This window comes from Bacillus sp. ISL-7, from assembly GCF_018613065.1.
Genome location: NZ_JAGGQW010000025.1, coordinates 1 through 57,671, shown reverse-complemented (window position 1 = coordinate 57,671; position 57,671 = coordinate 1). Strand labels below are relative to the sequence as shown.

Genomic DNA, 57,671 nt, shown 5'->3' with positions numbered 1-57,671 from the left:
GTTTATTCTTTCAAACGAAAAAGGCAGTGATTTTACGTATGAAACAAAAATTAAAGTACTTGATACTGATTCCCATCCAAATGATCCATCCAAAGATACAGTTGGGAATCCAATCGGGGCCGGTGCGTTAGTATTCCGCTCTGATGCAGATGCGAAAAATGCCTATGTTGCAAATGTTGATGTTCTCAACAATACGGTGAAACTAGTTAAGTTTGCCGATGGAAGAGGCACGGATCTCGCTGTTTACAATGACAATGGAAAACTACAATTAAAAGCAAACACAGATTATCACCTGAAAGTTGTTACAAAAGGTGAAAGTATTAAAGTTTATCTGGATGACAAGCTTGTTATTGATACAGTAGACAGTGCATTTAAAGAAGGCTATGCCGGATTAAATGTATGGCACTCTACAAGTGTATTCAATCAGATTAAATACACTCCTAAAAAACAATAATAGCAATGAGGCACCTGTACAGGCTATCGATTCATTTGATAGCCTGTAAGATGAAAAGGATATTGAGGTCCTATGTTTCTAACAAATCCTATTTGCACCAGAACCAAAATATGGAGCAACTAATGGCATAAAAATATGTTTTGAAAATTTATAAGCCCCAACGGGAAAATTATTGATTTTTAGCCAATTAATGGGAGGGCAATATGGAAACAAATAAATCTATTAAAAAGTCATATTCAAAAGAACGAAGGAACTTTGTAGTAGGATCATCTGTTTGGTTATTAGTATTTTTAAGCGGTTTTCCTTTTAAGGCAAAAGAAGTAAGCGCTCTCACTCCTCGAACTATGACACTTAACCCAGTAGATTATGGAGCAAAGTTAAATGACCCCACTTTTCGTCGCAACGCAGACATTATTAATGATCTTATTAATACTATGCCTCCATCTGGAGGAGTCATTGAATTACCAGCAGGAGAAATGTGGATTTATGCACCAATTAAAATTAATCGCTCTTATGTGACAATCAGAGGCGTTAATGCAGGTACACGTTCGAATGTCGATGCCGAAGAACCACCAGGTCCAGATCAACCAGCTCTAAATCATCCAGGTGGAGGAAGTAAACTTGTATTAGGTGATGCTACTGTTGATTTTAAAATAGGTATCCTTTCTGAAAAACGCGCTGGAGCACCACGAGTATCTTCGATTCAACTGGAAAACTTTTTGATTCAAGGTCGTGGAACAAACCAAGGTCAAACTGCTATTAGTATCGACCAAGATAATGATGCAGTTCATATTATTGGTGTTTCAACTATCAACGTAGATACAGGTTTAAAATTAAGTGGAGCTGACGCAGGCATGGTAAGAGGCTGTTGGATTTCAGAAGTTCGTAATGGACTTCTTGCGGTCGGTTCTTCTCAGCAATTATTAGTAGCTAATAACCACTTTGGAGCACAACCGTCAGGAAAAAGTGTATTTTTAGAAAATCCTAAATGGGCAAATATTGTAGGTAACAACATCTATCCTGATGGATATGTATGTTTAGAAGCTATAGGAGCCAATGACTGTACGTTTGCAGGAAATAATATCCAAAGCTACTACACTGGTGCTGTTATTATTAAAGGAAATGGAAATTTGTTTTCTGGGAAAGTGCAAGCGCTCAGAGATGGTGCAGGTAACTGGAATATTGATGGTGACCCTATTGGGCGTGATGGTCTTTATGGACTGATTCATGTTAATGGAAATGATAATCATATCACTGCGTCAACTATCAATTCTGCTCAACCAGAAAATGACACTCGTATCTTAATTATGGGTGGTAATGGAAACTGGGTGACTAATACCAAGATTTATGGTATTTCTTCGAATCGAAAAGTTGTAGTCAATGGTTCCTGCGTGGATACACGTATTGTTCATTCTGCGTCATCGCTTGATGTAGATAAATCTAGTTCAAATACAATAATCGTTTGGTAATTTATTACTCTGCTATTACTCTATTTCACAATAGCAGAGCATACCTAAAAAATACGTCTTTCGTGGAATCACAACCTGGCTCGTGTTTGGATGAGGTTTTTTTAATTCGAATGCATTCATCTTACCAATATCATAAACTATCCAAACAGTACAAAAGATCTATAAATCTTCTCTCCAATTTTGGGCGCTTTATTCTTAGGAATTGGAGCAGAATTAAACCATTCTGAAAATAACAATAAATGTCTAAAAAAGAATTACAAGATTTAACTACTAGGAGGAAAATATGATGCAAAATATCGGAATTCCAGGGTTAATACTTATCTTAACACTCGCGCTTATCATTTTCGGTCCTTCTAAATTACCGGAAATCGGAAGAGCATTTGGCTCAACTTTAAGGGAATTTAAAAAGTCTACTAGAGAGATTGTGACAGATGATCTTAATGAGGAGACATCTAGTAAAAAAGAAAAATGAGATAAATAAATTAAGAGGAGATGTAGATCCGTCTTACATCTCTTTTTTTATGGAGTGATTATGTTGGAAGATCGAGACATGCACATAGTTCAACACTTGGAAGAGCTGCGCAAACGTATTATCATTACTTTCCTCGTCTTTCTGCTGTTTTTTGTTTGAACTACCCGTTGTCATGCTGTTTTTAACAAGCTTAGGAATTATCAATCCGTACCGTCTGCAAAAAATCCGAAAATATGCCTACTTCATATTAATCGTCGTTTCAATTTTGATTACGCCACCAGATTTTCTATCAGATATCCTTGTAAGTATACCTTTATTACTCTTATATGAAGGCAGTGTCAGTTTATCAAAATTCGTATATAAACGACAGCATAGGGCTAAAGAAGGTAATAAAGATGCATACGAATCTATTTAAAAACAAGAAAAAGGGTTCTGGTGCAAATATAACGACAGTTTGAAAAAACTAATGGATGTTTTAGCAATAAAGTCGTTTAAAAATCTAAGTTTTATTCCACAATCGGGCCATTTAATTGAATAAAATTCTCAAAAACACTGGATATATATTATAAAAGGAATTTTATATAAATTCAGAGAATATAACTATATCTTTTGGAAAATGGGAGATGGAACAGTGAATTATTTTATTTTAACGGGTGCTTCAAAAGGTATAGGAGAATCTCAGAAAAGCTGCAGGAAAAGCACGAATTCGTAAGGCTTTACTTCCAGCTATATCAAGGAAAAAGTAGTTTATGAACAAACACACTAAATTGATAGGAGAATTTATTTATGGCTAGTAAAAATTATTACGACGTAACAGAGTGGCCTGTCGGTAATCCGTATGAGGATATTGGTGAGGTAATCAATAGCATTATAGCAGATATTAAAAGTAGGCAAACGGACACTGATGTGAATAAAGGCGGAAAGCCGGGTGCGGTTATCTATATTCCACCGGGAGATTATCATCTTGGCAGTCAAGTAGTTATAGACATCAGTTATCTTAAAATTATGGGTTCTGGACACGGGTTTACATCTTCGAGTATTCGTTTTAATACTTCTGAGAATAAATGGGCGGATTTGCATGAATTGTGGCCGGGAGGAAGTCGCATACTCGTAGATATTCCCCTAGAAGTAAATGACGAGGAATATAAAGGAGCTGCATTTTATGTTGAAAGAAGTGGAAATCCCCGAATAAGTTCGGTAGAGTTTTCTGACTTTTGTATTGATGGCTTGCATTTTATTGAAGATGGTTCAGGAGAAACAAATCCGGAAAACACATACACTAACGGGAAAACGGGTATTTATGTTGCAAGTGCTTGTGACTCATTTCGGATTACAGGCATGGGGTTTGTGTATTTAGAGCATGGAATTACTATTTATCATGCAGATGCACTGACTATACATGATAATTTCATAGCTGAATGTGGTAACTGTATAGAACTACGAGGTTGGGGACAGGCTTCAAAAATAACCGATAACTTGATAGGAGCCGGTTTTAAAGGATATTCAATTTACGCTCAAAATTTTGGTGGACTTTTGATTACAGCGAATAATGTTTTTCCACGAGGTGCGAGCAGTATCTATTTTGATGGTGTGACACGTTCCAGTATCACAAATAATAGACTTCATTCATTTTATCCAGGAATGGTGGTATTCAGGGAAAATTGCTCGGAAAACTTGGTTTCTACAAATCACTTTTTACGTGACCATGAACCTTGGACTCCTTTTGTGGGAATAGACAATGGTTTAGATGATTTGTATGGTCTCCTCTATATAAGTGGCAATAATAATTCTGTAATTGCTAATCACTTTTCTGAAGTAATTAATACTCAGAACATCAAGCCGGTAGGTGCAACACCTGTAATCATACGTATTGTTTCGGGTAATGGAAATTATATTTCTAATAATCATGTTGTTGCCACGGAGGTTCATGCCAAGATAAGTGATTCATGTTTCTCTGCGCAAGTAGACGCTTTGTTGACTACCGAAGCATCAGAGCCGCTTACCGTAACAACAGTATTGGTAGAAAAAGAATCGCTTCAAAATACGATTCTTGATTCGGGAAGTGATGCACAGGTTGTTATGGACAAGACTGTAAATGCATTCAGAGCCACTCCAACGCCAGGAGCATAAATAATATATTCAACTATGTTTTTGTGGTAGTTTTTGTTCCAAAGTTTCAATTGCAAGTCGGACACTTGAATTATTTCGTTTGTCTTTAATTTTTGGGGTGCTTCCTCGCGATGGAAGTGCCTCTTTTTATAGTGTTTCCCATATTTGGATATATGCCAATAAAGTAGACAGAAAAAAGGAATGTTTCTTTAGGAAGACTGCCAGAAAATGTCTTCTTTTAAGTTTGGAGAAAGCATGACAATGGTAGAATGAGGTCTTCTAGGATTATAAAACCGGGCATCGCCGATTTCCAATGAATTATTTACGGAACAGGTCCAGCTCCATTGTCTCGATTACTATACAAAGAAGCTCCACATGGCTTCTTTCACGAAGTTACTCTTGTACGCACAGCTTCACGAAACAGAAAGTCTGCGCGCCGTCAGCGACAGCGTCTTTTCTGAGGAACTGCAGGAAGCCAAAGGGTTGGATTCCATCAGCTTTTCCCAGCTCGGCAGACGGTTGCGCAAAGTGCCGACGGAGTTCTTCCAGGTCATCTTTCTCGAGCTGGTCGCACAGATCCACGAAGCGACGGATTTCCAGATGCGTCGCAAACGGACCGTTCCGCTGAAGATCATCGATTCCAGCACATTGCCTTTGAACTTGAATAACCACCGATGGGCGGCGTTCGGGCAAACCAAGTCCGGCATCAAGCTTCATCTGCGGCTCATGTTCATGGAAAATGGCTGTTCCTACCCCGATCAGGCGGTCTTGACGAACGCCAAGGAACACGATCGCGGCCAACTGGAAGTGCTGGTTGATGACAAGGAATGCATGTATGTGTTCGACCGCGGCTACTTTCATTGAAAAAGGTAGAATCATAGAGGAGGGATCCCATGACGAATTAATTAGGCGTAAGGAGTATTACTGGAAGCTATTCCATTCACAGCGCGGTAATGAGATGTGTCAGTTCATAAAGGTAAAAGGACAAAATTAGTTAACTTAAAGAAGAAAACCAATTTTTATTGACAATATATTCATGATCTTCAAATCGACGATATAATTGATATATTAGCTTACTAAAAATTTAGACACTTGTTATAAATTCCGACTAAAAACATTTTATTAAGGACTAGGGGGATTCATATGGGTAATTTCAAAATGGTATGTTTGGATATTGATGGAACATTGCTGAATTCCAGGCATGAGATTTCTGACAAAACGAAACAAGTCATTCAGAATGTTGCAAATCAAAAATATATTCCAGTCATCTTAGTTTCTGCAAGAATGCCTAAAGGGATAAAGTTCTTGCAGCAAGCGTTAAATATCGTACAGCCAATTATTTGTTACAGCGGTGCGTTAATTTGGAATAATCGTGATACACTATTAAACATTACGATACCAGTTTCAGATGTTAAGCAGGTGTATAACATTGTCAAAAGTATCGGCATACATATCAGTTTATACAAGGATGATGAATGGTATATAGAAAAAATGGATGATTGGGCAAAACAAGAGAGTGAAATTACGAATATTACTCCTGCTATATCCGATTTTAGTAACCTATTTACTATTTGGGAGCAAGAAAGTACTGGACCTAATAAAATTTTATGTATGGCTGAATCTCCAGATATCCAACAATTGGATACAAAAATGAAAGAATATCTTTCTAATCATTTAAATATTTATCCTTCAAAACCTACCTACTTAGAAATAATGCCCAAACATACAACCAAAACTTCTGCCATTGAATTTTTATGCAAAGAGTTTGATATCCTAAAAAACGAGATTATCGCAATAGGCGACAACTATAACGATATGAATATGATCGAATTTGCGGGACTTGGAATTGCCATGGGAAATGCACCGGAACAAGTGAAACAAATTGCTAATGATATCACACTTTCCAATGATGAGGACGGTGTAGCAGAGGCATTAAAAAAATACATTCTATCTTAAAAAATCAGAAAAATTAATTTATTTTAAAAAAAACGTTGAAACGTTTCCAAGATGGTGATATCATAGGTTCATGGAAACGTTGAAACGTTTCCAAAGTAGAGATATCATAAGTTTATGAAATCGCTTTAATATTGGAGGTAGTTGTAGTGCCGAGTTTAAAAGATGTTGCAGACCTGGCAGGAGTTGGAGTTGGCACTGTTTCACGAGTCATTAACAATCATCCGAATGTAAGGAACGAAACACGGGAGAAAGTGAATGCTGCGATCAAACAATTAAATTATATTCCAAACGAAGTAGCAAGAAATTTTAAAATGCAAAAATCAACAATGGTTGCGCTGTTGATTCCGAGTGTATGGCATCCATTTTTCTCAGAACTCGCCTATTATATCGAAGATGAGCTTGACCGAGAAGGGTATAAATTGGTGCTTTGCAATAGTGGGGGCAGACCCGACAAAGAGCTTTATTATTTAGATATGCTCAATCAGAATAAAGTAGCAGGCATTATTGGAATCACTTACAATGACATCGAAGATAGTGTGAGTACTGATATTCCGATTATCAGCATTGACCGTCATTTTGGAAAAAAAATCACATGCGTAACCTCGGATAACTACACTGGCGGCCGCATTGCCGTAAGAGAGCTTGTGAAAGCGGGAACTAAAAAAGCCGCATATCTTGCAACCTATAGTGATGTTTATAGTGAGGTTGAACTTCGGAAAAAAGGATTCATCGATGAAGCAGAGGCTCAAGGTATCGAATATATCATCTATGAGGAGCTTGATGCTGTTTTTAATGATGAAAAATACTTCGAAAATTTCTTTAAAATAAAAGAACATCAGGATGTGGGCGGGATATTTGCCAATACCGATCTGCTTGCCGCCAAATATATCGATAAAGCTAAACAATATGGCTTGCGGACTCCAGAGGATGTAAAAGTAATTGGTTATGATGGAATTCAGGATAATAAGCTGTTTCATCCAATTCTATCAACGATCCGGCAGCCGATTGAAGAAATGGCAAGAATGTCTGTTCAACTTCTATTAAGAAAAATTGAAGGTGAAACATTGGAGCAACAGATTTACAGACTGCCTGTTATGTACAGAGAAGGGGAAACGACTTAGCTGTGTTTTTAGCTCATCATTGGAAACGTTTTATTGAATCTCAATGATGTAAGATTGAGAGAAACGGCTCAGTTAAGTACCGTTTTTTAGTCTTTATTGGAAACGTTTCAATAAAAACATTTGAGTAAAAGATTTTACCAAATCCTTTATCAAGTAAAAACTACTTAGCAAAATAATTTTTTTAACTTCAATTGGAAACGTTTCAATTAATATAACTAAATTGAAAGTGAGGCAAGAATATGGAAGTGGCAAGGACGGCAAATCCGATCATCGATTCACCCATCCAAGTAAGAAAAGCATCAAAACTAAAAAAAATCTTGAGTAATTATCAGCTCTATTTGTTTCTTTTACCCGCTTTAGTTTATTTTATTGTTTTCCATTATGTCCCGATGTATGGAATATTAATTGCTTTTAAAGATTTTGTGGCAACAAAAGGAATTATGGGAAGTCCGTGGGTTGGATTTAAACACTTTGAGCGATTTTTTGAATCTTATCAATTTTGGACCCTTATCAAAAACACGCTTGGTCTTAGCGTTATACAACTAATCGTTGGTTTTCCGCTTCCAATTTTTCTAGCTCTCATGATGAACCAAATTAGAAGTGAAAAGTACAAACGCTTTATTCAAACAGTTGTTTATGCGCCGCATTTTATATCAGTAGTTGTTTTAGCGGGTATGATTTATGTCTTCTTTTCAAACAATGGGCTTATTAATAACTTAATCCTGATTTTTGGCGGCGATCCGATTTCGTTTATGGCAAAACCTGATTGGTTTAAACCATTATATATTGCCTCAGGCGTTTGGCAAGAAACCGGATGGGCTGCGATTATATATCTAGCAGCGCTTGCAGGAGTCAGCCCTGAACTGCATGAGGCTGCGGTAATGGATGGAGCAAATAAGTGGCAGCGGATTTTTCATGTGGATATTCCGGCGATTATGCCAACGGCTGTTATTCTATTAATCCTAAACGTTGGTAACATTATGAATATTGGTTTTGAAAAGGCCTACCTGTTACAAACACCAATGAACCAGCCGGCAGCAGAGATTATTCCAACCTATGTTTATAAGATGGGGTTACAGCAGGCGCAATATAGTTTTGCTGCTGCAGTAGGATTATTTAATTCTGTAATTAACTTAGCTTTACTAATCGCAGTAAATAAGTCCGCTAAAAAATTATCCGGAACAGGACTATGGTAACTAGGAGGTGCATCAATAATGAGTTTATTAGCCTTAAAAAATAAGAAGATTACCAGAAGATCGAAAGAAGATATAGTCTTTGATATTATTAACTTTTTTCTGGTCGCGATCATCTTACTATTGGTAGTCTATCCATTGTACTTTATTGTAATTGCCTCTATCAGTGACCCAAACATGATTTACGAAGGAAAGGTATGGCTATTGCCGAAAGAGCTGACCCTTGAAGGGTATCAGCGAATCTTTGGAGACAGCAAGATTTGGCTGGGCTATAAGAACTCCATCATGTATACGGTGGTTGGTACGATTGTAAACGTTTCTTTTACCTTAATGGCTGCCTATGCATTATCAAGAAAAGATTTATATGGAAGAAATGTGATTATGTTTTTATTCCTCATGACGATGTTTTTCTCAGGCGGACTCATTCCTACATACCTGGTTGTTAAGAATCTGGGTTTGCTAAATACAATGTGGGCGTTGATCCTGCCGAAAGCTGTAGCTGTCTGGAACGTGATAGTAGCTAAAACGTTTTTTGAGTCTTCTATTCCTGGTGAGTTATTAGAAGCGGCCAAAATAGATGGATGTTCCGATGCGAAATTTTTCTGGAAGATTGTTCTTCCGTTATCAAAACCGATTGTCGCTGTCATGGTGTTATTCTATGCCGTTGGACACTGGAACTCCTATTTTGATGCTTTAATCTATTTAAATAATGAAAATTTATATCCGTTGCAATTGATTTTACGAAACATTTTAATTCAAAATCAGGCATCCACAATGATGATCAGTGATTTGGACTCCTTGGCCGCAAAACAAAGAGTGTCTGAGCTAATTAAATACGGTGTGATTATTGTTGCTTCCATCCCGCTTTTAATCGTCTATCCATTTGTTCAAAAATACTTTGTCAAGGGTGTTATGATCGGTGGAATTAAAGGTTAATCGAAATGATTTGTAATAAGGGGTGGTGGTCGACGTCATTTATAGTTTGCCATCCATTTAATCGATCTAATAGGGGGAAAAACAAATGTTGAAATCAATCAAGAAAAATGTTCAGAAAAACAAGAAAAAGAGCATAGCAGTGGCATTGGTTTTAGGATTAAGTGCTTCATTCGTATTAACTGGCTGTTCAAACAGTGATTCTGCCAGTTCCGAGAAAAAAGCAGATGCTGCCTTTCATAAAACAGGTTTACCGATTGTCGACAAACAGGTTACGTTAAACATTGTTTCACCAAAAGCAGCTCTGGCACCTGACTATTCGAAAATGGTGATTTTTGACCGACTTCAAAAAGCAACGAACGTTCAAATTAAATGGAATAATATCCCTGGAGATGGATACCAAGAAAAGAAAAATTTAATGCTGGCAAGCGGTGACCTGCCAGATGCGTTCTATTCATCAGGCTTTTCTGATCATGATCTCGCCCAATATGGTCAGAACGGCACCATTATCCCATTAGAGGATTTAATCGACAAATATGCACCAAATTTAAAGAAACTATTTGAAGAGAGACCAGAGTTGAAAAAGGTTGTAACCGCACCAGATGGGCATATTTATTCCCTTCCGCGTGCTGAGGAAATGGATCTAATCGGTATGCCAAATATTATGTTCATCAACAAAGCATGGTTAGATAAGCTTGGCCTAAAAATGCCGACAACATTAGAGGAATACCATGATGTGTTAAAAGCATTTAAAGAGAAGGATCCGAACGGAAACGGTAAGAAAGATGAAATTGGGTTGACTTTTTGGTATAACGGCTGGTGCGGTAATGAAGGAGATTTAATTGGTTTATTCGGAATGCCGGATGCTCCATTTGAAGCTGACCACCGTATTGTAAGAGATGGAAAAGTCCTTTATGCAGCGGTTCAGCCAGAGTTTAAAGAAGCCATTAAGTATTATAACGGCTGGGTAAAAGAAGGTTTAATTGACCCTGAGGTCGTAACCCAAAAGACGGAGCAGCTGTTTGCCAAAGGGAAAACACAGAATCCAACACTAGGCTCGTTCATTTGGTGGGAAAATACGGAAGTAGTTGGACCGGATCGAGTTAAAGATTATGTCGTATTACCGCCATTAAAAGGGAAAGATGGCAAAATTGTGATTGGACGTTCCAACTATTCCGAATATGGAAGAGATGCCTTTGTGATTACCTCGGCTAACAAAAACCCTGAGATTACGATGCGCTGGGTTGACCAATTATATGAGCCAAAAATGTCAGCACAAATTAACTGGGGCCCAATTGGTGAAATTTACGAGGAAGATGCGAATGGCATGTTAGTGAATAAAGAGCTTCCAGCAGGCGTAGCAATGGGTGAATTACGTCAAAAGGTTGCTCCGGGCGGTCCGTTTGTAGTCTTAAAGGAGCACTTTGGCAAAGTTGTAGACATGGAGCCAAGAGCAAAGGAAAGATTACAAATTCTTGACCAGTATTATAAACCACATATGGAAAAAGAAAGCTATCCATCCATCTTCTTTAGCCCTGAAGAGCTTGAAGTGATTAATACGATTGAGCCGGAAATTAAAGCCTTTGTGAAGCAAAAAGAAGCTCAATGGTTGATCGAGGGAGGAATTGAGAAGGAATGGGATGCGTATGTGAAGCAATTAAATGATATGGGTCTTGATAAATTAATGAAAGTTTACCAAAAAGGATTAGACCGCTATAACAAACAATAATCCCAATATAAAGCCAGATATTCTTTCTCGTCTGGCTTTTCTTTTCAAAAAATAAGAAATAGGATGATGTACATGTTTGATGTCACGGCTTTAGGAGAAGTTTTAATTGATTTCACACCCTCCGGTCATTCGGAAAAGGTGGAATTCCCAGTATTCCAACCATCGATCAGGTTGAAAGTTTTTTAAAAAAAGGCTTTGTTAAAGGCTAGTGTTGATTTGGGTGGAGGGTAAAAGTCTGTGCTGGTTTTATATAGATAGATTAGTTTTTATATATTAACAATATTCGATAAACTGTGGAAAGGAAATAAAATCAATGGTTTTGGGGACTGTATCAGCTATACGGGAGACTATAGATGAATTTCGCCAGAGTATGTACGAATTAGCAAAGAAGAAGGGCATTTCTGATCCACGTGTAATAAAAATTAGTCAGCAATTAGATGGAAAAATCATGATGTTGCAAAAAATCATATACCATTCTCAATCTATATCAACAGCAAAGGCTCTTTATTATGATGAAAACAAGATTGAGCCTGTAATTATTACTCCTGTGAAAGGAAGAGTGTAAGAAATGAATAACAACGTACTGGAAAAACAACAGTATTTTACAGAAAAATACCGTCCGCAGTACCACTTCTCGCCAGAGAGAAACTGGATGAATGACCCGAATGGGATGGTGTTTTATAACGGAGAATATCATTTGTTTTATCAATATCATCCGAATGGAACCACATGGGGCCCGATGCATTGGGGACATGCGGTAAGCAGCGATCTTGTTCACTGGGAACACCTCCCGATTGGTTTGGCTCCCGATGAGCATGGAACGATTTTTTCGGGGAGTGCAGTCGTGGATTGGAATGACACAAGCGGTTTCTTTGGAGGGGAACCAGGGTTAGTGGCGATTTTTACTCATGCTGATACATACCCTGATTCGGATCGTCCACGACAAAGGCAGAGTCTTGCCTATAGCAAGGATAATGGGCGGACATGGGTAAAATATGAGGAGAACCCTGTTCTCCAAGAAGAAAGTATCACAGATTTTCGTGATCCAAAAGTGTTCTGGCATCGTGAAACCAATCAATGGGTCATGGTTTTAGCCGCAGGCCAAACGATTAGAATCTATACTTCCAAAAATTTAATAGTTTGGGAGTTTGCCAGTGAGTTTGGAGAAGGTCATGGCTCCCATCAGGGTGTTTGGGAATGTCCTGACCTGTTTGAATTACCTGTTGATGGTGATTCCAATCAGAAAAAATGGGTGCTATTTGTCAGCATTGGCAACGACCCAAAATATAAAGAAGGATCGAGAACACAATATTTTATTGGAGATTTTGATGGTAAAACATTTTTCAATCATCACGAACCAGAAACGACTCTTTGGATTGACCATGGCCGCGATAATTATGCAGGAGTCAGCTGGTCTGATGTTCCGGCCGCAGACGGAAGAAGGATCTATATTGGCTGGATGAGTAACTGGAGTTATGCCAATATTACGCCTACAAAAGAATGGCGAAGTGCAACGACGATTCCGAGAGTACTTGGATTAAAGAAAACTGAAGAAGGAATTCGTCTCGTACAAAACCCGATTCATGAATTACAAAGTCTTCGTCATGAAAGGATAGTATTAGAAAACGAACGAGTTGTACCTGGAAAAAATCTTTTAGATAATGTAAAGAGTAACACATTCGAAATCATTGCCGAGTTTGAAATTGGATCAGCAACGGAATTTGGATTCAAGGTTTGTAAGGGAGCCAATGAAGAAACGATAATTGGTTATGACGTAAAAAAACAAACATTATTTGTTGATCGAACCAATTCGGGAGAGGCTGCTTTCCATGAGGACTTCGCCGGAAAACATGAGAGCCATCTACTGCCAGAAAATAATAAGATCATCTTGCATGTTTTTGTTGATCAGTCATCGGTAGAGGTGTTTGGAAACGGCGGAAAGTCGGTGATAACGGACTTAATCTTCCCAAATGAAGAAAGTAAGCAAATTGAGCTCTATGTAAAAAACGGAGAAGTTAAGTTGCAGTCGCTTGAGCTCTTTACGTTAAAATCTGTCTGGCGATAATGCAGTGAAAAGGGTAATAGGGGGAATGACAGGATGAACGCTTTAAACAACAGATTATATACGACATTGAATACAATCGTAGATTTATTTCTATTAAATTTACTATGGGTTATGACGATGCTCCCCCTCATTACCTTTTTTCCGGCAACAGTAGCCATGTTTGGTGTTGTCCGTAAACGAATATTGCAAAAGGAAACGGAGGGTATCGTGAAGAGCTTTTTTAAAATTTTCAAGGAGAATTTTAAACAAAGCTTTATCCTATCGATATTTTGGAGTGTGCTTGCCCTCTTTTTATTTTTGGATTATCGGCTTATCCAGCCAGGAGATTCTGTTGTTCAGCTTCTTCTTTATATCGTCTTAATTATTGGCATTTTGTTATTTAGTTCAATCTCCATTTATCTTTTTCCGATTATGGCACATTTCGAACTAAGCTGGAAGCACGTGATTCGAAATGCTTTTCTCTTTTCCCTCATGAATCCGGTCCTAACCATTCTTTTATTGATCATTGTGGGGGCGGGTACTGCCCTGTTCTATTTTTATCCAGCTGTGATTTTCATCATCGGCAGTTATACAGCCTATGCGGTTTACTATTTATGCCAACTATGGTTTAACCAGTTGCTATACATGAAGGGAACGAACTGAGGGGGAATATGTATCACAAATGGGTGCTTTTTACTGCAAACATGCTAGCATCCATTCTTTTAAGTTGTTATGTAAGCGCCTTCTTATTGTTTGAATATAAAAGACAAATAAATGTTGGAGGGGAACAGGGTTGAAGCAAAAATTGGAAAATAGAGGAATATCGATTGTGGTCATTTTTTCTTTAATGATTTCGATGTTTATGCCAACAATCTCCAGTAAAGCTGAAACTGGTGAAACAACGGTTTCAGCTGTTGGCGGAGAAAATGAACCTTTTCGATCCAAATTCCACTTTTCTCCGGAAAAAAACTGGATGAATGACCCAAACGGTATGGTGTATTACGATGGGGAGTATCATCTGTTTTATCAGCATAATCCTACTGAATCAAAGTGGGGACCGATGTATTGGGGACATGCGGTAAGTAAAGACTTGGTCAATTGGGAATACCTGCCGATCGGTCTTTATCCAGATGAAACAGGTTTTATCTGGTCAGGAAGTGCAGTTGTGGATTGGAACAATACGACTGGATTCGGAAAAGACTCTAAACCGCCGATGGTTGCTGTATTTACTCAGGAAAAAGGTGGTCATCAAGTTCAAAGTTTAGCTTACAGCAACGATAAGGGCCGTATGTGGACGAAGTATGATGGCAATCCGATTATCCCGATGCCAGCGGGGATTGACGTATTCCGGGACCCAAAGGTATTCTGGCATGAGGAAACAAACAAGTGGATTATGGCCATTTCAGCCGGTGACCGCGTCTATTTTTATAACTCGCCAGATTTAAAAAGTTGGACGAAAGTAAGTGAATTTGGCAACCATGACGGCTCCCATACGGGAACATGGGAATGCCCGGATTTATTTGCACTTCCGGTTGATGGGGATCCAACGAAGAAAAAGTGGGTATTAGCTGCCAGTATCAGTGAAGGTGCTCCTTCCGGCGGTTCGGGGATGCAATATTTTATCGGTGATTTTGATGGGAAAAATTTTACCAATGCCAATGACCCGAGTAAAGTTCTCTGGGCCGATTATGGTGCTGATTTTTATGCAGATGTTACATGGAGTGATGTTTCTGATGAACGCCGCTTATTGCTCGGGTGGATGAATAATTGGAAATATGGTCAGGACATTCCTACATCATCATTCAGGGGATCGATGTCGATTCCGCGTGAACTTGGCTTATCAACGGTTGATGGGGAAGGAATTCGTCTTACACAGAAACCTGTAAAAGAGTTAGAAAGTCTGAGGGGAACGCCACAAGTATTTGAAAATAAAGTGCTAACTCCGGGAGAAAATCTGCTTTCGAACGTATCAGGAGATACCTTTGAGATTATGGCTGAATTTGATTTGAATTCGGCGACAGCAACGGAGTTTGGTTTTAAAGTTCGAAAGGGAGATAGCGGGGAAACAAAGATTGGTTACGATATTGGCAATAAAAAATTGTTTGTTGACCGTTCCAATGCTGGTGAATCAAGTTTCAATGGCAATTTTGCTGCAAAACATGAAGCACCGTTAAATGCCAGTAATCAAACCGTTAAACTCCATCTGATTGTTGACAAGGCATCTGTTGAAGTATTTGGTCAAGACGGCCGTGTTGTGATGACGGATCAATTCTTCCCTGATCCTAAAAATCAATCTCTTGCACTTTACACAACCGGTGGAGAAGTATCCCTAAAATCATTAAAGATATATGATTTGGACAGCGCAACCTTTGTTTCAAAGATAGATCAAGTGGCCGTTGATGGAGTCAGTCTGCCAAATGAGATTGAAAATCCAGATTTTGAGACTGGCAATCTATCAGGATGGACAGAGGCAGGCTCAGCATTTGATCGTCCAGTATCGAATGTTACTAGTTTTTGGGGCGGTCCTTTTCAGCAGCAAGGAACGTACCATGTTTGGGGATTTGCCGGGGCAGCGAATGATGCAAAATCTGATTTCCGTACAGGTGTAATGAAATCATCGGTCTTCAAACTTGGCGGGAATGGAAAGATTGATTTCCTTGTTGGCGGGGGCCAGGATATTTCGAAACTATATGTTGCCTTGGTTCGTGCTTCGGATGGAAAAGAGCTTTTTAAAGCAACGGGATCCAACACAGAAGCCTACCGAAGAGTCAGTTGGGATGCATCGGAATATATCGGGGAAGCAATGTATATCAAAGTAGTTGACTATCATTCTGACGGATTCGGGCACATCAATGTCGATGATTTTCATGTTTTTAATAATGACCCGGTGAATACCGATGTTATCCAAAATCCAGATTTTGAGACTGGTGATTTAACAGGATGGACAATTGTGGAAGGCGATGCCTTCAGCAATCAGGATGTTACAGCTGATAAGGATTGGGGTTGGGGTGGACCGTTTAATCACCATAACCAATACCATCTATGGGGAGCTAAAGATGGTGGAGACGGACAAACTGGAATTTTAAAATCATCAAACTTTACCCTGGCAGGTACTGGTGAAATTAATTTCCTAATCGGCGGCGGTAATGACATAGACAAATTATATGTGGCCTTAGTTAGAGCCTCCGATGATAAAGAACTTCTCAAAGCGACGAATACCAATTGGAAGGACAGCGAAGCTTATACTCGGGTCAAGTGGGATGCAGCCAATTACCTGGGGGAAAAAGTCTACATCAAAGTGGTGGACCAGTCAAAAGAAGGATGGGGCCATATTAATGTAGATGACTTTCATGTGAAAAATACTGGCATTATAGCCAACTGGCCGTTGGATGAAGGCAGTGGGACCAAAACAAAAGACATCGTCAGAGGAACGAAAGATCCCATTTCCTATGTGTTTACCAAGGCTTTATACAAGCCATCGACAGATCCTTTATGGAGGGATGGAATCCGCAACAAGGCTTTATTGTTCGACGGATATTCCACTTGGATTACGAGGCCTTCTGACCAGGTGATTAAGCCGACGGATGCTCTCACGATAGAAGCTTGGGTTGCTCCAAGATCTTACGAATGGGGCGATCTCGGTCAATTATCAGCGATCGTCAATCAACACAATAAAACGGCAAGCGAAGGTTATATCCTTGGCTTGGGACGGCACGGGAAATGGTCGTTTCAGGCAAGTATTAACGGGGAATGGAAGGAAGTTTGGACTGCCGAAAACAAACCTCTTGAAAAAAATAAATGGTCGTATATTGTTGCCACCTTTGATAAGGCTGAACAAAAAATGAAGCTTTATTTAAATGGTGAATTGGTCGGGGAGACGGTCACACCAAAAGGGACCATCACACCATCTTCAAATGATTTATTAATCGGAAAACATAACAGTGCCGCTTTGGTTAATGGAGCTTTCACTGCTAATATGTTTAATGGAATGATAGACGAATTAAAAATGCATAACCTTTCGCTATCAGGGGAAAAAATTAAAGAAAATTATGATTCGTATTTAAGTAGTTTTGAGAATCATGCACTTCCAATACCTGATTTGGCACCAGATAGGAGTAGATATGATGGCGACCGGTACCGCCCGCAATATCATTTTATCGCACCAGAGCATTGGATGAACGAGCCTCATGCGCCGTTCTTCTATAATGGGAAATATCATTTATTCTATCAAAATAATCCCCAAGGCCCATATTGGCATCAAATTCATTGGGGGCATTCTGTAAGTGAGGATATGGTTCATTGGAAAGATGCACCAATAGCACTTGCACCTGATGGGAATTCCGTTGCGCCGGATGGTGTTTGGTCAGGCGGATCAACTGTGGATGGTAATGGTAATCCGGTATTATTTTTTACAGCAGGTGATGATAAAAAGGTTCCTAATCAAATGACGGGTCTTGCAACGAGTAAGGATCCCGGGGACCCGGATTTGAAAGAATGGTCCATGTACGAGAAACCAGTTACGGTTCAAGCGCCAAACCTGCCGGCAAAAGAAGGGGAGGTATGGTACGGGCAATTCCGTGATCCGTATGTTTGGAAAGATGGGGATACATGGTACCAGCTTGTTGGTTCTGGTATTAAAGGAGCGGGGGGAACTGCACTTCTTTATACCTCTAAGAACCTGAAAGATTGGGAATACAAAAAGCCACTGATTGTCGGCAATTATAAGCAAAACCCGAAAACAGGCCAGGTTTGGGAGTTGCCAGTGTTCTTGCCATTAGGTAAAGATGCAAAAGGTGTTGAAAAATATGTCTTCTTTTTCAACCCTTGGTTTGATGGGTACAGTCCACACAATGTCAAATATGTTTGGTATTGGATTGGAACATGGGATAAAGAAAAATTAGAGTTTGTTCCTGACCACGAGGAACCGAAACAATTTGATTATGGTGAACACTATACAGGACCAAGTGGAATGGTTGATGGAAAAGGACGTTCGATTCTCTTCAGTATTACACAGGACCGCCGGACGGAGCAGCAGCATTATGATGCTGGCTGGGCTCATAATGCAGGATTGCCGCTAGAGCTTTCCTTAAACTCAGAAGGCGGATTGGGAATTAAACCCATTACTGAATTGAGTTCTCTAAGGAAAAAGGAACTTGTTTCAATCAAGAATGAAAACACAGATAAAGCCAATGAATTATTAACAAATGTTAAGGGTGATCAGTTGGAAATTCAACTTGAAATCAATCCAGCCTCTGCAAAACAAGTAGGTCTAAAAGCTAGAAAGTCAGCAAATGGCAAGGAAGAAACACTACTATTCTTTGATGTTGAAAAACAATCACTTAACATCGACCGAAACAAATCAAGCCTCGATCCGGATATCCAAAAAGGGATACAGAGCGGAGAATTTAAGCTTGGAAAAAAAAATCTCAAGCTTCATGTGTATCTAGATCGGTCGATGATTGAAGCGTACGCGAATGGTGAAAAAAGCATCACATCACGTGTATATCCGACTCTTTCCGATGCATTGGGCCTAGAATTATGGAGCAGTGGCGGAAAGGCGAAAGTGGTGTCGATGAAGGTATGGGAAATGGGTTCCGCATACGGGGAAACGGTTCCTGCCTATTGGCCTGAATTGAATGGCGGAGGAGATCCTATTCCAGAAAGTGCAGAATTGCCAAACCATGATTTCCAAACCGGCGATTTAACAGGATGGACTGTTGTAGAAGGGAAAGCTTTTAGTAATGAACACGTTTCCAAGGCAAACGATTGGGGATGGGGCGGACCATTTAACCAAGCCTCAGACCGAATCGACCCGGAACGATACCATTTATGGGGTTTTAATGGAGAAAAAGGCGGGGATTCATTGACAGGAGTGTTAAAATCGGAGAACTTTGTGTTAGGTGGAAACGGAAAAATCGATTTCCTAATTGGCGGCGGAGCTAATATCGACAGACTTTATCTAGCACTGGTAAGAGCTTCAGACGGCAAAGAGTTAATGAAGGAAACGGGTGGTAACTGGGAAGCCTATCGAAGAGTTAACTGGGATGCTTCGGAATATATAGGCAAAGAGTTATACATCAAAGTTGTAGACTATGAAACTGGCGGATGGGGACATATTAATATTGATGATGTAAATGTTCCTGTGGCCATAAAAAGGTAAAATCTTACTTTGATAGATAGAATCAAATAACCTAGAATAATCATGTGAAATTTTATATTGCAGGATTGTGACTGGTTAGCAGGCAAGACCTAAAATGAGTAAAGGACAGAAGGTACCTTTGTGTATATGTCCTTACCTATTTTAGGTCTTTTTTTTGTTATTAAGGTTGAATACACTGTACTAGATAAGGAGTTTTTAAGATGAAAAAGAAGAGGATTATATGGATGAGGCTGCTTGTTTTGGCAGTTTGCTTCCTGACGATTACAGGAGTTTTAATCAAAAAACAGGTGAACACCAGATTAGAAATTTTCGCTTAAAAGTCTATTATCAAATGAGACGAACCATGATTATGACCAAAAAATGGCTTCGATGATCAAGGAAAATTTTAAAGAAGCATTTTCCTGTGCAAAAGAAGTTGGCCAATTTGTTGAAGGGAAATACCGTGTAAAATACCCTGATGCAGAGTTAATGTATATTTCCATGCATATTCAAAGATTCTATAATCGAGCTGTTATGCGGAAACAACAGTTGTGAAAGCTGATGTCAATACCAAGTCGCTTTTCTTAACTTTCGGCAAAAAAGGTCTGCCATGATTCCGGCAGACCTTTTCGTGACCACTTACTTGGTTTCGCATATCGTTTTTGTTAGGACATCGATGACATAGTTCTTTGTATTCTTGCTAATAGAACCGCCGTCCTCTTTAAAGATGGTGGACTTTGTGGAGTCAGTTGGTTCGATATGAACAGGTACTTGTGTCTGTCCTGCTTGAAGGGTAAAGGATTGAGTGAAATTCAGATCATTTCCGAATGTCACTTTTTCCCCATTGATAGTGAGGTCAGCTCCCTTTATTGCATTCCCCTTTATAGTCATAGTTGATCCATTGACATCAATTTGACTGACTGCCAGCGGCATATCAATCCAGCGCAGAATGGTATCCTGTACAACCATTTTGTTGTTTCCTTGATTGGTGACCACAATTTTCATATCGGTTCCTGTGGCACCATAGCCGAAGTTACTGATATCGTCATCCGAATGATCAGATGGCGTATGATCTGCCAAACCTTCATGATCCCAAGTATTGTCCCTCGTATATTTATACGTAAGCTCTGTTCCTTCCTCAAGCTCCACTGTGTATTCCCAATCAGGCGTCACAGCGCCATTACGGCTCATAGTCCAGGCACTAGTATTCCAACCATTCAAGCTGCCTGGTATATTGACCCGCGCTGCTAAAGGTGTATAATCCGGTGCATGAACCTTAAAGGTTACTTGTACCATAACAATTTCAGGGGTTACACTTACTTTGTTGGATTCTACTTGGTTTCCAGCCTGGTCATAGACACGCACTTGATATTGGTAGGCAGTTCCATTTGCCACCTGATTATCACGGAAGGTGGCGGCACTGCCGTCCAATGTTGAAAGAATTTGGCCGTCACGGTAAATGACCGTTTTAAATGGCTGATCCGGCTGCGTGAGTTTCCAGTTCAAGTTGACCTGACCGGATTCCTTTATCGGAGTGTCCAAAGTAACATCATTAGCAGGCGGGGTAGTATCAGACGTGCTGTGTGAAAAGGTCACTTCACCAGTAATTGAGTAAACCCATGTATTTCCTAAATCCGGCGTAAAGGCCATTCGGTATTCATATGTGCCCGCCTCATACGCTGTAAAGCTTCCCTGAAACTCATTTGCCTGGTCTCCCTGAGCCTGGCCGTTATACAAGGCTTGGTAAGATGTCCAAGCGGTTTGGCCTTTCATTCTTACTTGGAGATCGGCCGTGATTCCTTCTGCTGCACCAGTTTCTGTCGCACCTGGCAGGTAAATAGCTGCTTTAACATTGGAGGTCTGTGCCAGATTCAATTCCCCGTTGTCTAAAGTAGTCAGGTCCTTAATACTAGCCTTTGCAGCATCGTAATGAGGCACAAGGCCGGATGAGGCAGCTGGTATAGATTCATTCCCACTTTCATTCACGGCCGTCACAGTAAAATAGTAGGTACGACCATTAGTTAAATCGGAAATGTTCACAGATGTACCTGTAGTTTCTTTCACTTTTGTCCATAATCCACCTGAAACAGTAGATTGATAGACATTGTATTTTGTACCTGTTCCTGTCCAGCTTAAAGTAACTTCTTTAGAACCAGCTGTGCCGGTAACTTCTTTAACAGGCTGTGGTTGTTTAACATCATTAACCGTTATTAACATTCTTCCGGACTCTGCTGGAACTGTTAATGACAGCTTGCCATCCTTCGTTGTAGTCAGATATTTAGGGTCCAATTGGTCCACAAAACGAAGACCATTCGCGAGCAGCACTTTTGTATCGATATCAACCGTTTGTGTGGTTTTCCCTCTGTTAATAATGACAAGGCCAGATTTTGTATCTTTTGTCCGGACATAGGCTAACACATCACCCTTTGCATATAAATGGTGCAGATCGCCATGAGCGAATAGGTCAGCATTTTCCTTGCGGATTTGACCAATCTTTTGATAGTGTGCAATGAGGTCTTTGTTTTCGTTCCCCCACGGATATGTGCGTCGGTCATCTGGGTCTTTGGATCCTGTTTGACCCGCTTCATCTCCGTAATAAATGGTTGGTGCTCCAGGGTAACCCATTTGCAGGATAGAAGCCAGCTTCAATCGCTTCACACCTTCATCGTATTTGTAGTTCGGATCTTGTTCCGCTCTGAAATACGTATCCGTTCCATTGCCTAACAGGAAGATTGCCCGAGCTGTATCATGGGATCCCATCAGGTTCATGAGGGCATAAAAGGCTTCCTTTGGATAGTCCTCCTGTATAGCGAGAAGGGTGTTTTGAGCATTAGCGGCATTACCGTTCTTTAAGTAATCCAAAATGGCTCCTCGGAAACGATAGTTCATGACTGAGTCATATTGATCCCCTAAGAAGTACTTGGATGCATCATCCCAAATTTCACCTAGAATAAGTGGCTCTTCTTCTTTTTGAAGTGTTTTTCCGGCTCCTATCATAGTCTTGGACTTCATTTGCTTGCGGAATTCCTGCCAGAAGGAACTGTCCACTTCATTAGCTACATCCAGGCGCCAGCCAGATGAACCTCGATTAATCCAAGTTTTTCCTACTGAGTCCTTGTCATAAAAAATATAATTTGCCAATGCTGTGTTGTTAAGTTCACTTGGATGGTCAACCTTTGTACCGTTAACGGATTCGAATACAGGAAGACTGTCGTATCCCCACCAGCCTTCATACTTATAATGCTCACCCGTCGAAACACCGTTGTCTTTTTCATTTGGAACTTTAACATTTTCAATATGGAACCAGTTTTCAAAGCCATATGGGCTAAAGGTTTGTCCTTCAGCCATGAGTTTCTGTTTGGCCTTATCCTTAGCTGCAGTTTCAGACAATTTTTCGTTATTCATTAAATCGTAAATACGAGACCAGTATTCATAGGCACCCACTGTTTTATATTTGTGGTAGCGGTCAAAATAGATGGAATCATCAGCCACATGATTAAATACCCCATCCAAAATCAGGTGCATGTTCCGTTTAGACAATTCCTTGGCGAAATCCTCGAATTCTTTTTCCGAGCCAAACATCGGATCCACCTGTTTATAGTCTGTTGCATCATATTTATGGTTGGACGGTGCAAGTGCAATTGGGTTTAAATATAGGGTATTGACGCCAAGTGATTGCAGGTAATCAAGCTTCGCCTTAATACCAGCAATGTCTCCGCCAAAGAAGTCGTTTGTAAATTCTCCGTCCCCTGTGTAGGAGCCAGTTCCTTGTTCATACGGATTATCCGGCAAGGATGACCAGGAGTCGGGATGTTCTATTGGCTGGCTGCCTCGGGCTCCAATCTGATCCTTTACATGGTCATTTGCTTTGTTGCCGTTATAAAAACGGTCCGGATATATTTGATAAACAACAGCTTCCTTCATCCAATCCGGTGTTTGATAGCCCGGGTCGAAAACGGTCAATTGGAAGAGTCCTGCATTTTTATCCTCCGCTTTACCGGTATGCCCTTCCTGTGTGTCTTCTCCGTATTCCACTGTTGTATCCTGATCCCCGGCAATGAATTTATAGCCGTGAACTCCTTTGTCAGACGGTGTAAAGGTGGCTTCCCAGAACTCAATGGCACCTTTGTCTTTTGTGTCTGACCAGCCTGTATTCTTCATTGAAAGAACCTTTGTTGTGCCTGTATTATAGTTTTTCACATAAAGGCTGGCTCTGGTCAGGTCACCCTTTTTAGCCGATAATCGGAAGGTGACAGGTTTCCCTGCTGGAACTGCCCCAAACGGCGTCCGGTATACTTGGTCCCATGAATCATGATAAAGAGCATTCTTATCTATCATGCCATCAGATCCAATAGGTTTATAATCTGAATAAACTTCTTTTGTTTGGTTGTTATAGAAAAATGTGATTGTCGTATCAGATAGTACATTCAGCTTCTCATTTGAACCAGGATAGGATTCCGTCCAGTCCTTGCCCAATACAATCTTGTATTCGTAGCTGCCTCTAGGTACCTTTGCAGTAAAGGAATAGACGTTATCAAAATGGGTGTCCTCCATTAATGCTGTTGAGTCTGTCGGACTCCATGCAGTCCCTGCGTGAATGGCAGGTTGAATGGTTCCTACTAAGCGGGGCTTTTTGTCCTCATTTAAAAGTGTGTAATGGGTACTATCAGCAATGGCATGGGTATTGTCATTGTAGTAGAAGGTGACTTTTTTTTGTTCGGTCAGAGTTAGTTTAATGTTGTTTCCACCAGGTGCGCCGCCGTCTCCGTAATTTTCGGACCAGCCTCCTCCAATGGCGATTTTGTATTCATATGTCCCTGACGGCAGTGTGCCAGTAAGGCTGTACAAACCATTTCCTTGGTAATCCATTTGCGTTTTAACAGAAGATGGATCCCAATCTCCTGAATTTCCTAAAACTGCCTGCAGACTGCCAACAAGTACAACCTGCTTTGGTGTTGTTTCTGCCGCTTTGGCTGTTTGACTTGTCACAAGTCCAGAAAATAGCTGAAGAATTAGTCCAACTACGGTAACAAGCGACAGCAGTGTTCTCTGATTTCTCTTCATGAAAAATCTCCTTTCCCTAACTCTATTAATCTAGAAAAGCGTTTGCATGTAGTTGCACAAAAAAGCCGTATGTAAGATCCTTAGAGGACTGTATTAGTGCAAACGTTTGCACAATCACTTTCAAAATTTATTATAACTTTTTCTCAGCACAATTCAATAGAAAGTTGAAAAAAATCTAAATTTTCTGATACATCATCACCAAATCGGGAAGTCATTATTTTTTAGCTGTATAACTGGTTGTAAACACTTTATAATAAAGGGTAGATTGTGCAACCGATTTCGTAAATGTAAGTGCTGTAAAGACGATGGAATATGCAAAAATGACCGTTTCTATTCTATTAAAATTAGTAGTAGAATCAATTAACTTTGAATGAGAGGGGAGAAGAAATGGCTGTTACCATCAAGGATGTGGCAAAGCTTGCAAATGTCGCACCATCAACTGTTTCAAGAGTAATTGCCAATAATTCACGAATTAGTGAAGCGACGAAACGAAAAGTTAAAAAAGCAATGGAACAGCTAGGGTATCATCCTAACCAAAATGCCAGAAGTCTTGCCAGTCAATCAACCCAAACAATAGGGCTTGTCATGCCGAGTTCTGGAGATGTCGTTTTTCAGAATCCGTTTTTCCCTTCTATTTTACAGGGAATAAGTGAGGGGGCCCGTGAAAAAAAATATGCTTTGCAGATGACAACAGGGAAATTAGAAAACGAAACACTTGAAGCAGTTATTAATATGGTACAAGGGAAAAGAGTAGATGGCATGATTCTTCTTAACTCCAAGGTGGAGGATAAAGTCATTTCGTACTTAAGAGAAAGGGATTTTCCTTTTGTTGTTATTGGAAAACCTTCTAAAGATGCAGAAGAAATCACACATGTTGATAATGATAATGTTCGTGCCATGAGAGAAGCTACTGAATACTTAATAGACCATGGCCATCGGAAAATTGCTTTTATTGGAGGGAACCCAGAACTAATGGTTACGGTTGACCGTTTGAATGGGTATAGGCAGGCTTTAAAAAAGGCAAACATTCCTATAAAAAATGAATATATCCTTCATGAGGAATTCCTAAGGGAAGGCGGTCAAGAGGCGGTGAGTGAGTTAATGGCACTTGAGCAACGCCCAACTTCACTCGTAGTGGTTGATGATTTAATGGCACTAGGTGTACTAAGTACATTAGATGAGCTGGGAATCAGGGTTCCGGAAGAAATCTCAGTCGTTAGTTTTAATAACGTCCTCTTAGCAGAAATGTCCAAACCACCGTTAACTTCAGTGGATATTCATATTTTTGAGCTTGGATATCAAGCATCGAGGAGTTTGATTCAACTAATCGAAGATCGGACAGAACCAACCAAACGGATTATCATTCCTCATCAATTGGTTGAACGTCAATCATGCAGTCACCCCCTGGAGAAACAAAAAGCAGATAGTAATGAGAATCTATAAAAGATTCCCTCTAGACCGTCTGCTTTTTCATTGTTTTAGTTCTTCAATTGGATTATTGAGAATCCATAGGGTGGAAGTTCAACTTTTGACGTCTCTCTAAGAGGTTTGTTGTTCCATAAATCAACAGGGCTTTTGCCTGTAAAATCATATGGAATCGTCACGCCAAGCTTATCAGCAGAGTTATTAATCGCAATGATAATCGTTTCTCCAGCCGACTGCTTGGAATAAATGATATGGTTTGTATCGGCATTCGTTTCTAAAAACGTAAACTTGCCTTCATTTCTAAATGCAGCATACTCTTTTCGAAGCGAAATTAATTTTTGGACAGTGTGAAAGAGTTCCAGATTTTGTTCCTCTTCATCCCAATTCATGCATTTCCGGCACCCGGGGTCGTTTTCTCCGGTTAAGCCGATTTCGTCTCCATAATATATACAAGGTGTGCCGATAAATGAGAGTTGGAATAGGAAAAGAAGCTTCAGCTTGTCGATATTTTCGTCACAAACCGTTAAAACTCTTGGGGTATCATGACTCCCTAATAAATTAAACGCCACTTCATTTACATTCTTAGGATAAGAGATTAACACGTTTGTGAGCTGATGTGCTAACTCTTCCGCATTAATTTTATCTTTTGCAAAAAAGTCCAAGGACGCATTTGTAAACGGATAGTTCATCACTGCATCAAATTGATCGCCTTGAAGCCAAGGCATAGAATCATGCCAAATTTCTCCCAGAATGTAGGCATCAGGTTTGATTGCTTTTACCGTTTTTCTAAACCCTCTCCAAAACTCGTGATCAACTTCATTGGCAACATCGAGGCGCCATCCATCAATATCAAATTCTTCAATCCAGTATTTTGCGACATTTAGTAGATATTCTTTCACTTCAGGATGTTCCGTATTTAACTTTGGCATCATATGTGTAAAGGCAAATGTATCATAATTTGGTTCCGGAAAAGCTTGCACTGGAAATTCCTTTAAATGAAACCAATCTTTATAGTTGGATTTCTCTTGTTTTTCAAGGACATCCTGAAAAGCATCGAAATAAAAACCACTGTGATTGAAAACGGCATCAAGCATGACACGAATCCCATTTTTGTGGCATACTTCCACAAGCTGTTTAAAGGTTTCTTTGTCTCCAAATTGCGGATCAATTTCCATATAATCAATGGTGTCATATTTATGATTGGTAGCCGCTTTAAATATTGGCGTAAAGTAAATGCCTGTAATCCCAAGTTTTACTAAATGATCAATATTTTCAATAATTCCTTCAAAGTCGCCGCCGAAGAATGTATCAGGTTCAGGATCTTGGCTTCCCCACGGAAGTGTGCCTTCAGGGTTTAACTCTGGATTGCCATTCGCAAACCGTTCCGGGAAGATTTGATACCACACCGTATTCTTAACCCATTCCGGCGCTTTGAACACATCAATCGGATTTAAAAATGGAAAACAGAAATAAAAGCTGGAATCACGAGGATCTTTGTCCACAAAACCTCTTTCGCCAAATACAGCGGATTCAGTATTTGAATAGAGTTCAAATCCGTAGCGTAATCGACGGAATTCCGGTTTCACCTCCGCAAACCAGTAATCGAATAATTCATCCGATCCTTCCAATGTCATTGGTTTAGTAAAGTTTGTCCACCCATCTTTTGTCCACTGATAAGGATCCCCATATATTAAAAACACCTTTTTTAAATCACCTTTTTTAGCGCGAAGGCGAATATGCAATGTTTTATTATCATAGGCATAGGCAAAATTGTTTTTCGGTCTGTGATAAACGGCTTCTTTTAACATCATAACTCCTCATTTCAGCTAAATTTGATAAATCATTAGAAAGATTTCAATTATTTCTAAGTCTCGTTTTCAAAAAAAATCAAAAATTATAATGATTAAACAAAAATAAATAATATATTGACTATTCAGAATTAGAGTGATGTAATAGATTACAAGATAAGTTAAACGTTTACGTAATCATTATATATTTTTTTAATAGTAAAGTAAACGTTTACGTAAAACCGATTTTTAGAATTTTTTTGTTACTGGGAACCGCTTATCCAAAATCAAGATTTTGAAAAACTTTCTGCCGAAGCCGAGCTTAAAGATGAAAATTCTCTATTAAATCATTATAAAAAGATGATTCATGTACGCAGACTCCAATAAGGTGCTGTTTGAAGGTGAAATGGAAGCCTCTTTTACAGAAGTAGAAGGAATTCTTTCATATAAACGAGTGACCCCTAGCGAACAAATGCTGGTTATCCACCATTTAACAGGTAAAGCAAAAGAGTTCACTTTATCAGAAAAAGAAAGTGACTTTAGTAAAGTTACACTTTAGCCAATTGTGCAAACGGTTGCAGTGACTTAAATTTTCAACTGTTTATTTTGGTAGAAACTTTACCAAATAAGCATTGAGATAAATATTAATAAATCAAAAGGTGGGAATTAATTTGAAAAAGCTATTAAATCTATCTTTAATCGCACTGTTACTATTTGCATTAGCAGCATGTAGTAAGCCAGGGGCCCAAACAGGAGGAGAAGCTTCTAAAGAAACCGCTAAAAGCAGTTCAGCAAAAGAAACAGCAAAAGAAGAAATCACTCCGGAAGAAGGAGCAAAGCTGGTTTTATGGGATAACAAGGATGAGGAAGGTGAATGGGCAAAATATGTCGCGAAAGAATTCACTAAAAAATATGGAATCCCGGTTAAATATGCAAATGTCAATCATACTGATGCACCTGTAAAGCTTGAAACAGATGGTCCAGCGGGATTAGGAGCGGACGTATTTAATGCGGCCCACGATCATTTAGGAAAGATGAGCAAGGCTGGATTAGTTTATGATAACTATTATGCCGATGAATATAAAGAGCGCTTTATGGACGGTGCCAATACAGCCGTATCTGCAAAAGATGAAGAGGGCAAGCTTAAAACATTTGGTTATCCGTTAAACATTGAAGGAGTTGCCCTTTTCTATAACAAAACTTTATTGGATGAAATGGGCTTTAAACCAGCCGAAACAATGGAAGAATTAATCAAGCAATCGAAAGAGTTTCAGAAAAAACATCCCGGTTCATATGGTTTCATGATCGAACCAGGTAATTTCTACTTAATACATGGATTTGTTGGAGGATATGGCGGTTATATTTTCGGGGACAAAAATACAGATCCAAATGAAATTGGTTTAAACAATGAAGGTTCACTAAAAGCAGCGAAATTAATGCAGCGTATCCGTGATGAAATCTTGCCGCTGAAAAAAGAAGACCTTACTGGAGATGTCATCAATTCATACTTTACTGAAGGTAAACTTTTATATAATATCACTGGTCCTTGGATGGTGAAAAGCTATACAGAGGCTAAAGTGAACTTTGGTATTACAACGCTGCCGAAACTTGACAATGGGAAAGTTCCAACCACTTTTTCAGGATCTAAGGCCTATTATGTAAATGCTTATAGTAAATATCCACAAGCAGCGACATTGTTGGCTAAATTTGCAACAAGTGATGAAATGCTGTTAAAACGTTATGAAATGACAGGTCAGCTGCCGCCTTCTAAAGCATTATTAGAAAATGAAACCATTAAGCAAGACAAAATCAAATATACATTCTTAGAACAAGCACAATATTCTATTTCAATGCCTAATATCCCTGAAATGCAAAATGTATGGGGTGCGGAGGAAGTGGCTTATACAGCGATTTGGAATAAGGCTGCTGAACCTCAAACAGCACTGGATAAAGGGGTTCAACAAATTAAAGATGCCATCAAGTCCCAGACTAAATAATTACATTAAAAATGAGTCTGACTCGTGGGTAAGTCTCCCTGATAACAAAATATATAGAATGCTCTTCCTGAGAGAAAACTATCTATTTTGTTGGTTTAAGGGGGTGACGTCTTACGAGTCCGGCCTCTCATTTCAAAAGGAGGATGAAATATGAGTTCGACAGCTCGAAAATATGTAGAAGATCAACTGCCTAACCCGCAAAAACATGGATCAAAGATTAGAAAATCACCGCAACCAGCTAAAAAACCATTCCTGACAAAACCTAGAATGTCTGCTATACTTTCCGGATTATTTATGGGACTTGGACAGCTGTATAATCGACAAATAGTAAAAGGATTGAGCTTTTTAGCACTGGAATTGTATCTGCTAATTTTTTGGACGGTCCCTTTCCGATGGGCTATGTGGGGGCTTACAACATTAGGGGAAACACCTCAGCATCGGGACGGGTTTAAAATCGTTCCGGGAGACCATTCCATTTTCTTATTAATTGACGGAATCATATTTTTAATTTCATTCCTGCTTTTCCTATGGTTCTATTATTTAAATATTCGGGATGCCTATAAGGTTGCCGTTAAAAATGAAAAAGGAATTAAACCTAATAACGCAAAAGAGATGTTTAAAAATATATGGGAAAATGGATTTCCTTATATTTTGTTAACACCCTCTGTTCTATTTACAGCTTTTCTAACCATTCTTCCATTGTTATTTGGTATTTTAATAGCTTTTACCAATTATTCTGCACCCAATCACTTGCCGCCAAAGCACTTAGTGGATTGGGTAGGATTTGATACCTTTATTCAGCTGTTTCAAATGAAAACATGGAGTGCTACTTTTTATGGTGTGTTTTCATGGACCGTTGTTTGGGCCATTCTTTCAACTGCTACCACTTTTTTCTTAGGACTTTTTTTCGCTGTATTACTTAACCAGCAAGGAATTAAATTGAAAAAGTTTTGGCGAAGCATTTTTATCCTGCCATGGGCGATTCCGCAGTTTGTTTCGATTTTAATCATGAGAAACATTTTTAATGGTGAATTTGGTCCTTTAAATCGTTATTTAATGGACTTGGGTGTGATTCAGCATGCAATCCCTTGGTTATCAGATCCATTATGGGCGAAAATGACACTTGTTGTTGTTAATATGTGGTTTGGCTTTCCATTCTGGATGGTATTAATGAGCGGGGTCCTAACAAGTATTGATAAAGAAATATATGAAGCGGCTGATGTGGATGGTGCATCACCCGTACAAAAATTTTGGAAAATTACCATGCCATTGATGATGTTTGCGACTGCACCACTTGCGATCATGTCTTTTGCGGGAAATTTTAATAACTTTAACATTATTTATTTAATGACAGAAGGCGGACCTGTCAATGTGGATTATAGTTATGCAGGATCGACAGACATTTTGATAAGCTGGATTTATAAACTGACACTGGACAATAATCAATTTGCAATGGCTTCTGTCATCTCCATATTGATTTTCGTTGTGATTGCTACATTCTCCATTTGGAACTTTAAAAGAACAAAAGCCTTTAAAGAGGAGGATATGATGTCATGATGGGTTTAAGCTTTAAAAAGAAAATTAATCATACCATTATTTATACCATTTTAATCATAACAACGGTATTTATTTTATACCCTGTAATTTGGATTCTAACTGGTTCTATGAACCCAGGAAACTCTTTATTCTCTACTCGTTTAATTCCTGAGTCTTTGTCATTTGTACATTATCAATATCTATTTAAAGAAACGGATTATCTATTATGGTATAAAAATACGTTGAAAATTGCATTCGCGAATATGATATTGTCTACGCTTCTAGTCGTAACAGCAGCCTATGCTTTTTCCAGATTTCGTTTTCCCGGAAGAAAACAAGGCTTATTGACCATGCTTGTTTTGCAAATGTTTCCTGGCTTTATGGGCATGATTGCTATCTATATCCTATTACTGCAAATGAATTTACTCGACAACCATTGGGGACTCATTCTCCTTTATTCCGGAGGATCGATTCCATTTGGTGCGTGGCTTGTGAAGGGATACTTTGACGGCTTCCCAAAAAGTCTTGAAGAAGCAGCGAAAATTGACGGTGCCAGCCATATGACGATTTTCTATAAAATTATGATGCCACTCTCAAAGCCTATTCTAGTGTTTGTGGCTGTTACAAACTTTATCGGGCCGTGGATGGACTTTATTTTTGCAAAGCTTGTTTTACGCTCTGATGAAAAGAAAACATTGGCTGTTGGGCTATTCGAGATGGTAACAGGCCGGGGTAATACAGAGTTTACTAACTTTGCTGCCGGTGCGGTGTTAGTCGCTGTACCAATTACGATTTTATTCCTTATATTCCAGGGTCATCTTACAGAAGGACTGAAAGCAGGGGCCAATAAAGGTTAATGATGAAGGGACTTCCGTAAAAGTTTTCGATTTTAGTAAAAGAGAAGAAATGAAAAATGGATTGCTTCATTCACTAGCAGGAATGGCGGTAGAGTTTCATTGCTTCTCTTTTCGAATTTTTAGGCAATGCTTTAGAATTTCATCCTACAAAAACATAGAAATGAAAAGGAGTGAAAGGATGTTGAAGTAGTTTTATACATATGGTAATGTTTATTAGTAAAACGTTTACGTGGAAAGTTGGTGATAGATAATGGTTACTATTAAAGATGTAGCAAAACAAGCAGGGGTATCTGTCGCGACTGTTTCTCGTATTTTAAATAACCTGCCAGGCTACTCTGAAGAAACGAAACAGCGGGTAGAACAAGTGATTGAATCGATTGGCTATCAGCCTAACGCTGTTGCCCGGGGTTTGATTAATCGTGAAACAAAAACAATTGGCGTTCTTGTCCCCGATGTATCACATCTATTTGCAAATGAGGTTCTTGCAGGGATTGAGGAACGTGCTCATGAGCTTGGTTATACTGTGATGATCTGTAAAACAAACTATCGTACAAGGGATTATTTACAAACTTTGTATGAAAAACGTGTAGATGGAATTATTATGGTGAGTGGCACGATTACGCCTGATGAATATAAACAGATAGAAATGATGAAGGTACCGGTAGTATTAGTCGCAACCCAAACAAACTATCCTATACGTTTTTTAAAAGTGGATGATTATCAAGCTTCATATGATGCTGCAGCCTATCTAATTAAAAAGGGTCATTCTCGTATTGGGATGATTGCAGGAACAAAAGAAGATGCCGTAACGACCATTCCACGTGTAAAAGGATTTACAGATGCGTTAAATGACGCTGGTATAAAAGTAACCAATGAAAAGATTACGCACGGCGATTATCATTTTAAAAGTGGAATAGAATGTATGGATCAATTATTAAACAACGATCCGTCCATTACAGGGGTATTTTGTGCAAGTGATGAAATGGCTGCAGGTGCATTATCTTTTTTATATAAACAAGGAATCAGAGTTCCAGAAAAACTATCGCTTATTGGGTTTGATAACACTCCAACGGCTGAAAAGGCGATTCCGCCACTTACGACGGTAGCGCAGCCATTATACGAAATGGGAAGGTCCTCCGTTCAGTTATTATTGGATCCCTCTGTTACCGTGAATCAGATTTTTCCCCATCAAATTGTTGAACGTGACACTGTCCGTTCCTTATAGTAAGATTCAATTTTTTGTAACGTTGAGTGAAAATGATGGATTTATTACTTTCACTCAACGTTGTAAAATCGCTAAAATGTAAACGCTTACATTCAAAAATGAATATAAGATAATGAAATTTAATTGCGCAAAGAATATGAAGTAAATGAAAATGAAGATCTTTCTAGAATGAAAAATAGCAAAATAATAGATATTTCAATTATATTATCTATGTTTATTTGCATATCCAAGATATAAGATGTAATCAAATAAGTAATGTTTTAAAAAAGCAGAAGTGAGAATTAAAGAAAACCTATAGAGAAAATGATGGCAAAAAAAGGAGATATAAAAATGACGAATAGAAACTATCATTTAGTTATAGTTGGTTACGGTGGTATGGGAAGCTATCATGGAAAGCTGCTCAAAGAAAACCAAAACATAAATGTCGTTGGAACCTATGATATTCTGGAGGAAAGAAGAGCCGCTTCCTTGGCTGATGGATACAAGGTATATGAAAGTTTAGCTGCTGTTTTAGCTGACGATTCTGTTGATTTTGTTCTTATCGCCACTCCAAACGATGTGCATAAAGAAATCGCAGTCGCAGCCTTAAACTCCAAAAAGCATGTAATTTGTGAAAAGCCTGTCACTATTTACAGTGAAGAGTTAATCGAAATTATGCAGTCTGCAAAAATGAATGACAGAGCGTTTATTGTGCACCAAAACCGCAGATGGGATGAAGACTTTCTAACGATAAAAAAAGTATACGATGAACTGATTATCGGAGATGTCTTTCATATTGAATCACGGGTACAAGGAGCAAACGGGATTCCGGGAGACTGGCGCCATCAGAAGGCTTATGGCGGGGGGATGCTGCTGGACTGGGGTGTCCATTTACTAGATCAACTGCTATTTATGATCGACAGTAAGATTACGAGTGTCTATGCCAATTTAAGTTATATTTTAGGGAACGAAGTAGACGATGGTTTTCAAGTGTTTATCACGTTTGAAAACGGCATCACCTCTTTAGTGGAAGTGGGAACAACAAACTTCATTCAACTGCCGCGGTGGTACGTAAAAGGAACAACAGGAACGGCAGTCATTCATGATTGGGATATTAACGGTAAAATCGTGACGCAAAATCGGGGAGTGGAGGTAGAAGCCCCGAAACCGATTAAAGCCGGGCAAGGGTTGACGAAAACGATGGCACCTCCGTCTGAAAAAGCTGTCAGCACATCGGATTTACCGAAAGTAGATAAGACGATGGAAAGCTTTTATGACAATGTGATTTCTTTAGTAGAAGGAAAAGCAGAACCAATCATCAAAAATGAGGAAGTTTTGCGTGTCTTACAATTGATGGAAACGATTTTTAAATCAGCAGAGACAAACGAAGTCGTCAAAGACTTTGATAGGGTAATAGACGGGAAAATCCTATTTTAAATATATAAATGTGGATTGTATCAAATAATAGAAAAGCTAGAAACACTGATGTAAGTGGGAAACTCAGTGATTTCTAGCTTTTCTAATTTTATTAAAACATTCATGTATAAGGCAAACATGTAATCTAATATTCTATCCGCCTGTAGGCACCAGGAGCAACGCCGTATTTCTTTTTAAATACCTTATGAAAGTAAGGATAGGTTCCGAATCCGCAGTCTTCAGCAATCTGTTCAAGTGTCAGTGTAGTGTATTTCATCCGCTCAATGGCCGAGGATAAGCGGATTGCCTGCGCGTATTCCATCATCGTTTTCCCAACGCTGCTTTTGAATAAATGAACGGACCTTGAGACGCTGAGCCCAGCATGCTGCGCCACATCCTCCACTTTAAAGGCGATCGTGGCATGCTCCTCAATGTAACGCATCATCCGTGTCACCGTATACGGGTGACTGAAGGATCGGCCGGCTTCGCTGATAGCCCGTTCCAGAGATAAACAGAGCGCTCGCAGCAAATAGCCGGAGAGCTCTTCGTTTTGGCTGGATGATGGACGGCGTTTTTCAATCATGATCTGGCGCCATAAGGTCAACAGCTTTTCATCCAAATCGATTCGGGAAACATCCGGCTTTTCAGAACGGCTCCACCATTCGTCCATCCACGCGCCTTCACAAACTAAGTGATAATCTCCGCTGTTTTGCCCCTCTTTGACAAGCAGTTCATAGTGATCCCCAGGTTTAATGAGCAGTAGGTCTCCTTTCGCGAGTTCCATTTTTCTCCCCTTCACGACTACTTCGCAGAGACCTTCTGTTTGCAGTCTGAAAAGATACGAAGGGTATCCGGATTTATGTTGAGAATGATATCCATTTGTGTGAAAGGAATAGCCGCAAAAAAATATGTTCGTCGTCATAAGCTCCCTCTATTCTAACAAAATAGAAAAATAGCAAAATAGTAGATGTTTTAATTATATCATCTATGTTTATTTGTAGATATACAATATAAGATGTAATCAAATAAGTAATGTTCCAAGAAAGTGGGGGATAAGGATGATCAAAATTCCAGTAGCTGTACAAATGTATACATTGCGGGAAGAAAGCGCGCAAGATTTTGCTGGCACTTTAAAAAAGGTGGCAGAGCTTGGCTTCGATGGTGTTGAATTTGCCGGGTATGGTGGATTGCCTGCAAAAGAAGTAAAAGCGTTATTGGATGAGCTTGGCCTTCAGGCAGCAGCGAGCCATGTGCCACTTGAACAATTAGAAAATAATTTAGCCGGAGTTATAGAAGATCAGAAAATACTAGGAAGTAAGTATGTTGTCTGCCCTTACTTAATGCCAGATCGTCGCAGCGAGGATGATTACAAAGCCCTTATCTCTTTATTAGATAAAGTTGGTGAAACATGCCGTCAGGAGGGCATCACCCTTTGTTATCACAATCACGATTTTGAACTTAATCGTATGTCTGATGGCAGAACGGTGCTCGAAGCTATTTTTGATGATACTAAGGCAGTCAATGTGCATACAGAGCTGGATGTGTATTGGCTGACAAAAGCAGGCGAAAAGCCGGTGGAGTGGATCAATCGTTATCAAAGGAGAACCCCGCTCATTCATTTAAAAGACATGACGACAGATGGAGAACAATTTTTTGCGGAGCTTGGTACAGGCGGCGTTGACCTTGATGCAATATTGCATATGGGAGAAGAAGCCGGTGTTCAGTGGTGGGTCGTCGAGCAGGATTTAAGCCGCCATACACCATTTGAAAGCATTGAAATCAGCATAAATTATTTGAAAGAAAAACACCGAAATCTGTAGAAATAATAGGAATATGGAAAAGTCCTTCTGGAGTTAGTGTATTTTTGGGGGACGCTGCAGGAAACAATTTGGAATTTTTTTTATTTATGATAGAAGAATTAAGTCAAATGCTAATTATGTGAAAAAATCAGAAATTTAAAGATGAAAAAGAGTGAATGGATATGGATGCGAAATGGTTAGTTGGTGTGGATTTAGGTGGAACCACGATTAAAATGGCATTTATCAGTCTGAATGGCGATATCATTTATAGCTGGGAAATAGATACTGACAAAAGGGAAAGCGGCCGATATATTCCTACAACGATTGCAAGCACGATTGACCAAAAGTTAAACGAATTAAATCAAACAAAAAATAGGCTAATCGGTATCGGAATCGGAGCGCCGGGTCCTGTTAATGTGGATGGTTCCATTGAGGTGGCTGTAAACTTGGGATGGAGGAACTTCCCTTTACAAGCTATTCTCGAGCGGGAAACTTCCTTGCCAGTTGCTGTAGAAAATGATGCTAATATTGCGGCAATCGGTGAAATGTGGAAGGGTGCTGGCAAAGGAGCTAAAAACTTAATCTGTGTAACATTAGGAACTGGTGTCGGAGGCGGGATTATCGTCAATGGTGAGATTGTGCATGGTGTAAATGGAGCCGGTGGTGAAATTGGTCATATTACATCTGTTCCTAGAAACGGCTCACCTTGTAATTGTGGGAAATCAGGATGTTTAGAAACTGTAGCATCCGCAACAGGAATTTCCCGATTAGCACTAGAGAAATTAGCTTCTACCAATGATATTAGTAAATTAAGAGACTATTACGAGAAACATCAAACTATATCGGCCAAGCTGGTTTTTGATGCTGCAAACGAAGGGGATGAACTCGCCAAGCGAGTCATTCAACAGGTTGTATACCATTTAGGATTGGCTCTGGCGAATTTAGCTAATGGATTAAATCCCGAAAAAATTGTCATTGGAGGCGGCGTTTCAAAAGCGGGCGACACTTTGTTAGGACCTTTGAAAGAGGAATTTGTTTTATATACTTTTCCAAGAGTGGCGCAAGGTGCAGAGATTGTTATTGCTACATTAGGTAATAATGCAGGCGTAATTGGAGGAGCATGGCTGGCAAAAGAGAGACTAATAAATAAATCCAAAGTTAAATGATATGGTCACCTAAATTGTTTTTAATTTAACGTCAAAGGATTATTAGGTTCAATATTTTCCACCCTTTGTGTCAATGTAAGCCGTTTCATAAATTCTATAAATCTCTAAAATTAACTGTAAAGTATTCAACTAAAAGGAGTCGTTCATCATGTTAAAAGTAACTGTATGGAATGAAAATCGTCATGAACAAAAAAATCCAGTCGTACGAGATATTTATCCAACCGGGATCCATGGTGCGATTGCCCAATTCCTTCAGACCGAAGGAATCGTAACAAGAACGGCTACTCTTGATGAGCCGGAACATGGCTTAACCGATGAAGTACTAGCTGCTACCGATGTATTAGTTTGGTGGGGACATCTAGCACATGGAGAAGTGAAAGATGAAGTAGTACAGAAAGTACAACAGCGTGTCCTTGATGGAATGGGACTGATTGTTCTTCACTCCGGCCATTTTTCAAAAATCTTTAAAACATTAATGGGAACCAGCTGTGATTTAAAATGGCGGGAAGCTGATGAAAAAGAACGACTTTGGGTGGTGAGTCCAAGCCATCCGATAACAGAAGGAATCAATGAATATATTGAATTAGAAAAAGAAGAAATGTATGGGGAGCATTTTGATATCCCACAGCCGGATGAGCTTATTTTTACAAGCTGGTTTGAAGGCGGCGAAGTATTCCGCAGTGGCTGTACATACAATCGTGGAAATGGGAAAGTGTTTTATTTCAGACCGGGTCACGAAACCTATCCAACCTACCATAACGAGCAAATTCAACGCGTGATTATCAATGCAGTAAAATGGGCGGCACCTGTCAAAAGGGAACGTCCAGTCTACGGAAATGCGAAACCATTAGAACCAATCAAAGGGGGACAAAAATAATGAAAAAGCTAAAAGTTGGAGTAATCGGATGCGGAAGTATTGCCCAGCATCGCCATTTACCTGAATATAAAGCGAACCAAAATGTAGAGCTAGTGGCAGTTTGTGATATCAATGAAAGCCGAGTTAAAGAAATAGCAGAGAAATATGAAGTCACTGCTTTTACAAACTATGAAGAGTTATTAAGAAGTGGAACGGTTGATGCAGTCAGCGTTTGTACACCAAACTATCTTCATGCCCCAATTTCGATTGCTGCCTTAAATGCAGGTCTTCATGTTCTTTGTGAAAAACCAATGGCTACTTCTAAACAAGAAGCCGAAGCAATGATCGCCGCGGCCAAAGAAAGTGGCAAAAAGTTAATGATTGGTCATAATCAGCGTTTTGTACCTTCCCATCAAAGAGCACGTCAGCTGATTGCAAGCGGGGAAATTGGCAAAATTTATAGTTTCCGTACAGCCTTCGGGCATGGCGGTCCAGAGAGATGGAGTGTAGATGGGAAAGAAAGCTGGTTTTTTGAAAAAGAAAAAGCATTCGTAGGTGCAATGGGCGATTTGGGTGTCCATAAGACCGATTTACTACGGTATGTACTAGGTGAAGAAATTACTGAGGTTGGTTCTTTTGTTGAAACAAGTGCCAAAGATTTTGCTGATGTCGATGACAATGCGGTTTGTGTATTAAAAACAGAAAGCGGGATTATCGGAACACTTGCAGCAAGCTGGGCTTATGTCAGTAAGGAAGATAATTCAACCATTATATATGGTGAAAAAGCCATTCTGCGGTTAGAGGATGATCCAACTAATTCACTTGTCGTTCAATATGCCAACGGTGAAGTCGTAAATTATCAGCTTGGAAAAATTCAGTCGAATGATTCGGGCGGCCAACGTACAACACATGTGATCAATCATTTTGTGGATGCTGTTATTCATAATCAAGATACACCTGTTCCTGGAGAGGAAGGAAAAAAATCTCTCGAAGTGATTTTAGCAGCACTTCAATCAAGTGAAACAAAACAAATTGTTAAAGTGAGCGAGCTATCATAATTATCCGTTAGATATAAAGGGTGGTGGACCATATTGGGCCGCCATCTCTCTATTGATGTCTACAAGTTACCACGGATCAGTCGTATAAAGAGCGAGCAGTTATAGAGAGGGGAATTCATTATGAGACTTGGAGTTTTTACCGTATTATTCGCTGAAAAATCATTCGAGGAAATGCTTGATACAGTTAAAGAAGCCGGACTACATGCAGTTGAAATAGGAACGGGATGCTATCCTGGAAACAACCACTGTGATTTAGATAGGTTATTGGAAAGTGAAGAGGCTAGACGTGAGTATATCCAAAAGGTTGAGGAACGCGGACTGGTAATCAGTGCATTCAGCTGTCATGGAAACCCGATTTCTCCTGAAAAGGAATTTGCTAACAACTCGCATGAAACACTCTTGAAAACTATTAAACTTGCTTCGCTTCTCGATGTGCCGGTTGTTAACTGTTTTTCAGGAACAGCAGGAGATCATGAAGGGGCGAAATATCCAAATTGGCCTGTAACACCTTGGCCTAATGAATATGGAGACGTATTAAAGTGGCAATGGGAAGAAAAACTGATTCCTTATTGGAAGGAAGTTGGCCAATTTGCTAAGGAGCACAACGTGAAAATAGGACTTGAACTACACGGAGGTTTTTTAGTCCACACACCATATACACTCTTAAAGCTGCGTGAGGAAACCTGTGATGCCATTGGCGCTAACTTAGACCCAAGTCATCTATGGTGGCAGGGAATTGATCCAGTTGCAGCGATTAAAATTTTAGCAAAAGAAAATGCGATTCATCATTTTCATGCGAAAGACACATACATTGATCAGGAAAACGTGAATATGTATGGATTAACGGATATGCAGCCCTATGGAGAAGTGAAAACGAGGGCTTGGTCATTCCGTTCGGTTGGCTGTGGACATAGCCTCAAAGAATGGTCCGACATGATGAGTGCACTAAGAACCTATGGCTATGATTATGTGGTTAGCATTGAACATGAAGACCCAATTATGTCTATTAACGAAGGGTTCAATCGGGCAGTAACCAATTTAAAATCGATCTTAATTGAGGAGCCAGTTTCCCAAATGTGGTGGGTGTAATGATGAAGAATATACCAGTTGCCGTTAATCTCGAAGCAATACTTAATACAGGAGAAGAAGCCGGTGTAGAGTGGTGGGTGGTCGTTGATCGAACTGAGGTGCACAAGTGAACAAAAAGTGGTGGAAAGAAAGTGTCGCCTATCAAGTCTATCCTCGAAGTTTCATGGACAGCAATGGGGACGGGATTGGTGATTTAAAAGGTGTAACAGCCAAATTAGATTACCTAAAAGAGCTAGGAATTGATGTAATTTGGCTGTCGCCGATGTATAAATCACCGAATGACGACAATGGTTATGATATTTCAGATTACCAGGATATTATGGATGAATTTGGAACGATGGCAGACTTTGATGAGTTGCTTGACGGAGTTCATCAGCGTGGAATGAAAATAATCCTGGATTTAGTCATCAATCATACGAGCGATGAACACCCTTGGTTTATTGAGTCACGATCCTCTAAGGACAACCCGAAGCGTGACTGGTACATTTGGAGAGATGGCCAAGATGGAAAACCGCCGAACAATTGGGAGTCGATTTTCAGTGGGCCGGCTTGGAGATATGATAAAGAAACAGAACAGTATTTCATGCACATCTTCTCCGCACGTCAGCCTGATTTGAATTGGGAAAACCCTGAGGTAAGGGATGCATTATACGATATGGTTAACTGGTGGCTTGAAAAAGGAATTGACGGTTTCCGAGTAGATGCAATCTCTCATATAAAAAAAGAACCAGGATTCCCTGATATGCCTAACCCAGATCGTTTAGATTTCGTCCCTTGCTTTCCTAAAATGATGAATGTCCATGGAATTGATGAGTTTCTCACAGAATTCACTCAAAAAACCATTAAAAACTATGACATCATGACCGTTGGGGAGGCAAATGGCGTCGGGCTTAATGAAGCTGATCAATGGGTGGGTGAAGAAAACGGCTATTTCAATATGATTTTCCAATTCGAGTTTTTAGACTTATGGGATAAGGATGCAGAAGGATCCATTGACGTTCGTAAATTAAAAAAGGTTTTAACCAAATGGCAGACAGGTTTGGAAGGTAGAGGATGGAATGCCTTATTTATTGAAAACCATGATCAGCCGCGCCGGGTTTCTAGCTGGGGAAATGACCGGGAGTTTTGGAAAGAGAGTGCTAAAATGCTAGGGGCGCTATATTTCCTAATGAAAGGGACTCCATTTATTTACCAGGGTCAGGAAATTGGGATGACGAACGTCCAATTCCCGTCTATTCATGATTACAACGATGTTGGCATGATTAACTATTATCATGTTGAAACTGCCAAAGGCCGTTCCCATGATGAAATTATGAAGGTCATTTGGGAAAAGGGGCGAGACAATGCTCGGACGCCGATGCAATGGGACTCATCTAACATGGGAGGATTCACTACCGGCGATCAAACATGGCTCGGTGTGAATCCAAACTTCACAGAAATAAATGTAGAATCACAATTAAACGATCCTGACTCGATTTTATCATTTTATAAAAAATTGATTCGCTTAAGAAAAGAGAATCCCGTGTTTGTTTATGGTACTTACAACTTAATAGCTGCGAATCATCCGAAACTGTTTGTGTATTCGCGCAGATTAGGTAAACAAAAAGTACTTGTTATTAACAATTTTAGTGAAAAATCAACAAGGTTTCGCGTCCCAGGTAGTTTATCTTATTCCACTTCTGACCTTGTCCTTAATAATTATGAGGGTGTGGATAAAAAATTACGGAGAAATTTCACATTAAAACCTTATGAAACAAGGGTATATATACTAAAGTAAAACTTGGGGGCATTTGCCCCCTTTTCTCATTTTTGAGAGACCTATAAATATTGGGATTTAATGAATGATGAATAAATAATTAAACAAAGAACAAGTTAATATTATGTATTTTTTAAAGGTAAAATGTAAGGACAAGACAGAAGCAATCGTCTATTATTTCCGGGTTTTGGCAGAACCAGCTGCACCAACTGCAGTTTTAAGGCTAAAGGGAATTGATCATTCAAAACAATATCGAGTTGACGCTACCGATCAAGTATTTGGCGGGGATGAACTCTCATTTGTTGGACTCGCTATTCCGGTGGAAATAAAGGGAGACTTTCAAAGTTTTGTTTGGAATTTGAAAGAACTATAGTTTTTGATAGTTAAAGTCCATAAAAAGGTACTTTAAACGATATATGGAGATAAGGAGACAAAAGAATGCAGGAGCTCGTTCCACTTTTTGGCTATGTTGCAGCTATTTTAACCACCCTTTCATTCCTGCCACAGGCAATTAAAACAATCAGAGAGAAAAATACAGAAGGAATATCATTAGTCATGTACAGCTTGTTCACTAGCGGAGTTTTAATGTGGCTGTTGTATGGACTATTTGTAAACGATATTCCAATAATTGTTGCAAACGCTGTAACGTTAATTTTAGCTGTAACAATATTAACTTTAAAAATTAAATATAGTGCAAATGCTAATTAATACAAAAAAGACGATTCGGAGCCGGACCGTCTTTATTCATGTTTGTTACTCTAGATATAAATTTATGTAATCGTTTTCAATTCAGGAAACCTTTAATTGTTAAGTAAATTGTTTTTTGTTATTAAAGATAACACTATTTTATTAGTCTAAGAGCAGTGAAAAGATGACACAGAAAAGGGAGAAAACAAGATGAGGACCAAAAAGACAAATTGATAAATCTTTTGTCGATGATATCATTTATCATTCAAATCAAGGAATCATGGTAAAAACGATGGATTAGCTTCATAAGCTAGCAACTTAAAGGAAACTGACACTCTATATTTCTAGCGAGTGTTTTTTCACCAGAACCGAAATCAGAGTTATTGTGCTTACAAACCTGAGTCTATAGTGATTTGGCGGATGCTGTGGAAGCTTTGCCGAAATTTTGATTCTCCGAGTGTAAGGTGTAGGGGATAATCAATATTGTTGTCGTGTTTCTTCCTATTATATAGTGGATTTTTAAAGGGGGGTTAATTTAATGATTTCTAAAAAGCAATATATACGTAAAGGTCAGATTATACCTAAGTTATTGTAAATCGACTAATAAAGATATAAATTTTCGTGATCTAAAAAAATTTAAAAAGCAGCTGGAGATTGATTACAATATGAATAAAGTCTTTTACGCTCTACTCATTTTATGAAGATACAATGATTCCCCGTGAATTTAAGGAAATATTTTCTGGAGAGATAAATTGGAATATTGACTTCCTAAAAGAATGAAAAAAACCCACACTATTTTGAAATAGCGGGCTAATATAAAAAGCATCGTTATTTTACCGAGCTCATTAAAAACCTTTAGAAATAAATTTAAAAAATAGATTATATTGTTAGAGAAAATTTCTCATTTTGTATTGAAAACGATGGATCTAACTCATAGTCCTTCACTATGTTTATTTTTTTATACCAAAGCTTCTTAATAATTGTTTTGCAAGTTGAGAAGCATAGTGAGAGTATAGCTGACTTAATAGCGATTCTTTTTTTTCTCTTTTTTTTATATAAACGCACACTCCACCAATTTCCTTTATTTTGGATAGTGCAGCTTTTAGAAAAAAATGACATTCACATACATCCAGTTTATATTCATAAATCACATTCTTTATGAATATAAACTGGTGTTACACCCGCAGCATGCAATTTTTCGGTAAAGAAGATATAGTCATAAAATGAATCCATTTTGTTGGAATAAGCCAATATTTCAAATTCTCCGATACGATTCTCCACTTTTATTTGTTTTTCCGCTTTAACAAAAAGTTGACTATTGAAGAAGTATTGTATTAAATCCTCAATGTTCATTATTTTGATTTGGAATTTTTCGGAGAATCCTTCCAACTCATTATGATTTGCAACTTCTCCCTTTTCGTTTAGGACATCACACATTACGACAGAAGGATAAGAGTTACAAAATTTGGAAATTTCTATCCCTGCCTCAACATGACTTTGCTTTCCAAAAATCCCATTTTGGTGAGCAATGACTGGAAAAATATGACCGTGTTTTTTAAAATCATTTGATTTCCTTTTAGGATGGATGATTGCTTTTATCGTATCATAACGCTCAAATGCTGATATACCAGTTGTTGTCCCGTCAACATCAACAGAAATTGTATATGCTGGGGTTTGATTATCTGCATATGCAGTGTGTTGAAGTTGAAATCCTAATTCAACAGCCCGACTTTTTTCAATTCCAACACTAACCATTCCACGACCATGGGTAACCATAAAATTGATAAGAGAAGGAGTTATATGTTCTACCAGACTAATTAGTTTACCATGACCTAATTGATCAACTAACAAGACTAATTTCCCGCATGATAATTCTTCTATAACGGTTTTAACTTGGGGTGTCATAGTACACTCACCTTTTCTTTTTATAGTGTTTTTTGAATCAAATCATTGTGTAGCCGAAACTGCCTCCATAAATATTTCAGGGTCTGAAACAATTGGAATTTTATTTCCAGCAGGAAGTGAGGTACCTTACATTTTAATAGGTTTTAAACTTAAAAATGAGAGGGGCTCCAAAAAGTCAGCTATCTAACTAATTCGATAGCCCCATGTTTTTTCCATATTTAAAATGGATTTTAAAGAATTCCTTCTTGTGTTTCTATGTTTTTCGCAGGCGTTTCTAATTTTTTCTTCATTGGGAAGTAGTATAAAATTGCTGGTACGATTAATCCCACGACCCATGCTAGGTCTGCTCCATCGAGTGCTTTAGCAATTGGTCCCACATAGAAAGAAGCGTTGATAAACGGAATTTGCACAAGAATGGAAATTAAAAAGGCTGAACAAGTAATCAAATTAACTTTTCCATATTGGCCATTAAGATCAAAAATATCCTTTACATTATACTTGCCATGGCGCAGTAAATAGTAATCCACCAAGTTAATGGAAGTCCAAGGGATTAAAAAGTAACTCATGAAAAAGATAAAGTTTAAGAAAAACGATAGGAAGTTACTTTTCCCCAGCAAGCATAAGATCGTCCCAATGACGGTTACGGCTAAAATCATGCCTACGCGAACTTTTGCCGTTACTTTCAGCTTCATAAACGGTTCAATCGTCGTAATTGTGGACATAAAGGCCCCGTATAAATTGAACACATTGATGGCAAGTTGTCCGAAAATAATGACCAGAAACATGATAATCGCAAATTTACCATACATATGAGCTAAGTTTGCTCCAGTAGCGTTAAGGAATTTAGGAATAGCAGTTGTCAGGATGGCTCCAAGTGTCATCATCCAAATTGTACTAACAGAAGTACCGATGTAGCTATACCAAAATGTATGTGCAGTTGGTGTTGTGATTGGAAGATAGCGTGAATAATCTGCGACATAGGGAGCGTATGATAACTGCCAAGTCGCAATCATGCTAACAGCTAATAAAAACTGTGAAAAATTAACATGACCGACATTCCAGCTGCCTTCAGGAATAGATAATTGAAAAACAAGGATTGTGGCAATAAGATAGGTGACTAAAGTGGTCCAGGACAACACCTTTTGCATCTTATGGATAAATTGATATCCGAAAATCGTTACAACAAAACACAGAGTATTTAGGATTAAAATACTATAGGTTTGATCCATGGAAGTTAAACTACTTAGCGTTTGAGCGGCCAGCATGCCGCTGCTGGCAAAATAACCAAAGTAAACGAACATTACAAGAAATAAGGGGAAAATAGCTCCAATTACACCAAATTGTGCCCTGCTTTGAATCATTTGAGGAATACCTAGTTGAGGACCTTGAGCAGAATGGGACGCCATAAAAATTGCCCCAACCAAGGTACCGATAACAATTGCTACAAGACTCCAGAACAAATTCAGACCCAAGGCAATTGGTAATGCCCCTGTTACAAGTGTTGTAATGTGCATGTTTGCTCCAAACCAAATAGGAAATAAATCGCGAGCTTTTCCTTGTCTTTCCTCAATCGGAATAAACTCAATACTACGAGATTCAACTTTCATTCATACGCCCCCTATCCAAATTTTTCTTGCATCCACCATGTACCATGCAAGAACCTTTTACAAGAAATACTATAATTGTAAGCGTGTACAAATGTCAATGTATTCTGAAAATAAAATTTTTAATAGATTTCGATTTTTTATAAAGTACGATCAGTAGACTATTTCTTAAAAGATAAGGGCTGTTAGCTATAATTTAGAATATAAGAATGATTTCGGGCTATAAAGAATATTACGATAAACTCTTGTTTTTTCGAGACTATTTATTTTTAATATTTTAGAAGCATAAGAGATATACTATTTAAAATTTTCAAAAATCAATATTGACGAGCTAGAAATGAAAGCGTATACTCCCAATTAGAAACACCTTGTATGGTACATGGTAGAAACAAAAAAGAAGGAGGAGTGCGTTACCAATGCCATACAATGAGGCAATTGTGATAGGAGATAACTATTTAAAAATTTAGAAAATTTTATGTTGACGAGCTAGTAATGATAGCATATACTTCCAATTAGAAACACCTTGTATGGTACATGGTAGAAACAAAAAAGAAGGAGGAGTGCTTGAATTATGGCGATTTTGACACTTGGTATTACGACTCAGGTATCCAATGCCATACGTGAGGCTATTGTGACGGGAGAATATGAACCGGGTCAGAAATTATCTGAAATGGCTCTATCTGAACACTTCCAAGTAAGTCGCACACCAATTAGGGAAGCATTAAAACAACTTGAAAGAGAAGGACTAGTTGAAATTATTCCAAGAGTTGGAACCTGTGTTACAAAACCTACTGAACAGGAACTAAGGGAGTTATTTACCTTAAAGGAAGTTTTGGAAGGGCTTGCAGCAAGTTTGTTTACAGAAAAAGGAGATGCCGCTGAAATACAAAAGGTTCACCAGGCCGTAGCTGATATGGAAGAAGCCTTACAAACATCAGATAATAAATTGTATGTTCAAGCAAATAGTATCTTTCATGAGACGATCTTAGAAGGTGCCAATAACTCAAAATTAAGCTATATGTTTAATCTGCTTCTGAATCAAATTCCATATAACCGCTATGTCTTTATTACTATTGGAGATCCTGTTCGTCGTGAACAATCCCTAAGGGAGCATCAAGCCATATTAGCAGCGATCGAAAAGGGTGACCGGATCGAAGCGGAGAAAACCATGCGTGAGCATGTTAAAGCAAGTGGAGAGGAATTAAGAAGGGACATTGAAAAAAAACTTAAAAATTCTTAAGGGGGATTTGGTATGAAATTTGGAATTTTCGCAAACCTTGCTGGACAGGGCAGACATGATGAGTATTATAAAGTTCTTGATGAAGCACGTGAGCAGGCTGTGTATTGTGATAAAAACGGCTATGATTCAATTTGGTATACAGAACATCATTTTGGCCATGAGGGAAATGAGTTAATTTCTAACCCTATTTTAATGGGGGCCGATATTGCAGCAAGAACAAAGAATATTCGAATTGGACAGGCCGCAAATGTTGCTACATTCTGGCATCCACTTCGTTTGGCAGAAGATGTCGCCATGCTTGACCAGCTAAGCAAAGGCCGTGTTGAAGTTGGTTTAGCTCGAGGTTTATACGGAAGAGAAGCTACCAATTTAAACGCGTTAGCCGATCCAACTAATCAACAACAAAACCGTGCTCTTTTTGATGAAACACTAGAGATTTTAAGAAAAGCATGGTCTAATCGATTCTTCTCTCACCAAGGAGATATTTATCAATTCCCTCCACAAGGATTGAAATGGAGTCATCCAATGAGCCCGGCATCCGACGAATTCATGGATATGGAAAAGGGAGAAATTAATAAAATTGCGCTTATGCCAAGACCATATCAAAAGGAACTGCCACTATGGCAAGTAATTGATTCACCAACCTCCATTATTGCTGCAGCCAAAAACAATATTAAAGGTATGTTCTGGATGCCGACTGTAAAGGAATTAAAAGGCCGTTTTGAATTATACCGTGAGCATGCATCAGAAGCAGCTGGACATCAAGTCCCACTTGGTGAAGGAATTGCCCTTGTACGCGATGTTTACGTAGCAGAAACAATGGAGCAAGCTCGTCAGGACGCAGCAGAAGCTGTATTAAACAATTACCGTTGGATTTGCCACTGGAGAGGACTTAGTAATCTAATGGATCCAGGCGAAAAAGTAAAAGAAGGTCAAGAGTTAAATTACGAATTCTTACTTCCTAGAAATCTATTATTTGGTACACCAGAATATGTAAATGAAAAAATACAAGAATTACAAGAAGAGCTTAACCTGCAAGAATTATTACTTTGGGTTAATCACAATGGATTACCTCATGACAAAATGATGAGAAGTCTAAAACTATTCACAGAAGAAGTAATGCCAAAATTTTCAAATAAAAAAACGGGGGTACTTGCATAATGGTAGAAGTTCGTAAAGTTTATACAGCAATTGAAGAAACACATATCGAAGGTGGAAAGAAAGTAGAAGAACCAATCAAAATGATCATGACCATGGCTGTAATTAAAAATCCATGGGCGGGCAGAGGATTTGTAGAAAACTTAAAACCAGAAATTGATGAATTCGCACCTCAAATTGGGGAGCTATTAGTGAGCGAGCTATTTAAGCATATCAATTCCGCAGATGATGTAGAAGCATTCGGAAAGGCAGCTGTTGTCGGGGTTGACGGAGAAATTGAACATGCATCTGCTTTCATTCACACATTAAAATTTGGTAATAAATTTAGAAATGCGGTAGAGGCAAAAAGTATCTTACCTTTTACAAATAAGCGCGGTGGAGCAGGATCAGTAGTGATGATGCCTATGGTTCATAAAAATGATGATTCACAGCGTTCTCATTTTATTACCTTTGAAGCAACGATTCCAGATGCACCGAGAGCAGATGAAATCGTTGTAGCCATCGGTGTATCTACAGGCGGACGTCCACATCCTAGAACAGGAAACCGCCATCAAGATATGGTTGAAATGGGGCTTATCTAATGCCAATTGCCGTATACAAACAAGGGAAAATTTTTTACGAAGAAAAAGGATCTGGTGAACCGTTGATTTTCATTCATGGTGTGGGCTTAGACCACACTATGTGGAATCAGCAGATTGATAGCTTATCAGACTCTTTTCGAGTGATTGTATACGACATGTTAGGTCATGGGGGATCAGAACATCCCCCTGGTCCTTATTCCCTTTCTCAATATGTTGAACAGCTTTCAGGGTTGATGGATTATTTGCAAATTGGAAAAACCCATCTTGTTGGCTTTTCAATGGGAGGCATTGTCGCACAAGCATTTGCACTGACATATAAAAATAAATTAAAAACGCTTACAATCATGAACGCTGTTGCTAATCGAACTGACGAGCAGCGAAAGGGAATTCTAGCAAGGGTAGAGGAAGTCCGGGAAAATGGGCCATTATCTACGATTGAACCAGCCATTAAACGATGGTTTAATCCAACTTTCATACAATCACAAGAAAATGTAGTAAACCAAGTTCGAAAGAGACTTCAAACTAATAATCCTGCTTCCTATTTAGCTGCCTACACTCTATTTGCAACGGCTGATGCTGAGTTATGGCAAAAATTGCAAAACATTGAAGCACCAGCTTTGATTATTACAGCTGAAAATGATATTGGATCAAATTCAGAGATGGCTAGACTGATGCATGAACAAATTAAAGGGTCAGACATAAAAATTATCCCAGATATGAAACACATGCTGCCAGTAGAAGGGGCAGATATCATCAATAAAGAGCTTCGCCTATTTATAGGTAAACAGACGATTTCACTGGGGTAAAGGAGGGGCGAAAATGACAGAGTTAAAGAAATACCAAATGTACATTAATGGGGAATGGACAGAGTCTTCAAGCGGTGAATATTTCGAGAGCTATAATCCCGCTACTGAGGAAGCATGGTGTCTTGTTGCAAAAGGGGATGCTGATGACGTTGACCGAGCTGTTCAAGCTGCTCACAAAGCTTTTTTACATTCAGAATGGACGTTCATGACTTTCACAGAACGAGGCAAATTAGTTCGAAAACTAGGCGATCTAATCGCTGAACACGCCGAAGAACTTGCGATGGTTGAAACACTTGATAACGGAAAGTTAATCCGTGAAATGCGGGGTCAAGTCAACTATTTACCGGAATTCTTCTATTATTATGCGGGACTTGCCGACAAAATTCATGGCCAAACTCTACCTATTGATAAAAAGGATATGTTCGCCTTTACATCAAAGGAACCTTTGGGAGTAGTGGCTGCCATCACACCTTGGAACTCCCCTCTTTATTTAACAACCTTGAAGTTAGCACCTGCTCTTGTAGCAGGAAATACAATCGTTATTAAACCCTCTGAAGTGACTTCTGCCTCTCTTTTGGAATTAGTGAAATTAGTGGAAAAGGCTGGATTCCCCCCAGGTGTCGTGAATGTGGTAACAGGCTTTGGAAATCCTGTCGGTGATGCTCTTACTTCTCATCCACTTGTAAGACGTATTGCCTTTACGGGCGGTGCAGAATCGGCTCGTCATATTGTTCGAAATTCAGCTAAAAACTTTGCACAATTATCACTTGAACTTGGAGGGAAGTCTCCAAATATTGTGTTTGAAGATGCGAATCCAGATAATGCGGCGATGGGCATTATAGCAGGAATTTTCGGCGCCTCTGGTCAAAGTTGTGTGGCTGGTTCAAGATCCTTTTTGCATAAGGACATTTACGATCAAGTAATGGAAAGACTAGTTGATCGCGTGTCCAAAATCAAAATAGGCGATCCGTTTCAAGATAAAACAGAAATGGGGCCATTAGCGACAAAAGCGCAATTGGAACGCGTGGAAAACTATGTATCTATTGGATTAGAAGAAGGGGCCAAACTTGTTTATGGAGGAAAACGGCCACATCATTTAGAAAAGGGCTGGTATTTCGAACCAACGATCTTTGAACATCGAGATAACAGTCATCGAATTACAAGAGAAGAGATCTTCGGACCTGTATTAAGCGTAATTCCTTTTGAAAATGAAGATGAAATCATCGAACTAGCTAATAGTACAGATTACGGTCTTGCTGCTGGAATTTGGGTAAAGGATGTTGCAAAGGCTCATCGGGTGGCAAAGGCCATTCGTGCCGGTATTGTTTGGGTGAACACCTATCGCAGTATTTCACCAATTGCAGCGATCGGAGGATCCGGGCTAAGTGGTTACGGTAGAGAAGGCGGATTTGATGCGATTCAAGAATATATGCAGGAAAAAACTGTCTGGATTAATACATCCACTGAACCGATTCCTGATCCGTTTATTATGAGATAAAAAATCAGTTTATTTAAAATTTCTTTGGAGGGATTGGAAATGAAACTACTGGGTATATCTGGTACTATTACAGGATCAAAAACAAAAATTATTGTAGAAAAAGTATTAGGGGAAGTTAAGAAACACCATCCCGAGGTTGAAGTAGAATTACTTGATTTAAAGCAGTTTGATGTTCAATTTTGTGATGGCCGTGACCCTTCTACCTATACAGGTGATACCAAAAAAGTCATGGATATGGTAAAAGAAGCTGATTTTTACGTTATTGGAACTCCAATTTTCCAAGGATCTATTACTGGAGCTCTTAAGAATCTGTTTGATTTAGTCCCTCCACAAGATTTCCGTCATAAAGTTATGGGGTTCGTGGCTACTGGCGGAACCTATCAACATTATTTAGTGATTGAAAATCAATTGAAACCAATTGCGGGTTATTTACGTGCTTATGTTGCACCAGGATTTGTATATGCACATAATGACCATTTCAATACGAAGAATGAAATTATTGATGAGGATGTATTACGCCGTATTACATCACTCAGCGAAGAGGTGGTTATCATGCAAAAAGCTTTAAATACAACGGAAAAAGAGTATGTAACGAAATAAGAAACATCCTTAAATGACTGGAAGAAGTTATAAGGGGGATATGGATATCAATGGAAGAGACTGTAAACATACCCGATCTTTCCTTTATAAATATTTGTAACGAGAAATATGGAATTAATAGAGGTGTATACAATACAATCGATGCCTGGTTTTATAACCAAGGACTTCATCAAATTATCAAAAGACGCCAAACTATCTTATCATTTCTTGAATATATCAAAGAGAAATATATAACGGATAATCGCGGCTGTAAATTTGGCCATGGGGGTTTAACTGTTAAATTAGAAGAATACTATTTTTCTAATGTACAATGAAATATTCTCTTAACGAATTCTAGTTTTTTAGAAGGGAAGGTTGGCAGAAAAGATGAACGTAACAAGTGAAAGTACAAAGAAGAAGCTATTTATCCATGGGGAATGGATAGAAGCAAAAGAATATAGTGAATTACGCTCTCCTTATACAGAAGAAGTGATTGCTGAAATACCGATGGCAACGGCGGAGGATGTTGAACAGGCTATTAATGCTGCTGAACAGGCGAAAAAAGTGATGGCAAAAATGCCGGCTTTCGAGCGTGCGAATATTTTGGAAGCATTAGCGAGGAAGCTTGAAGAACGTAGTGATGAAGCAGCTAAAATCATTGCACTTGAAGCTGCAAAGCCTTTTACAGCGGCAAAGGGGGAAGTAGATCGTACCGTTGAAACCTATAAATTTGCGGCCGAAGAAGCGAAGCGAATTCATGGAGAGACGATTCCGTTAGACGCTGCGCAGGGCGGTGTCAATCGCCTTGGCTATACGGTGCGTGAACCGATTGGGATTATTGGGGCCATTACCCCTTTTAATTTCCCAATGAATCTTGTTGCTCATAAAGTGGGCCCTGCCATTGCAGCAGGGAATACAATTGTATTAAAGCCAGCAAGTCAAACCCCACTTTCTTCCTTTTTCATTGCGGAGTTATTGGAAGAAGCCGGTTTGCCAAAAGGGGCATTAAATGTGGTAACTGGTGCTGGAAGAGTTGTGGGAGATAAACTGGTAACTGATCCAAGAGTAAGTATGATTACGTTTACGGGCAGCCCAAGTGTTGGTATTGGAATTCGCAATAAGGCTGGCTTAAAACGTGTCACATTGGAACTTGGATCAAATGCAGCTGTCATTATCGATAGAAATGTAGATATTGATAAGATTATTTCTCGATGTGTAACAGGGGCCTTTTCCAATCAAGGGCAAGTATGTATCTCACTGCAAAGGATCTATGCACACGAAGATGTTTACGATTCGTTTGTTGAAAGATTTGTTGAAGCAACGAAGAAATTAACACTCGGTGACCCACTTAATCCTGAAACAGATGTTTCAGCATTGATTTCACCTAATGATGTGAAGAGAACACTTCTTTGGATTGATGAGGCAAAACAAGCAGGAGCAACGATTGCGACGGGAGGAGTTGCTGAAGGCAATATTGTCCACCCGACTGTGATTCTAAATGCTGATCGCGAATTAAAGGTTTCTTGTCAGGAAGTGTTTGCACCAATTGTGTTAATTAATAAAGTTAAGTCTGTTGATGAGGCCATTACATTAGTAAATGACTCTAATTATGGTCTACAGGCAGGAATCTATACAAATGATGTCCATACAGCGTTGAATGCAGCAGAAGAGCTACACGTTGGCGGTGTTTTGATTAACGATATACCAACGTTCCGTGTAGATCATATGCCTTATGGCGGTGTAAAAGAAAGTGGCACCGGTCGAGAAGGGTTAAAATATGCGGTTGAAGAAATGACTGAAATGAAGTTGGTTATTTGGAATCGTAATTAGGGAGTAGAAAAGCATGCCTTACTATGCTGCGATTTTGCATATGTTGGACAAAGAAAAAAATATGAAAGTACGTCCACGTCATATTGAGTATTTAGACAAACTGGATCAAGAAGGAAAAATTTTTGCAAGAGGGCCTTTTTCAGATGATTCTGGCGGTCTAGTGGTATATATTGCAGAATCCTATAGAGAAGCACTCTCATTTGCGGTAAATGATCCACATGTCATCTGTAAATCACGACGCCTAGAACTTAAGGAATGGAAGGTTGTGTAATGATACTCGTGGATGTCCTCCTAAAAATTAGTTATATGTATGGAATGTAATCTTTTCCTTACGAGTTAAAATGGTAGGCGATTTTTTTTCATACAAGCATAACTAGAGGAAGGCTTTTAAATAAAGGGACTGGAAACGGTCTCTTTATTTATGTCGGTACTGGTTGGAAAGTTATTTATAAGAGATACTACTATTAATATAATAAGGAATTGGTGTGATTAATGGGAAGATTTCGTTGTGCAATACTTGATGACTATCAAAATGTTGCTGCTACCATTGCAGATTGGTCATCTATCTCAGAAAGAGTAGAAGTTCATACATATAGTAAGCATTATGACAATGAGGATGAACTTGTCAATGTTATCAAAGATTACGAAATCCTTGTAATTATGCGTGAACGAACTGCATTTGGTGCTTCTGTTCTATCGCGATTACCGCGTTTAAAACTACTTATTACAACGGGTATGAGAAACTCATCTATTGATCTTACTGCGGCTTCGTCGCAAGGTGTGGCCGTTTACGGAACTGAAAGTTTTCCAGAGCCCCCAACCGAGCTTACATGGGCTTTACTACTGGGCCTTGCAAGGAATATTGTACCCGAACATAATGCCATTCAAGCTAATGGGCCTTGGCAAAGCTCAGTCGGTATAGATCTATATGGAAAACAGTTAGGTCTATTGGGGCTAGGTAAGATTGGCAGCCGTGTAGCACGTATTGGACAGGCTTTCGGGATGGAAGTGGCTGCATGGAGCAAGAATCTAAACCAAGAAAGGACTGATGAGATAGGCATACGTTTAGCTGCTTCGAAAGAGGAGCTGTTAGAAACAAGTGACTTTGTTTCGATTCATCTTGTACTTAGTGACCGAACTAAACACTTACTAGGCAGAGAAGAGTTTAAAAGGATGAAGTTATCTTCGTATTTAATTAATACATCGCGTGCTGCAATTGTGGACCAAAATGCACTTATAGAAGCTTTAAAGAACGGTTGGATAGCAGGTGCTGCCATCGACGTATTTGAGAAGGAGCCTTTATCACGGGAAGATGCATTCCGCTCACTCCCTAATGTACTGGCTACACCGCATCTTGGGTATGTCTCACAAAGAAACTATCAGACATTCTATCAACAAGCATTAGAAAACATCCAAGCATTTCTGTTGGGGCAGCCTATTAGAAAGATAAACTAAGTTTTATAAGTCCATACTCCTAAGAAATGGGGTGTTACAATATGAGCACGGAATTACTAGTTGAAACAAAGTTTCATCTAGAAGGAAAGGTAGTCCATGGCGAGGGTAGAGGAAGGAAAATAGGGTTTCCGACTGCAAACATTGATTTTTCAGCCCCATCGTTAGAAACCGGGGTATATGGCGTTCAAATAAAATTTAAACGATTGCGACTATTACGGTGTTATGAATATCGGGGTAAAACCAACATTTCATAAAGTTTATGGGAAAAGCATCGAAGTTTATATAATTGATTTTGATCAAATAATATATGGGGCATTTGTTCAAGTGGAGGCCCTTTTTAAAATTAGAAATGAAAAAAAGTTCAATAATATTCAAGAACTTCAAGCCCAGATTAAGATAGATATCGAAACTGCTACAAGTCTACTAATGCCCTTCTAAATTAATGAATTAAGAAATAAGAATAAAAAATTTTATTGTAAACTGGTGATTTGAAAGTACTGAGTGAGGTGATGAACATAAAATTCTTCGTCCGAAAAACTTTTAAAGGAAAATGAATGTAAAATTGGTCAGGGATATTTCTTTAGCCAGCCAATTCCTGCTGACCAGATGGATAAATATCTTTTAGCTAGAAGTGAAAAGAGTAGTGGTATCCCCATTTGTTTGGGATACCACTTTTTTTGGGGAGATTAGTTTTTTCCAGGTGGAATGTATAGGTCTCTTTCCAACAATTAAATTCCCCATTTCATGGATACCTTTAAAGTGCAGCAGCTGACAGGATTATTTTGGTTTGGTTGTGTGGTGAGTTCGAAGATGACGCCACTTGGCGTAAATGTAGTTATCACAGGGACTTTTAATCCGACGGTACTGATTAAATGATCAACATCCGCTTTTTTTCCTTGCTGGGCAGCACTCATCATTTTTCGAGCGAAACCTAAATCCCCTAAGCGATCTAGCAAAATACTTCCTTGAGCCATTAATTGCCGAAATGATTTGACTGACTCCTCAAATATTTTAACATCTACTGGCGGATAACTCCTTGGGAATGTATGCACCATCAATTGAGGCGGGTAAACAGGCAATGGAGGATAGATTGGATAGTGATATGAGTAAAAATACATTCGTACTCTGCTCCTTCCATATTTAAAACACAAGGCAATATACGGTATGTATCTTTGGAAATATTGGTTACTGGAAAGTTTTGTATAAAACGTGATACATATCACCGAAATGATTGCCCGTTGTGGCAACTTTAGGCTCACTCGGATCGGATGCCATAAATATAATCAATAAACATCATTTTAAATAGAATAGTGAGATCGGAAGGGCGTCCGTTATCATCACTATAATAAGGACGTACCTTTTCAAGAGGAATGAAAGATCAATATATTTATCGATAAAACGAAGAAGGTGATTGTCAGGAACCAATTCATCAATAGAAACAAATTCATATTCACTTTGGGTAGATACTCTTGGTTTAAACATAGATTTCACTACTTAATTTTTTATTGTTTGGTTGTGTTAAGAGCAGTGTATTATTGATTATACAGCTCTGTTGATTAGCGCGGAAGGCACGAAGACTCCTGCGGGAGTACAGGGCAGGGGAGACCCCGCAGGCGCTTCAGCGAGGGCACTGAAAAAGTCCCTTGTTTTATAGCAGTTGTAGGTTGATTTTATCAACTCTTCAACTGCTTTTTATTTC

The 57,671-nt window shown here is 39.0% G+C and carries 46 protein-coding genes and 4 pseudogenes (1 of these 50 running past the window's edge); 43 read left to right on the top strand and 7 right to left on the bottom strand.

The features are described 5' to 3' along the window. The 16 genes and pseudogenes from J7E66_RS07810 to J7E66_RS07735 form a co-directional block, all read left to right on the top strand. Positions 1–454 carry the 3' end of a GH32 C-terminal domain-containing protein gene (locus J7E66_RS07810; RefSeq protein WP_214998940.1) on the top strand. 3,158 nt of this gene lie to the left of the window's left edge, so only the last 454 of its 3,612 coding nucleotides appear in the window; the start codon falls outside the window, past its left edge; its stop codon occupies positions 452–454. A gap of 203 nt (positions 455–657) precedes the next feature. Continuing rightward, positions 658–1,923, top strand: coding sequence for a NosD domain-containing protein (locus J7E66_RS07805; protein ID WP_214998930.1), 1,266 nt, complete (start codon positions 658–660; stop codon positions 1,921–1,923). A gap of 283 nt (positions 1,924–2,206) precedes the next feature. Beyond that, positions 2,207–2,395, top strand: coding sequence for a twin-arginine translocase TatA/TatE family subunit (locus J7E66_RS07800; RefSeq protein WP_214998928.1), 189 nt, complete (start codon positions 2,207–2,209; stop codon positions 2,393–2,395). A 151-nt stretch (positions 2,396–2,546) separates the two neighbouring features. Next, positions 2,547–2,810: pseudogene (locus J7E66_RS07795) on the top strand (twin-arginine translocase subunit TatC); the annotation flags it as partial. 371 nt (positions 2,811–3,181) lie between these two features. Beyond that, positions 3,182–4,525, top strand: coding sequence for a NosD domain-containing protein (locus tag J7E66_RS07790; protein WP_214998926.1), 1,344 nt, complete (start codon positions 3,182–3,184; stop codon positions 4,523–4,525). 285 nt (positions 4,526–4,810) lie between these two features. Beyond that, positions 4,811–5,359 (top strand): annotated as a pseudogene (locus J7E66_RS07785) (DUF4372 domain-containing protein); the annotation flags it as partial. A gap of 288 nt (positions 5,360–5,647) precedes the next feature. Beyond that, complete coding sequence (locus J7E66_RS07780; protein ID WP_214998924.1) at positions 5,648–6,460, top strand: Cof-type HAD-IIB family hydrolase; 813 nt, start codon at positions 5,648–5,650, stop codon at positions 6,458–6,460. Positions 6,461–6,606: 146 nt separating this feature from the next. Continuing rightward, entirely contained in the window at positions 6,607–7,581 is a 975-nt protein-coding gene (locus J7E66_RS07775) for a LacI family DNA-binding transcriptional regulator (RefSeq protein ID WP_214998922.1), read from the top strand. A gap of 239 nt (positions 7,582–7,820) precedes the next feature. After that, positions 7,821–8,777, top strand: a complete 957-nt coding sequence (locus tag J7E66_RS07770; protein ID WP_214998920.1) for an ABC transporter permease — start codon at positions 7,821–7,823, stop codon at positions 8,775–8,777. Between the two features lie 18 nt (positions 8,778–8,795). After that, complete coding sequence (locus J7E66_RS07765; protein ID WP_214998918.1) at positions 8,796–9,710, top strand: carbohydrate ABC transporter permease; 915 nt, start codon at positions 8,796–8,798, stop codon at positions 9,708–9,710. 85 nt (positions 9,711–9,795) lie between these two features. Continuing rightward, complete coding sequence (locus tag J7E66_RS07760) at positions 9,796–11,436, top strand: ABC transporter substrate-binding protein (RefSeq protein ID WP_214998916.1); 1,641 nt, start codon at positions 9,796–9,798, stop codon at positions 11,434–11,436. A 313-nt stretch (positions 11,437–11,749) separates the two neighbouring features. Continuing rightward, complete coding sequence (locus tag J7E66_RS07755) at positions 11,750–12,001, top strand: aspartyl-phosphate phosphatase Spo0E family protein (protein WP_214998914.1); 252 nt, start codon at positions 11,750–11,752, stop codon at positions 11,999–12,001. 3 nt (positions 12,002–12,004) lie between these two features. After that, a complete protein-coding gene (locus J7E66_RS07750) occupies positions 12,005–13,501 on the top strand; it encodes a glycoside hydrolase family 32 protein (protein WP_214998913.1) in 1,497 nt (498 codons plus the stop codon). A gap of 33 nt (positions 13,502–13,534) precedes the next feature. Further along, positions 13,535–14,143: a YesL family protein gene (locus tag J7E66_RS07745; protein WP_214998911.1), complete on the top strand. Its 609-nt coding sequence runs from the start codon at positions 13,535–13,537 to the stop codon at positions 14,141–14,143. A gap of 130 nt (positions 14,144–14,273) precedes the next feature. Then, the gene (locus J7E66_RS07740; protein ID WP_214998909.1) at positions 14,274–19,640 is read left to right on the top strand and encodes a GH32 C-terminal domain-containing protein; all 5,367 of its coding nucleotides are present in this window, start codon (positions 14,274–14,276) and stop codon (positions 19,638–19,640) included. Positions 19,641–19,982: 342 nt separating this feature from the next. Then, positions 19,983–20,174 (top strand): annotated as a pseudogene (locus tag J7E66_RS07735) (PRD domain-containing protein); the annotation flags it as partial. 84 nt (positions 20,175–20,258) lie between these two features. Here J7E66_RS07735 and J7E66_RS07730 read toward each other — a convergent pair. Beyond that, positions 20,259–24,683: a pullulanase X25 domain-containing protein gene (locus tag J7E66_RS07730; RefSeq protein ID WP_214998905.1), complete on the bottom strand. Its 4,425-nt coding sequence runs from the start codon at positions 24,681–24,683 to the stop codon at positions 20,259–20,261. 387 nt (positions 24,684–25,070) lie between these two features. Here J7E66_RS07730 and J7E66_RS07725 point away from each other — a divergent pair, with 387 nt between their 5' ends. Next, the gene (locus J7E66_RS07725; RefSeq protein ID WP_214998904.1) at positions 25,071–26,126 is read left to right on the top strand and encodes a LacI family DNA-binding transcriptional regulator; all 1,056 of its coding nucleotides are present in this window, start codon (positions 25,071–25,073) and stop codon (positions 26,124–26,126) included. 35 nt (positions 26,127–26,161) lie between these two features. On the opposite strand, the gene J7E66_RS07720 is transcribed toward J7E66_RS07725, so the two are convergent. Then, on the bottom strand, positions 26,162–27,916 hold the full coding sequence (locus J7E66_RS07720; protein WP_214998902.1) for an alpha-glycosidase: 1,755 nt from the start codon (positions 27,914–27,916) through the stop codon (positions 26,162–26,164). A 346-nt stretch (positions 27,917–28,262) separates the two neighbouring features. Between J7E66_RS07720 and J7E66_RS07715 the strand changes: the two genes are divergently transcribed. The 6 genes from J7E66_RS07715 (at position 28,263) to J7E66_RS07690 (ending at position 34,926) form a co-directional block, all read left to right on the top strand. Then, entirely contained in the window at positions 28,263–28,454 is a 192-nt protein-coding gene (locus J7E66_RS07715; protein ID WP_214998900.1) for a hypothetical protein, read from the top strand. 112 nt (positions 28,455–28,566) lie between these two features. Then, positions 28,567–29,892: a sugar ABC transporter substrate-binding protein gene (locus J7E66_RS07710; protein ID WP_214998898.1), complete on the top strand. Its 1,326-nt coding sequence runs from the start codon at positions 28,567–28,569 to the stop codon at positions 29,890–29,892. Between the two features lie 150 nt (positions 29,893–30,042). Continuing rightward, positions 30,043–31,449 (top strand): carbohydrate ABC transporter permease, encoded by a 1,407-nt coding sequence (locus J7E66_RS07705; RefSeq protein WP_308162484.1) that lies wholly within the window; start codon positions 30,043–30,045, stop codon positions 31,447–31,449. Beyond that, positions 31,449–32,285, top strand: a complete 837-nt coding sequence (locus J7E66_RS07700; protein WP_214998936.1) for a sugar ABC transporter permease — start codon at positions 31,449–31,451, stop codon at positions 32,283–32,285. Before J7E66_RS07705 ends, J7E66_RS07700 begins: the two co-directional genes overlap by 1 nt. A 250-nt stretch (positions 32,286–32,535) precedes the next feature. Further along, entirely contained in the window at positions 32,536–33,510 is a 975-nt protein-coding gene (locus tag J7E66_RS07695; RefSeq protein ID WP_251032823.1) for a LacI family DNA-binding transcriptional regulator, read from the top strand. A 330-nt stretch (positions 33,511–33,840) separates the two neighbouring features. Next, on the top strand, positions 33,841–34,926 hold the full coding sequence (locus tag J7E66_RS07690; protein WP_214998897.1) for a Gfo/Idh/MocA family protein: 1,086 nt from the start codon (positions 33,841–33,843) through the stop codon (positions 34,924–34,926). A gap of 124 nt (positions 34,927–35,050) precedes the next feature. Here J7E66_RS07690 and J7E66_RS07685 read toward each other — a convergent pair whose 3' ends face one another. Next, complete coding sequence (locus J7E66_RS07685; protein ID WP_214998895.1) at positions 35,051–35,827, bottom strand: AraC family transcriptional regulator; 777 nt, start codon at positions 35,825–35,827, stop codon at positions 35,051–35,053. 136 nt (positions 35,828–35,963) lie between these two features. Between J7E66_RS07685 and J7E66_RS07680 the strand changes: the two genes are divergently transcribed. From J7E66_RS07680 to J7E66_RS07645, 8 genes are all read left to right on the top strand, one after another. Beyond that, positions 35,964–36,725: a sugar phosphate isomerase/epimerase family protein gene (locus J7E66_RS07680; protein ID WP_214998893.1), complete on the top strand. Its 762-nt coding sequence runs from the start codon at positions 35,964–35,966 to the stop codon at positions 36,723–36,725. 161 nt (positions 36,726–36,886) lie between these two features. Further along, the gene (locus J7E66_RS07675) at positions 36,887–37,870 is read left to right on the top strand and encodes an ROK family glucokinase (protein WP_214998891.1); all 984 of its coding nucleotides are present in this window, start codon (positions 36,887–36,889) and stop codon (positions 37,868–37,870) included. A gap of 148 nt (positions 37,871–38,018) precedes the next feature. Beyond that, positions 38,019–38,747 carry a ThuA domain-containing protein gene (locus J7E66_RS07670; RefSeq protein ID WP_214998885.1) on the top strand — a complete coding sequence of 243 codons (729 nt, stop codon included), beginning with the start codon at positions 38,019–38,021 and terminating at the stop codon, positions 38,745–38,747. Next, a complete protein-coding gene (locus J7E66_RS07665) occupies positions 38,747–39,784 on the top strand; it encodes a Gfo/Idh/MocA family protein (RefSeq protein WP_214998883.1) in 1,038 nt (345 codons plus the stop codon). Before J7E66_RS07670 ends, J7E66_RS07665 begins: the two co-directional genes overlap by 1 nt. Positions 39,785–39,904: 120 nt before the next feature. Continuing rightward, a complete protein-coding gene (locus tag J7E66_RS07660) occupies positions 39,905–40,873 on the top strand; it encodes a sugar phosphate isomerase/epimerase family protein (protein ID WP_214998881.1) in 969 nt (322 codons plus the stop codon). A gap of 106 nt (positions 40,874–40,979) precedes the next feature. Continuing rightward, positions 40,980–42,650, top strand: a complete 1,671-nt coding sequence (locus tag J7E66_RS07655) for a glycoside hydrolase family 13 protein (RefSeq protein WP_214998879.1) — start codon at positions 40,980–40,982, stop codon at positions 42,648–42,650. Positions 42,651–42,753: 103 nt separating this feature from the next. Next, positions 42,754–43,002 (top strand): GH36 C-terminal domain-containing protein, encoded by a 249-nt coding sequence (locus J7E66_RS07650; RefSeq protein ID WP_214998877.1) that lies wholly within the window; start codon positions 42,754–42,756, stop codon positions 43,000–43,002. Between the two features lie 65 nt (positions 43,003–43,067). Then, positions 43,068–43,337, top strand: a complete 270-nt coding sequence (locus J7E66_RS07645) for a SemiSWEET transporter (RefSeq protein ID WP_214998875.1) — start codon at positions 43,068–43,070, stop codon at positions 43,335–43,337. Positions 43,338–44,456: 1,119 nt separating this feature from the next. Here the strand turns inward: J7E66_RS07645 and J7E66_RS07640 are convergent. Both J7E66_RS07640 and J7E66_RS07635 read right to left on the bottom strand, forming a co-directional pair. Continuing rightward, on the bottom strand, positions 44,457–45,221 hold the full coding sequence (locus J7E66_RS07640; protein ID WP_285289200.1) for a 3,4-dihydroxy-2-butanone-4-phosphate synthase: 765 nt from the start codon (positions 45,219–45,221) through the stop codon (positions 44,457–44,459). Positions 45,222–45,451: 230 nt separating this feature from the next. Continuing rightward, complete coding sequence (locus tag J7E66_RS07635) at positions 45,452–46,828, bottom strand: purine-cytosine permease family protein (protein WP_214998871.1); 1,377 nt, start codon at positions 46,826–46,828, stop codon at positions 45,452–45,454. Positions 46,829–47,396: 568 nt separating this feature from the next. On the opposite strand from J7E66_RS07635, the gene J7E66_RS07630 reads away from it, so the two are divergent. From J7E66_RS07630 to J7E66_RS33070, 12 genes are all read left to right on the top strand, one after another. Next, positions 47,397–48,065 carry a GntR family transcriptional regulator gene (locus J7E66_RS07630; protein WP_214998869.1) on the top strand — a complete coding sequence of 223 codons (669 nt, stop codon included), beginning with the start codon at positions 47,397–47,399 and terminating at the stop codon, positions 48,063–48,065. A gap of 12 nt (positions 48,066–48,077) precedes the next feature. Further along, positions 48,078–49,226: an LLM class flavin-dependent oxidoreductase gene (locus tag J7E66_RS07625; protein ID WP_214998868.1), complete on the top strand. Its 1,149-nt coding sequence runs from the start codon at positions 48,078–48,080 to the stop codon at positions 49,224–49,226. After that, entirely contained in the window at positions 49,226–49,804 is a 579-nt protein-coding gene (locus J7E66_RS07620; protein WP_214998866.1) for an amino acid synthesis family protein, read from the top strand. The genes J7E66_RS07625 and J7E66_RS07620 overlap by 1 nt, the downstream gene beginning before the upstream one ends. Then, the gene (locus tag J7E66_RS07615) at positions 49,804–50,610 is read left to right on the top strand and encodes an alpha/beta fold hydrolase (RefSeq protein WP_214998864.1); all 807 of its coding nucleotides are present in this window, start codon (positions 49,804–49,806) and stop codon (positions 50,608–50,610) included. Before J7E66_RS07620 ends, J7E66_RS07615 begins: the two co-directional genes overlap by 1 nt. A gap of 13 nt (positions 50,611–50,623) precedes the next feature. Further along, positions 50,624–52,108: an aldehyde dehydrogenase gene (locus J7E66_RS07610; protein WP_214998862.1), complete on the top strand. Its 1,485-nt coding sequence runs from the start codon at positions 50,624–50,626 to the stop codon at positions 52,106–52,108. A 39-nt stretch (positions 52,109–52,147) separates the two neighbouring features. Then, complete coding sequence (locus tag J7E66_RS07605) at positions 52,148–52,708, top strand: NADPH-dependent FMN reductase (RefSeq protein ID WP_214998860.1); 561 nt, start codon at positions 52,148–52,150, stop codon at positions 52,706–52,708. A gap of 50 nt (positions 52,709–52,758) precedes the next feature. After that, the gene (locus J7E66_RS07600) at positions 52,759–53,022 is read left to right on the top strand and encodes a hypothetical protein (RefSeq protein WP_214998858.1); all 264 of its coding nucleotides are present in this window, start codon (positions 52,759–52,761) and stop codon (positions 53,020–53,022) included. A gap of 52 nt (positions 53,023–53,074) precedes the next feature. Next, positions 53,075–54,517, top strand: coding sequence for an aldehyde dehydrogenase family protein (locus J7E66_RS07595; RefSeq protein WP_214998932.1), 1,443 nt, complete (start codon positions 53,075–53,077; stop codon positions 54,515–54,517). Between the two features lie 13 nt (positions 54,518–54,530). Then, on the top strand, positions 54,531–54,788 hold the full coding sequence (locus tag J7E66_RS07590) for a YciI family protein (protein ID WP_214998856.1): 258 nt from the start codon (positions 54,531–54,533) through the stop codon (positions 54,786–54,788). A gap of 221 nt (positions 54,789–55,009) precedes the next feature. Next, on the top strand, positions 55,010–55,972 hold the full coding sequence (locus J7E66_RS07585; protein WP_214998854.1) for a D-2-hydroxyacid dehydrogenase family protein: 963 nt from the start codon (positions 55,010–55,012) through the stop codon (positions 55,970–55,972). A gap of 41 nt (positions 55,973–56,013) precedes the next feature. Further along, a complete protein-coding gene (locus J7E66_RS33075; protein WP_214998852.1) occupies positions 56,014–56,226 on the top strand; it encodes a riboflavin kinase in 213 nt (70 codons plus the stop codon). Next, positions 56,195–56,410, top strand: a complete 216-nt coding sequence (locus J7E66_RS33070; RefSeq protein ID WP_214998850.1) for a riboflavin kinase — start codon at positions 56,195–56,197, stop codon at positions 56,408–56,410. The genes J7E66_RS33075 and J7E66_RS33070 overlap by 32 nt, the downstream gene beginning before the upstream one ends. Before the next feature lie 290 nt (positions 56,411–56,700). Here the strand turns inward: J7E66_RS33070 and J7E66_RS07570 are convergent, their stop codons facing one another. Both J7E66_RS07570 and J7E66_RS31680 read right to left on the bottom strand, forming a co-directional pair. Continuing rightward, complete coding sequence (locus tag J7E66_RS07570; RefSeq protein WP_214998848.1) at positions 56,701–57,090, bottom strand: YuzC family spore coat inner layer protein; 390 nt, start codon at positions 57,088–57,090, stop codon at positions 56,701–56,703. A 140-nt stretch (positions 57,091–57,230) separates the two neighbouring features. Beyond that, positions 57,231–57,454, bottom strand: a pseudogene (locus tag J7E66_RS31680) (transposase); the annotation flags it as partial. Positions 57,455–57,671: the final 217 nt, after the last annotated feature.

Coding starts and splice junctions, on each gene's coding strand:
- J7E66_RS07790 (WP_214998926.1), top strand. CDS start 3,182: ATGGCTAGTAAAAATTATTACGACGTAACAGAGTGGCCTGTCGGTAAT.
- J7E66_RS07760 (WP_214998916.1), top strand. CDS start 9,796: ATGTTGAAATCAATCAAGAAAAATGTTCAGAAAAACAAGAAAAAGAGC.
- J7E66_RS07630 (WP_214998869.1), top strand. CDS start 47,397: ATGGCGATTTTGACACTTGGTATTACGACTCAGGTATCCAATGCCATA.
- J7E66_RS07765 (WP_214998918.1), top strand. CDS start 8,796: ATGAGTTTATTAGCCTTAAAAAATAAGAAGATTACCAGAAGATCGAAA.
- J7E66_RS07720 (WP_214998902.1), bottom strand. CDS start 27,916: ATGTTAAAAGAAGCCGTTTATCACAGACCGAAAAACAATTTTGCCTAT.
- J7E66_RS07605 (WP_214998860.1), top strand. CDS start 52,148: ATGAAACTACTGGGTATATCTGGTACTATTACAGGATCAAAAACAAAA.
- J7E66_RS07805 (WP_214998930.1), top strand. CDS start 658: ATGGAAACAAATAAATCTATTAAAAAGTCATATTCAAAAGAACGAAGG.
- J7E66_RS07750 (WP_214998913.1), top strand. CDS start 12,005: ATGAATAACAACGTACTGGAAAAACAACAGTATTTTACAGAAAAATAC.
- J7E66_RS07730 (WP_214998905.1), bottom strand. CDS start 24,683: ATGAAGAGAAATCAGAGAACACTGCTGTCGCTTGTTACCGTAGTTGGA.
- J7E66_RS07590 (WP_214998856.1), top strand. CDS start 54,531: ATGCCTTACTATGCTGCGATTTTGCATATGTTGGACAAAGAAAAAAAT.
- J7E66_RS07685 (WP_214998895.1), bottom strand. CDS start 35,827: ATGACGACGAACATATTTTTTTGCGGCTATTCCTTTCACACAAATGGA.
- J7E66_RS07770 (WP_214998920.1), top strand. CDS start 7,821: ATGGAAGTGGCAAGGACGGCAAATCCGATCATCGATTCACCCATCCAA.
- J7E66_RS07715 (WP_214998900.1), top strand. CDS start 28,263: ATGTACGCAGACTCCAATAAGGTGCTGTTTGAAGGTGAAATGGAAGCC.
- J7E66_RS07780 (WP_214998924.1), top strand. CDS start 5,648: ATGGGTAATTTCAAAATGGTATGTTTGGATATTGATGGAACATTGCTG.
- J7E66_RS07570 (WP_214998848.1), bottom strand. CDS start 57,090: ATGTATTTTTACTCATATCACTATCCAATCTATCCTCCATTGCCTGTT.
- J7E66_RS07665 (WP_214998883.1), top strand. CDS start 38,747: ATGAAAAAGCTAAAAGTTGGAGTAATCGGATGCGGAAGTATTGCCCAG.
- J7E66_RS07680 (WP_214998893.1), top strand. CDS start 35,964: ATGATCAAAATTCCAGTAGCTGTACAAATGTATACATTGCGGGAAGAA.
- J7E66_RS07600 (WP_214998858.1), top strand. CDS start 52,759: ATGGAAGAGACTGTAAACATACCCGATCTTTCCTTTATAAATATTTGT.
- J7E66_RS07800 (WP_214998928.1), top strand. CDS start 2,207: ATGATGCAAAATATCGGAATTCCAGGGTTAATACTTATCTTAACACTC.
- J7E66_RS33070 (WP_214998850.1), top strand. CDS start 56,195: ATGAATATCGGGGTAAAACCAACATTTCATAAAGTTTATGGGAAAAGC.
- J7E66_RS07670 (WP_214998885.1), top strand. CDS start 38,019: ATGTTAAAAGTAACTGTATGGAATGAAAATCGTCATGAACAAAAAAAT.
- J7E66_RS07610 (WP_214998862.1), top strand. CDS start 50,624: ATGACAGAGTTAAAGAAATACCAAATGTACATTAATGGGGAATGGACA.
- J7E66_RS07615 (WP_214998864.1), top strand. CDS start 49,804: ATGCCAATTGCCGTATACAAACAAGGGAAAATTTTTTACGAAGAAAAA.
- J7E66_RS07700 (WP_214998936.1), top strand. CDS start 31,449: ATGGGTTTAAGCTTTAAAAAGAAAATTAATCATACCATTATTTATACC.
- J7E66_RS07640 (WP_285289200.1), bottom strand. CDS start 45,221: ATGACACCCCAAGTTAAAACCGTTATAGAAGAATTATCATGCGGGAAA.
- J7E66_RS07695 (WP_251032823.1), top strand. CDS start 32,536: ATGGTTACTATTAAAGATGTAGCAAAACAAGCAGGGGTATCTGTCGCG.
- J7E66_RS07625 (WP_214998868.1), top strand. CDS start 48,078: ATGAAATTTGGAATTTTCGCAAACCTTGCTGGACAGGGCAGACATGAT.
- J7E66_RS07675 (WP_214998891.1), top strand. CDS start 36,887: ATGGATGCGAAATGGTTAGTTGGTGTGGATTTAGGTGGAACCACGATT.
- J7E66_RS07595 (WP_214998932.1), top strand. CDS start 53,075: ATGAACGTAACAAGTGAAAGTACAAAGAAGAAGCTATTTATCCATGGG.
- J7E66_RS07645 (WP_214998875.1), top strand. CDS start 43,068: ATGCAGGAGCTCGTTCCACTTTTTGGCTATGTTGCAGCTATTTTAACC.
- J7E66_RS07585 (WP_214998854.1), top strand. CDS start 55,010: ATGGGAAGATTTCGTTGTGCAATACTTGATGACTATCAAAATGTTGCT.
- J7E66_RS07705 (WP_308162484.1), top strand. CDS start 30,043: ATGAGTTCGACAGCTCGAAAATATGTAGAAGATCAACTGCCTAACCCG.
- J7E66_RS07650 (WP_214998877.1), top strand. CDS start 42,754: ATGTATTTTTTAAAGGTAAAATGTAAGGACAAGACAGAAGCAATCGTC.
- J7E66_RS07755 (WP_214998914.1), top strand. CDS start 11,750: ATGGTTTTGGGGACTGTATCAGCTATACGGGAGACTATAGATGAATTT.
- J7E66_RS07660 (WP_214998881.1), top strand. CDS start 39,905: ATGAGACTTGGAGTTTTTACCGTATTATTCGCTGAAAAATCATTCGAG.
- J7E66_RS07690 (WP_214998897.1), top strand. CDS start 33,841: ATGACGAATAGAAACTATCATTTAGTTATAGTTGGTTACGGTGGTATG.
- J7E66_RS07725 (WP_214998904.1), top strand. CDS start 25,071: ATGGCTGTTACCATCAAGGATGTGGCAAAGCTTGCAAATGTCGCACCA.
- J7E66_RS07745 (WP_214998911.1), top strand. CDS start 13,535: ATGAACGCTTTAAACAACAGATTATATACGACATTGAATACAATCGTA.
- J7E66_RS07620 (WP_214998866.1), top strand. CDS start 49,226: ATGGTAGAAGTTCGTAAAGTTTATACAGCAATTGAAGAAACACATATC.
- J7E66_RS33075 (WP_214998852.1), top strand. CDS start 56,014: ATGAGCACGGAATTACTAGTTGAAACAAAGTTTCATCTAGAAGGAAAG.
- J7E66_RS07635 (WP_214998871.1), bottom strand. CDS start 46,828: ATGAAAGTTGAATCTCGTAGTATTGAGTTTATTCCGATTGAGGAAAGA.